Origin of the sequence: Shewanella sp. MF05960, from assembly GCF_050849305.1 — a bacterium.
Lineage (GTDB): Bacteria > Pseudomonadota > Gammaproteobacteria > Enterobacterales > Shewanellaceae > Shewanella.
In genome coordinates, this window is record NZ_JBOZPS010000002.1 from 288,357 (window position 1) to 346,027 (window position 57,671).

Consider the following 57,671-nt stretch of genomic DNA (forward strand, 5'->3'; position numbering starts at 1 on the left):
TGAAAACCTACCCTTTTACCGGGTTTGCGGGGTTAAACACTTTGTTTGTGGGCTTATGCCATCAACCAGAATTTAAAGCCTTAGATTTCAGTAAAATGACCATCACTATTTCAGGCGGTACCGCCTTAACCAGTGCCGCGGCAAATTTATGGCAACAAACCACTGGTTGCATGATTTCTGAAGGATATGGTCTGTCAGAAACATCACCGGTTGTCAGTTTGAACTCACCAGGCTATCAACGTCTTGGCACAATTGGTAAACCGGTATTGGGCACCGAGGTTAAAGTGCTGGATATGGATGACAATGAAGTCGCCACTGGCCAAGCCGGTGAGTTAGCCGTTCGTGGACCGCAAGTGATGCAAGGCTATTGGAACAAACCGGAAGAAACAGCCAAAGTCATGACCCTAGATGGTTTCTTTAAAACCGGTGATATTGGCATTGCTAGCGAAGATGGTTACCACACCATTGTTGATCGTAAAAAAGACATGATTATCGTTTCAGGCTTTAATGTTTACCCAAATGAAGTTGAAGACGTACTTTCAACCAATGAACTCGTGCTTGAGTGTGCGGTTGTGGGTGTCGATGATGAACGTACTGGCGAAGCCGTAAAAGCCGTTATTGTATTAAAACAACCTTCTGCCGACATAGAAGCGACGAAACAAGTTATTAATGACTATTGTCGCAGCCAATTAACGGCCTACAAGGTACCGCGGATTATTGAATTTACAGAGCAACTGCCAAAAAGTACCGTAGGTAAAATTTTACGCCGGGAACTGCGTAAATAAGCTCACAATATCTTTAATTGTTTGCACAATAAAAAAGATGCCTCGGCATCTTTTTTATTAAAAACCATACTCACTAAGCGGGTTCGCTGTCCATCAGCAATTGCAGACTGGCAAATTCCCGATATAACGCATTGCTAGTCATCAATTCATTATGGGTGCCGCTCGCAACTAACTGACCTTTATCCATCACAAAAATCCGATCAACATTAATCACCGTCGCTAATCGGTGAGCAATAATCACAGTGGTACGTTTTGCCATTAATGAATCAAGGGCTTGCTTCACTTTAACTTCACTCACCGCATCTAAGGCACTGGTCGCTTCATCAAGTAACAACAATGGTCTGTCGGCTAAAATAGCTCTGGCAATGGCAATTCGTTGCTTTTGGCCACCCGATAATCTCACGCCGCGCTCACCAAGATACGTTGCGTAGCCATCAGTAAATTCGCGGATAAACTCATCTGCTTTAGCGGCAACACACGCCTGCATGACCTCATCGTCAGATGCAGATAAACGACCGTAACGCACATTTTCAAGCACGTTCATTGCAAAAATAACCGACTCTTGCGGGACTAATGCATACTGCTGACGTAAATCGGTTAAAGACAAGGTTGCAATATCAACATCATCTAATAAGATTTGCCCGGCTTTGGGTTGGTAAAAACGCATCATCAACTCAAACAGAGTACTTTTACCTGCACCACTGGGTCCAACAAGCGCGACACGCTCTCCAGGCTGAATGGTTAATGATAATTGTCGGATGACATCTTGGCCGCTGTCAGAGGGGTATGCGAACACCACATTATTGAAATGCAGTAACCCTTTTACCGGTAAACTCAATTGATTGGGTACAGCTTGTTGCGGAATATCAACGGGGGTATAAACCAGTTCCATTAAGCGTTCTGCCGCACCAGATGCACGTTGAATTTCACTAAATACTTCGCTAATTGTCGCGACTGCACCCGCCACCATGACGGCATAAAACATAAATGCTGATAGCTCTCCGGCACTAATGTTGCCGCTCATCACATCTTTTGCGCCGACCCAGGTCACAAATGCAATGGCACCAATACTTAAAAACATCACAGTCGAAATCAATAAAGCACGATACTTAATACGCCCTTTTGCCACATCCATTACCGCCTCTACGCGATCGGAAAATAGTTGGCGATCTTTTGCTTCATGGGTATAAGCCTGAACGGTATGGATTTCATGCAAGGTTTCATCAATATATGCGCCTAAATCACCGACACGGTCTTGGCTTTTACGCGACAACACTCTCACTTTACGGCCAAAATAACTTACAGGTCCCAGCACTAAAGGTACCGCTAACAATACCAGCAAAGTCAGCTTTACACTGGTAAAGCCCATCATAACAATACCGCCTAAGACTGTTACGCCCGATCTCAATGCCATTGATAAGCTCGACCCCACCACACTTTGAATTAACGTACTGTCAGCAGTAAATCGAGAAATGACTTCACCGGTGCGTTGAGTAGCAAAAAAGCCTGGCGATAACGACAACAAATGCTGATAAACCTGCAAGCGGATGTCTGCGCTTACCCGCTCGCCCAGCCATGTTATTAAATAAAATCGACAAAAAACCGCCGTACCACTAATTGCGGTAATCCCAACAATAATCAACATGATCTCATTTAATCTGGCGGCATTGTCGGCAATAAACCCTTCATCAACCATCATTTTTACGCCCTGCCCAAGTGATAACCACGCAAGCGAACCGATGAACAAAAAGATGATGGCAGCAAAGACCTTTAATTTATAAGGAGATAAAAAATGCAAAATCCAGGGCAAGACGCGGTATGGTGTAGTCACAATTGAGGCCGAGTCTGAAGTAGCAGTAACATCAGATGGCGTTGTCGGTGAGTTCGTCACAGTATTAACCAGCAAATAAAACTAAGATAAAATGATAGTAACAACAAAATGTGAGATTGTAGATGCCTTATACACCCAATAAACTAGGCAAACCAAAATCCATAGGTACAAAAAACAAATAATAATAAATAGGCTATGCAAAACATGTTAAACAAACCTAAAGGGTTCACCTTAATCGAACTCGTTGTTGTGATTGTCATTTTGGCAATACTTGCCATCGTTGCGAGCAGTAAATTCATCAGTTTACGTAAAGAAGCCATTGTCTCCACCATGGTGGGAATGGAAGCAGCAATGCAATCTGCCGCGACATTAACCTACTCTAAAGCCGCTATCGCGGGAGTTGAAAGGCTTGCATCAACCACGCTCAACATTGATGGTGTAGACGTGGTGTTAGCTTATGGTTACCCCAACGGCACTGCTTCGGGGTATATACCCAAACAACCTGAAGATGCTCGATTTCAGCAAGAATTTACACGCGTTTAGGCAAGGCATTGATTGCGGGTAATGGTTGTTCCCTTTCCAAAATCAATAACGCTGAATAAACGCGTGTAAAACTTGCCCTTTGGGAGTTTCACCGTGTTCCCACTACGTTGTTGCGCTAATTTATAAGGTGCCTACATTACTGCATTAACGCGCCTAGTATTGAAAACACGGTGAAGCTCTGAAACACGTATCTTCAAGTTGATTGGGTATAAATGTATTAATGAATATCCCTACAGACGACTGGCAAAAACGCGCAAGTGTTTACTCTGGCGCTTGGATTTATTGGCATGGGAATATTGCAGAAGATGCTGGCGTTGCCCAATGTTATTTACGCTATAGGCAAGCGACATCAACCACTGCACGGCCAATCATTAATGTTGAAACCAGCGGTTGCTAACCGCAACTATCGTTAAGCGTCAGGATAACGGGCTTCAATGTTTTTTAATGAACGCAAAAATAACCCTAAGCCACCAATACTCAATACTAAAATGACAATTAAATCGAATGCGCTCATGTACGAAAACCGAAAGTTAATCGCGCTGATCACGCCAAATATAAGAGCGACTAACGACCCAAAGGTAAGCAGCCAACCCAGAGGGTTTTTACCGTTATAAAACATTAACCCGACCCCAAACATAAATGGGATCATGACCATGCCACTCGTTAATCCAAAACCACCAAATTGATACAAATGACTGCCAAAGCCAAATGAACTGGTCACTTTGATGGCATTGAGTAACATGTAAAAACCGCCACACATCATGGCTAAGCCAATAAAAAATTGCCCTATACCGCCGCTTGTTCCACCAGCACCTTTCATCATTATCCCTTGAAATACTTTATGATAATGACAATTTACTCAACCGCTTAGCGAATAGCAATCTTTGTCGACATCGCAATTTCTCGCGCTCCTAGGCGATATCTGAGATAATGACCAAGTGTTTATTGAGCCGCATTGATCGCAATAAACGCCTCCTTGGCAATTCATCACAATTTTTTATTTAGGTAATACACCCATGACCACCCAATTTGCTTGCGCAGGCATTGAACTTGAGCTCTATCGTTACCCCACTCAACAAGCCTCAAACTTACAAGCATGGGACGCCGCTGATGAACATTTGATTAAACACTTAATCGATAGTCAGCAGCCTGTAGTGCCAACAGCCATACTGAATGACAGTTTTGGCGCATTAACCTGTGCGTTAACTACCGTTAACAATCAGTGGCCAATCACCCTCGAAACCGATGCAAAAACCAGTTTGCTCGGTTGCCAGTATAATTTACAGCACAATCATTTAACGCCTGAGTCTTTGCAAATCATTAATAGCCGTGAGGCTCTGCCGCGCAATACTCAACTGGTGTTAATGAAATTACCTAAAAACCTCCATTATTTTGGCCAACAGCTTGCCCGATTATCAACCATCCTCTCCGCGGGGACATCCGTATTAATTTCAGCTAAAGCCAAGTCGATTAATGCAGCCTTACTCAGCCTTATTGACAAAAACTTAGGTCAATCAAGTGCCAGCTTAGCCTGGAAAAACACCCGAGTGATTAGCTGTATCAGTGATGGTAATGCCCGTACTATCGCAGCACCAGTTAATTGGAAGGTGAACGAGTTAAGACTGACGATCAGCAACTTAGCAAATGTGTTTGCAGCAAATAAATTAGATATAGGCGCGAGAATAATGCTCGATAACATGCCTAAGGGAGACTTTACACATGTTGTTGATTTAGGGTGTGGTAATGGCATTTTGGGGCTTCATGCAAAACAATGTTACCCACAAGCGCAAATTCACTTTGTTGACGACTCTGATATGGCCATCGCATCGGCAAAGCATAATTGGCAGCACAATGCATTAGAGTCTTCTGATAACGCGCCACACGGACATTTTTATTGGGATGATTGCTTAACTAATTTACCCGATGAGATCAGCCCAGATTTGGTACTGTGTAATCCCCCTTTTCATCAGGGTGAAGCCATTACCGATCATATTGCATGGCAAATGTTTGTTGATGCGTACAAGCGCTTAAAAACAGGCGGTATTTTACATGTTGTCGGCAACCGGCACTTAGCCTACCACGTTAAAATAAAACGTATTTTTAATAACTGCACAACAATTGCCGCCAACGGGAAATTCGTCATATTACAAGCTAAAAAATAATCCGACAAGATAACCGATACCTAGGCACGAGCGCTTGGGTATCGGATGATTTACCGCCAACAATTCATTTTCATTACTGCATAACGTCCTTTTACACCCCCAATTATAATTGTGACCACCCACCCAATTGGACTTACCAATAAATTAGATTGGTTGACACAAATCATAACCAAAGACTAAAATCGTATTACCAACTTAGCTTAAACCAAATTTTGTAGTCGATAGTGGCCCAAATTCAGGTTTACGTTTAGGTTTACCCCTTCAACATATGACAACACTCGACATGGATGTCGCTTATTTTAAGGTTGAGCTCCTCTGTCTCATACCACTAGTCGGCCCCTTAGTTATCTTTGGGGTCTTTTTTTATGATGGAACATAAAAAAACGCGCTAACAAAAATGCTAGCGCGTTTGATCATCAATGTAATATTGTAAAGCCATTTAGCCTTTGATTTTAACTAAATTCTCAATCGAGTATAAATCCCGGTTCGCACTATTTTTACGGCGCACTTCTTCTAAAGCTTGCTGTTCTAATTTATCAAATAAAACATTGATTAATCTATTAAAATGCTTATGCATTGCGAGTCGTGCTTCAGCAGCATCATGGGCAGATAACGCTTCATAAATCGCCGTATGCTCGGCCAAGGTTTTATTATTATCGGTACTGCAGACAATATTATAATCTTCAATGATTTCGTTACTTGATGAACGCAATGACCACATATTTTCAAACAAATTAATTAGCGCACCATTGCGAGTGGAGTACGCAATAATTTGATGAAACAGTTCATCTGCTTCTTCGACATTTTGCATGTCTTTCATCATCACTAAGGTACCGTGGAGCTTTTCAAGCTCTTCTGCTGTGATGGTCTTAGCGGCTAATGCGGCGATTTCACCTTCTACAAGCGCACGAGCTTGAGTCAACTCAAAAGCGTTTACACTGTTTACACTAACGCTTTGCTTTTGATTATTGACAACATAAACACCAGAGCCGGTTTTCACTTCCACTTTTTCACGTACTTCTAACGCAATAATCGCTTCACGAATGGTCGGCCTGCTGACTTCAAACTTCTCTGCAAGCTCTCGCTCTGGGGGTAAACGACTGCCTACCGGATACTCGCCACAGGCGATGGAGGCTTCAATCGTATCGACTATTCGCCAAAATAAACGACGGTTTTTCATATACCTTCCTTCGAAAAGTAAAACCAATTTAGTGGTTTAATACTGACATATTATCGGTTAAAACCGTGACAGCAAACAACTAATAACATGACATGCCACTCACATAATAAAAATAATAGCACATTGTCCGGGCTTTAAAAGCATTGGTAATAACAATTAGCAATAAAAACACATAAATTGGTAAAGCAAATTGGTTGACACGATGTTAATTGTTGGTTAGTTTCTATTCAGGCGCAAAGTTATGTTCAACATGCCTTAATAGCGGCATGTTCCGCTGACAGAACGAATGCACAAATCTGGGGAGATTAACGTGAAACTTAACAAAATAAATAGTATTGCAAACAGACTCGAAGCGAACAAACAACCTAATGCAATCATGTTGTGTACCTCATTTCATCACCTTTAAGCCTTAAATCATTCCTTAAACCCCCTTTGATGCAGACACGCTAACACAATGACAAATTGTGACAATCAAACGCTAAACGTGTTTTTCATAGTGAAGGTTATCAGCTCTACCTATTTACATAGATTCATTGGTAGAAAATTAATTAGGCTCGACTAGAGAGACAACATGAACCCATTCAACTCCCACACACCATTTACGTATGGGTTACTAAGACAACTATTGTTGTTATCACTGCTTATACCCTTGACGGCTCAGGTGAATGCACAAGAACACTTGGTGACATCGCAAGCGCAATATCAGCAAGTATTAAAGCAGCTGCAACCAGGCGATAGCATTATTTTACAAAATGGCACCTGGCAAGACTTTGAAATCGTATTTACCGCTAAAGGCACTGCTAAACACCCTGTGACATTAACTGCCCAAACCAAAGGCAGCGTTATCTTGTCTGGCCAATCTAACCTTCAACTGGCTGGCGAATATCTGCAGGTTTCGGGCCTAGTATTTAAAGATGGCTTCACTCAAACTAATGAAGTCATTGCCTTTAAGAAGAGCGATACCGAGCTTGCCAATCATTCGCGTATCACCGAAGTCGTTATCGACAATTACAACAACCCAGACCGTCAAATGTCAGATAATTGGATTGGCATGTACGGCCAGCACAATCGCCTCGATCATAGTCATTTTGTTGGTAAACGTAATGCAGGAGTCACATTAGCAGTTCGCCTTGAAGGTGAGCAAAATCAACAAAATCATCATCGAATCGATCACAACTATTTTGGCCCACGACCTATTTTGGGCTCTAATGGCGGTGAAACCATTAGAATTGGCACTAGCCATCACTCACTGACCAATTCATTTACCGTGGTCGAAAATAACTACTTTGATCGCTGTGACGGTGAAGTCGAGATTATCTCGATCAAATCAGGTAAAAACCGAATTCAAAATAACGTATTTAATAGTTCTAGAGGCACATTAACCCTAAGGCATGGCAACGGTAATATTATCGACAGTAATATTTTCTTCGGTAACGGTATTGATCACACTGGTGGGATCCGCATTATTAACCGCGATCAAACCGTCACCAACAACTATCTTGAAGGGCTCACGGGTACGCGATTTGGTAGCGGATTTACCATTATGAATGGCGTGCCAAACTCGCCAATTAATCGCTATCACCAGGTAGTGAATGCCAATATTAACCACAACAGCTTTATTAACTTAGACCACATAGAACTGGCAGCAGGCAGTGACAGCGAACGCTCGGCTCCACCTAAAGACAGCACGCTCACTCAAAACCTTTTTATCAACCCACAATCCCCATTGAGTTTGCATGACGACATAAGCGGTTTGCGCTTTAGCGACAACATCACTAACTTTGCCAGCAAAGACTTAAATCCAATCATAAAAAAGGGCATAAGCACCCACAATATTACTTTGACTCGTGCGGCCAACGGTTTGCTATATCCTAGTGATACCAGGCTTGCACAGTATGGCGTCAGTAGTACGTTAATCCCCACAACTAAACAGCAAACGGGTCCTACTTGGTATCCTAAATCTGAACCCACTGTTGAGTTTCAATCAGGCAAGGTTATTAAGGTCAGCAATGCCGATGGAGAGTTAGGCAATGCCGTGGCAGCAGCATTATCGGGTGACACATTATTACTCAGCGATGGCCAATACAACATCGATACCCTGCTTGCTATCAATAAAACCTTAACGTTTAAAGCCGCAAACACGCATAAAGCCATTGTTAGTTTTGAACGCCCAAGTCTATTTGAAATTCAAAACAACGGTAACTTACAACTCGAAGGGCTTGTCATTAACGGCCAACTCAGCCCAGATGCGCCAGGCAACAGTGTTATCAGAACGCTAAAATGGGGCATGTTGACCAACTACCGTTTTGACATGAGCAATAGCATTGTTGAGCAACTCAATAACAGTAATGCCTTTCATTTTTTCGACTCAGGCAGCCGTGCTTTTGCCGATACGATTAATGTGAATAACAGCCAGTTCCATCTCATTAGTGGTGATGTTTTTCGCCTGAATAAAGAAACCGACGACATCGGTATCTATAACGCCGAATACCTTAACCTAACGCACAATCAGTTTGACGATATTGGCGGTATTGTTGCTACGGTTTATCGCGGCGGCACCGATGAAAGCACCTTTGGCCCGCATGTATTAGTTAGCCACAATCAGTTCACTCATGTGGGTAAAGGCCAACAAAATCAAACTGAGTCAATATTGAATCTGCATGGCGTTCAGGTAAGCCTAATAGCACACAACACATTTACCGACAGTGCCTCCATTAGCGTTTTCCATACAGTAGGGGAACCGCAAACAACCATCGCTAATAATCAGCTCATTAATACCCCAGCGCCACAGGTGACAGAGTTTGTCACTCAAGGAAAACACACTGCCAATATCAACAATAACAAAGTGCAAACACGATGAATAACATCAAGCAAGACAATGGCAAAAGTCAGTTAATCCAAAGCATGCGTAAGTACAGTATTGCCCTATTCGCCAGCCTGACATTTATAACATTTACCTCGTTTAGCGCAGCTATGCCGGTATTTGCAGCTAACCATCCAAACCTTGTGATTAATCAGCAAGACGTAGCCGCCATGCAGCAAGCGATTACTCAGCCTGGCGCGTTTCAAGATGCATTTTATGCCAAGCGAACTGAAGTGGATCTTGGGCTCACTCAACCTATTGAGGTCCCTGTACCTGTTGATGCTGGCGGCGGTTATACCCACGAAAAACACAAAAGTAATTATCAGCAAATGTACGACACTGGCATCATTTACCAACTCACCGGTGAAAAAAAATACGCGACATACGTAAAAGACATGCTGTTGCAATATGCCAAACTTTATCCTGAGCTTCCATTGCACCCAAAACGTAAAAGCAGCAACGAAGGTAAATTGTTTTGGCAAGGGCTAAACGAAGCTGTTTGGTTAATGCACACAGTCCAAGCCTATGATTTTATTTATGACTCGTTAACACCATCTGAACGTGAACGTATTGAAACAGGCGCAATTACGCCTGCAGTATTGTTTTTGTCTGAGCAGTCGCCACGCACGTTTAACAAAGTACATAACCACGGAACATGGGCCACTGCGGCGGTGGGCATGAGCGGCTATGTTTTGGGCAAACCATTATGGGTTGAGCGAGCATTGTATGATTTAACCTTATCGAAAAAAGGCGGCTTTATGCGCCAACTCGACGAGTTATTTTCACCAGACGGTTATTACAACGAAGGTCCTTATTATCAACGTTATGCCTTAATGCCGTTTGTTACTTTTGCTAAAGCCATTGAGCAAAATGAGCCGCAACGAAAGATTTTTCAATACCGAGATGGCATCTTACTCAAAGCCATCAATACTTCGGTCGCGCTCAGTTACAACACACTGTTGTTTCCACTTAACGACGCCATAAAAAGCAAAGCTATCGATACTATAGAGCTAGTGAATGGTGTCGCGATTGCTTATGGGATAAACAGCGATCCTCAACTATTAGATATCGCTAAACAACAACACAATATCCTACTTACCGGTGACGGCCTCAAAGTGGCACAAGCACTAGACAAAGGGCTTATGCAACCCTTCCCATTTATCTCCGCTTTATATCGAGATGGTAAACAAGGTGACAAAGGTGCGTTAGTCGTTATGCGCCAGGGTCGCGCCACCGATCAAGCCATAGTATTTAAAGCCACTGAGCAAGGTTTAGGTCATGGCCATTTTGATAAACTCACCTGGCAATTTTATGATGCGGGTAATGAAATAATCTCGGACTATGGCGCGGCACGCTTTTTAAATATTGAAGCTAAATTTGGCGGTGGATATTTACCCGAAAACGATTCCTGGGCTAAGCAAACCATTGCGCACAACACCCTCGTGGTTGATGAAACAAGCCACTTTAATGGCAAAGTTAAAACGGCAAATCAGTTTCATCCCACGTTACACTTTTTTGACCCACTACCGGGGCTCACGATTGCTTCGGCATCCATTGACAGCGCCTATGAAGACGTCAAGTTCAAGCGCACTCAAGCGTTAATTCAAATTGAAAAACGTGATGCTGTATTCGGAATTGATATCCTGCAAGTGAATGCAAACAAGCCTCATCAGTACGACCTACCTGTGCACTATGAAGGGCAGTTAATCGACACCAGCTTTAGCCGTGAAGCATCACTGACACAACTGTCAACATTAGGCACAAAACACGGCTATCAGCACTTATGGTTGTTAGCAAAGGCTAACTTAGCCCAAGACAATACTGACAATACACTGGCAAGAGTGACATGGCTAAACGACAACGGCCGTTTTTACAGCTACAGCACGTTAGTCAACACTCACTCCAACAGTGCCATTCAAGAACAAATGTTGTTTACTCAATTAGGGGCTAATGACCCAAACATGAACTTACGCCAACTGCAGGCGTTTATTCACAGAGTCACCGCCACTAACCACACCTATGTCAGCGTGATTGAACCGCACGGTGAATACAATCCAGCTAAAGAATACACCCTTGATGCCACCAGCAAGGTCGCCAAGCTCATTCATTACCAGCAAGCAGAGCTAGAAGCGGTGCAAATTAGCTTTACCGATGGCCAGCAATACTTACTTGCCATCAATCAAACTGAGCAGGCAATTACCTCGAAAACGCACAGTGTCATAAACATCAATGGTGTGGCATACCCTTTTACAGGGCGAACCCAATTAATCGAAATGAACAAACTCAATTAGCAAACCAATAACTAGCAAACGAATAATTAGCAAATCAATAACAAAAATTTAGGAGCATCGACTATGAAACAGAATCAACATTTTGGCTTTGGCGATAAAACAGAAATACAAGATATTGGCGGTGGATTAAAGCGTCAAATGCTGGGTTATAACCATGAGTTGATGGCAGTTAAAATTTGGTTTGATAAAGGTGCAGAAGGCTACGTACATGCCCACCGTCATTCGCAAGTCTCATATGTTGTAGAAGGCGAGTTTCATGTCAATGTCGACGGCGTGATTCAAATACTCCATGCCGGTGACAGCTTTTTTGTTCCGCCTCATGTAGATCACGGCGCGGTGTGTCCAACTGGCGGTATTTTAATCGATACCTTTAGCCCGCCACGTGAAGACTTTGTTGAGGACTTAGCATGAAAAACAGTCCATTCAAGCTAAAGCATCTACGTTGGCTAGTGGTGAGTTTAGTCGCCCTAGCCACCGTGATTAACTATATCGACCGCTCCGCGCTTGCGATTATGTGGCCTGGTATTGCCGAAGACTTAGGTTTAGATAAAAGCGATTATGCCAACATTATTACGGTGTTTATGATCTCTTATGCTATCGGTCAGTCTTTGTTTGGTAAGATTTTTGATGCTATTGGCACACGTTTAGGCTTTTTATTGTCCATCGTCGTGTGGTCGGTCTCCATTGCGTTACATGCTATTGCAGCTACTGCCATGTCATTTGCCATATTCAGAGCCATTTTAGGTCTGGGTGAAGCCGGTAACTGGCCGGGTGCCACTAAAGCCAACGCAGAATGGTTTCCAATTAAAGAGCGCGCCTTAGCTCAAGGTATTTTTAACTCTGGGGCCTCTTTGGGCTCTATTATTGCACCGCCACTCATTGCCTTTTTATATGCCTTTTTAGGCTGGCAAGCGACGTTTATTGTGATTGGTTCTTTAGGGCTTATCTGGATCATCCCATGGATGATTATCTACAAGTCAGCGCCTGATGCTCACCCATGGATCACCGAAACTGAACGCCAATACATTCTTACCGGGCAACAATGCTCAAGTGAAGAGAAACAAGCGAAAGAATACGTGCCTACAATGAGCCAGTTATTAAGCCATCGTGAAGCATGGGGGGTTATTTCAGCTCGCTTTTTTATTGACCCTATTTGGTGGCTTTTTGTTGCCTGGTTGCCACTGTACTTAAATGAAAAATTTGGATTTGATGTTAAAGAAATTGGTGCATTTGCCTGGTTGCCCTATGTCGGTGCAGCTATTGGCGCATTGTTTGGTGGCTGGTTAAGCGGCCATTTATTAAGCCGTGGCTGGACCGTGAATAAAGCGCGTCGCAGCGCGATTGTACTAGGTTGTGTTGTGATGCTTCCGGCCCTGTTATTAACCTCACAAGCGGCCACACCTTGGTTGGCGATGGGGTTGATTGCGGTTATTTTGTTTGGTTTTCAAACCGCGATTGGTAATGTGCAAACCTTACCTAGCGATTATTTTTCAGGTAAAACCGTGGGAACATTAGCTGGCATTAGCGGTACGTCGGCGGTGTTAAGTGTCATCATCACCATTCAATTGGTGCCAATGATGACTCAAGGAGGCGACTATACAGCCTTCTTTATCTTAGGCGCGGCACTGGTACCATTGGCGTTAATATCGTTATGGTTAGGCGGAAAAATACAACCCGTTAAACCCAAATCATAATATCTTCATGATCAGTAAAAAGGCTTGCTAACCCGGTGTTAGTAAGCCTTTTTTATATAAACAAATACCATCCATCGATTAGCATACTGACAGGCAAACCAGTAATATGATTAGCTATTGTGAATAAGGCGAATAAGAACACACAAAAATGGACTACTTAGCAATCAATAAGCACGCATGGGATCAGCGTACCAATATTCATCTAGACTCATCATTTTACGACCTACAGGCGTTTATCGATGGCAAGTCATCATTAAATCCCATTGAACTAGAACAAGTTGGCAATGTACAAGGCAAAAGCCTGTTACACCTACAATGTCATTTTGGTCAAGACAGCTTATCGTGGGCACGATTGGGCGCTAAAGTGACTGGGGTAGACTTATCAAGCGAGTCGATTGCAACAGCAAAAAAGCTGGCAGCCCAGTTGCACTTACCAGTAACATTCATCAACAATGACATCTATCAATTCGGTGGCAATAACACCACGCAGTATGACATTGTCTTTACCTCATATGGCGTACTTGCTTGGTTACCCGATTTAACTCGTTGGGCACAAACCATTGCTGGCGCATTAACCCCTGGCGGCGAGTTTCATTTAGTTGAATTTCATCCGTTTAATGACGTGCTGTCGGGTTATGGATACTTTGCGCAGTCACAACCGGATGTCGAAGATGAAGTAACCTACACTGAAAATCATAACGACAAAATCGAAACGGTTGCCACATGGCCACATCCTTTAAGTGAAGTGATTAGCGCACTCATTTCGGCGGGGCTACGTATTGAAGGGGTTAATGAGTATCCTTTTAGCCCCTACGACTGCATCGAAGGCCTGGAATTTATCGACAAAAAAGGGTATCAACTCATACACAATGATCACCCTATCCCGCTGATTTACTCAATTAAGGCTAGCAAAGCAAAATAGGCTGACACGGTACTGCTTTACATACCCAAGAGCGTAAATTATTGATGTGTTTTAGGCGGTAAAAACAATATTCTTATACGTTGTTTTAGCGATAATTGAGGCTTAGTCACATCACGCCACATGTCGCGCCACTCACTAAACGTAACCACGAGTGGGTTAAAACTGTTGACGGGTTTAGTAATGCCGTATCGCACGGTTTCAATTTCAGGCTCAAAGGTGCCAAACATTTTATCCCAAATAATAAGCACACCCGCATAGTTTTTATCAATGTATTGCGGGTTGCGTCCGTGGTGAACACGGTGGTGAGACGGTGTGTTAAAAATCCACTCTAACGGGCCTAAGGATTTAATCGCCTGGGTGTGAACAAAAAACTGTAAGCCCAAATTGAGCAATACCGCAAATACCACCCAGTTAGGGTCGAATCCAATCACCACCAAAGGCAACCAAAATAGCCACATTCCAGCTAATGGATACATAAGGCTTTGTCTAAAAGCGGTACTAAAATTCATATTTTCAGAGCTATGATGTACCACATGGGCAGCCCACATCCAGCGAATGCGGTGGCTTGCGCGATGAAACCAGTAATAGCAAAAGTCTTGAGCTATCAGTAATAAGCCAAATGTTAATAGCGTCATGTCGATATCGAACAAACGCCAACCAAAGAAGTGCAAATAGATTTTGGCTATCAATAAGCCTGCAATGATATCGGCGACTTGATGCATCCCTGCCAACACAAAATTGCACAACACTTCTGCAGGGCGATATTGGGCATTTTCAGGTAAACGTTTAGCGCGCACACCAAACCACCATTCCAACAAAATACAGCCGAAAAAAATTGGTGCCAGTACCAGTAATAACCACTCAGGGTGAGCAATCAATAAATCCATATCCATATTCACTGTCCATTTATTATTATTTTTATCGTTTGAACAACCGTGTTATATCGGCCGCTTTATGTCATTTGGTCTATCACCATTTAGCAAAATGGTCTTCTGTTAACCCTAGCTGATTATGTAGACGGTATTGATTACCGTTGTTATCAGTTATCACGCCACTAAAATAGCCGATATATTGCCTAAAGTTATTCTTCAACCAGATTAAATTGAGTTTCTCACTGCGCTGGTTAAGCGGCCTAAAAAACAAATCGACTTGACCATCATTGGTGGTGATATGCCACAGATCTTGTTGCGAATGTCGATTAAAATCAAATTGCGCGGCGCCCAATAAGTGACGCTCGCCATTTATCCACATCACATTCTCTGTTTGACCAGTTTCATTTACCCCTGCGGCAAGGTTAAGCCCGATAATTCCCGCCTCAGTTTGCGCATTAATTGATGCCCAGCGCCAACTGGTTTCGCGGCGCATAAATCCAGCAGAAAAGTCATAACCAGCTAGCGCATATTGCAACGGTTGTGGTTCATGATGAATCGTTAATTGCCCGGTTACCGTTAAACCATTATGCTTTTGCGTATAGGTCCAGCCGTTATAACCAGTTGGCGTACATATGCTTATCGGCAAACTTAGCGGAGCAGGTTGTATGCGTAAATTGGCCTGAATATCCGCCAAATTTATTTCAACGTGCCATTGGCCTTCGACAATATTAATCGCAACACCTTTTCGCTTACTGCCTATTGCTGCTCGTCCCTGTTTAGGTGACTCACTTAGTTGGCAGCCGATCCCTAACGGTGTTAACCACTGCGTTTGGCTGAGCTTATTGGCTTTAATGTCGTAAAGGTAACAAAAACCATTGGCAACATAGCGAATATCCGCAACGGCCAAGGCAATAATATAATGAGGGGTAATAATGCTAACAAATTGAAATTGCTTAAAATCAAAGTGTTTCGATAACGCTGAAGCAGGCTTATCCATCTCATTGAAATAGGCAAACTGTTTTACATTGAGTGAATCGACAATACCATCAAAAACACCAAAGACTGGTTGTCCATCAGTGGCAATCAATTTGGGTGGCGCTAATTGTGATTGAACATGCTGCATTGGTTTTCCTGCTTCGGCGACGATTTAGTCAACGAAATAAAATGTACGCAATAGAAAGCGACGAAATAGAATTTAACCAAACTAAACTGAATTGATGATAGCTTCAAGTCACCATTTAGACTGAAAGGCAAACAATCGCTTCCATAGAGCATCCGAACCGTCTACGCCGCACATAATTGTTTAAGCAATATGCTATTGCACTGGAATGGTAAACAATTTCTGGTATCCTTTAGCTACCTTTTGTTAAAAATTATTGCCATATGAAGTCACTCATTCCCGTTTTACTGTCATCATTATTACTCACAGCTTGTGCCAGTTATGAGCCAACTCAAATCGGTCTTAATCCAACGCTTGGTGCGGTTAGCTTGCAAACCGAATCTGACACTCAGGTGTTAATCGAAACCATAGACACTCGTGAAGCGAGCTTTGTGTTACGCATTACTGAAGGCGATAAAACGCCGCAATTGATTGGCACCACAGAGCCTATGCGCCAACAACTTGATAAGCTGTTCCGTAACGGTATGATCAAAGCCGGCTACGTCGTCGACCCTGCTGCACGTAACTCAGTACAATTCCAATTAAATTACTTATTGGCTGATGTTACCGACACCACATTCAGCTTTGAATCCAAAACCCGTTTAGTGATCAACGTACTGGCAAAAAATGCTCAGCAACAATTCACTAAATCATACAATGCTAATGGCTATCTTAAAGGCCCATTAAGCCCCGACTTTGCCACATTAGAGCTCGATATTAATCAATTAATCGACAAGCTCACTACCGAAATCCTTAACGATGATGAACTGCATCAGTTTATTCAACGTTAACCCCCTCGGTATTTTCTCTATTTAGCGATCTGCGGCATCAACCCGATGCCGCCCAAAGGACTCTCACTATGTTTAAATGGCTCGCCACTAGCCTGTTGCTGGTAACCAGTTTATCTGCCATAGCCGCTGTTGATATTCAAAAAGACACTATTTACCCACAAGTGGAGTTCGACACATCCATGGGCAAAATTGTGGTTGAATTAGACCGTACCCGTGCGCCATTAACCATCGATAACTTTTTAACCTATGTGGTAAAAGGCGAGTACGACAACACGATTTTTCACCGTGTTATTGCAGAGTTTGTCGTACAAGGTGGCGGATTAACCACTAAACTTGAAGAACGCCCATCAATGGCGCCTATTGTTAATGAGTCTGGTAATGGTCTGTCTAATGCCATGGGCACCATTGCTATGGCGCGAGATAATGACCCACACTCGGCCACAAGACAGTTTTATTTTAATGTCGGTGACAACAAAAAATTAGACCCATCAAAACGTCGCTGGGGATACACGGTGTTTGGCGAAGTGACCCAAGGGATGGATGTGCTTGAAGCCATCTCATTGGTTGAAACCGAGCACAACAGCACATTAAATTGGCCAGATGTACCGGTTAAAACCGTATTGCTGAAAAAAGCGACATTATTGCCACGCTAAAACAATCATTGCGCGCTTAATCATCATTAACAGTTAGGCGCGTTATCGGCATTTTGATTGTTTTCTGAACACCCACCATCTTTCGCTTATTGTTTTTGCTCAACTTTTTATTCCCGTACTTTTCAACCCCTTAATTTAAATAGTAATTATATAATTATTTAACATAAATTAATTTTGTCATATTTTCTATCATGGCCAAATTTTGGGTCTATACTCTAATTTTAATCAACGTCGTCGCTGTTTCATCATGCATCCATTACCAAGGACATTTTTCATGACAGCTAATGATTTTATCGAAACAAAAGCGCCACAATTAGCTTATTACGGCAAAGCCTTTTTAGACAATCAACTCGATTACAAAGAGATTCAATTGTATATGTGGGATGTACTAGAAGAATGGCAATGCATTCCAAATAAGCAATCTGCCGACCTACCCAGTGATACAGAAAAAGTTTTTTGGCACTTACTGTATTGTTTTGACCATTGGTCAGGATGGGCAATTAAAGGAAATCAATATCTTCGCCAACAAGTACACGACTGCTGTGACTACATTAATATCGGCGGCAATATGCCTCAAAGCTGTATTGGTATCAGACCTTAATCATTTTTAACTCAAACTCGTTCAATAAACTGCGTGAATGGCTTGAACCTAAACCCCTTGCAACATAAGCTAGAGCCATTCTCCTTTATCCAGTTGTCTTATGTCGGTTTTCTTCTCTCAAGCACGTGAAGCCTTGTCGGTTTACTACCACAAACGTGTGTTCATTTTATTATTGCTGGGGTTCTCTGCTGGCTTACCGCTTATGCTGGTCTTTTCAACGTTGAGCTTTTGGCTGCGTGAAGCGGGTGTTGACCGGGCCGCCATTGGGTATTTCAGCTGGATAGCCCTAACCTACGCTTTTAAATGGGCATGGTCTCCCCTTGTCGACCGTATGTCACTGCCATTATTTACACGTTTTTTGGGGCGGCGACGTGGCTGGATGCTCTTTGCGCAATTGTGCTTAGTCGGTGCCATTTTAGGCATGTCGGTAAGCGACCCTGTCGTTAACCTTGAACGTTTAGCCTTGTGTGCTTTATTACTCGCATTTGCTTCTGCCACTCAAGATATTGTTATCGACGCGTTTAGGATTGAGTCGGCACCCGAAAAAATGCAAGCCGCACTGGCTGCGGCTTACCAAGTGGGTTATCGCAGTGCGATGATTATTGCCACCGCTGGCGCATTAACTATCGCTGCGTGGGTTTCCCCTGGTGATGACGCTTACAATCTAGAAGCCTGGCAAACGGCATACTTTGCCATGGCAATGTTGATGGGCGTGGGTATTTTAACCACCCTATTTAGTCAAGAACCGCAAGTCGATACCAAGCATGCTGACGAAAAAGAACGTCAACTACGGGCAGACTTTGCCGCAAAATACCCAAAGAAAATAGCTGGAGCCATGGCTTGGCTATATAGCGCCAGCGTTTTGCCGTTTATTGACTTCTTTAAACGTTATGGCAAGAGTGCAGTTTTAATCTTACTGCTGATTTCTTGTTATCGTATTTCTGACATCGTCATGGGTATTATGGCCAACGTGTTTTACGTTGATATGGGCTTTAACAAAGAAGAAATCGCCTTTATCAGTAAGGTCTACGGCTTAATCATGACCTTAGTGGGTGCAGCCTTTGGTGGCGTATTGTTGATGCGTTATGGCACCATGAAGATTCTATTCTTAGGCGCATTATTAGTAGCTATCACCAATTTATTGTTCGCGTGGCAGGCTTATATTGGCTACAACATCCCCTTTTTAACCTTTGCGATTTCGGTCGATAACTTCAGTGCAGGTATTGCTACCGCAGCATTTATTGCTTATTTGTCGAGTTTAACCAGCAGTGGCTACAGCGCGACACAATACGCGTTATTGTCGTCGATTATGTTGCTGTTCCCAAAGTTTATCGCCGGATTTTCAGGCTTGTATGTCGATGCATTTGGCTACATCAACTTCTTTGTCGCAGCAAGTTTGATAGGCTTTCCGGTACTGCTGTTAGTGGTCTTGGTCAATCATTCGCAAAACCAAGTCTCTGCCGCCGCAGTGACATCGCCTGACGGAACAATTGATGTGTCAGCGGATAAAGGTTAACAGAGCATCTGGAGCCTCGGGGTAAGCTAGGGCTATAACCAATTCATTTGGATACAACGGGTGACTCTGAATATCAGAACAGCCACAAGTCGATAGCAAAGCGTCCACAACTTTACCGGTTCCCCAAGGCCATGCCTTAAAAACACAAAAGCCGATAAGGTTTCCCGTATCGGCTTTTTATTTCGGCGTTTAACGCTAAGGCATGAGTCGCTTTAAGAATTAATCTTTAAAGTTATCAAACTGAAACGGTTGGCCTAATTCTGACTCTTTAGCCAATCGCATTACGGCTTGTAAATCATCACGTTTTTTGCCGGTTATGCGGACTTTGTCGCCTTGAATGGCTGACTGCACTTTAAGCTTGCTGTCTTTGATCGCTTTAACCAGCTTTTTGGCTACCAACGTATCAATACCCTGCTTAAAATTGACTTTTAAACTGAAGGTTTTACCACTATGTATTGCCTTGTCGTCAACTTCCATTGCAGATGGGTCAACATTACGTTTACTGAGCTGCATGCGCAATATGTCGACTAATTGCTTACAAATAAAGTCATCTTCTGCTTTTAAAGTGACAACATTATCTTTCAAATCAATTTCTATTTCTTTACCACGTAAATCAAATCGGCTAGACACTTCACGACGGGAGTTTTCTACTGCGTTACGTAGTTCTTCTTCATCAATTTCTGATATTACATCCATAGATGGCATGTTGCTTTCCTCTTTGATACTTCATCGGGTTATTCACCCAAACGCTCATGGTTTAGTTTATTTTACACTAGGTAGATTTAACGGGATAGTAACGTGCAAATCTAACCGGCCTACTTTCGCAAAATTGTGGCAAAGATTTACTTGATTAACAAAAAATAACTAAGTGGGTGTTTTTGCCACAAAAGTATCATTAATGCCCATTATCATTGGATTTTATCAATAGTCGATAGCCATTCTTAAGACTGAAAAACACGCTAATTGAACAATTATGAACGAGTTTAGTGGTTTATTCGTGACAATATCAAACAGGTTTCTTATTATTAAGCATATTTTCGTTTCACAAGGCTGATGTAACGCTCGTGATCACTTACAAAAACATGTTTAAACTTGCGTTAGTTGTCGCCGTAATTGTGACCAGCTATTTAGTTTTCTCTAAACCGAACTACCCACAAACTTTTTCTCATATGGATAAAGTGGGCCACTTGGGCAGCTTTTTTGCTCTCTCGTATCTTGCACACTACGCCTTTAAACCAAAATGGTATTATTTATGTGCCGCATTAGGCAGCTACGCCATTTTGATTGAGCTTGTGCAATCTCGCTTACCTTATCGCAGTGCTTCGGTTGGCGATGTCGCTGCCGACTTTGCTGGTATCGCTTTATTTTATCTGCTTAATTTTTCGATATTACAATATCGTAAATTAAGAAATAAGCCTTAATTACGCATCACTATAAGGCCTGATGATGGCAAATACATTAACAATACCATCCAACTCGCCCAATATCGCCATACTGGGAGCGGGCGCAATAGGTCAGTTAATGTATCACCAGCTTTGCCATAGCGACAGCGCCCTACCAGGTAACGACACAGCCTTAATTGGCCGCCAGCCGCATACTCAGCAACAACAATTACAGTTTACTGACCATAGTGGGCTCACTCATAGCAGCGATGCTTTGATATTGGGGACAAACGATCCTCGTCTTGCTGAGGTCAGTTTGTTACTGGTGTGCGTTAAAGCGTATCAAGTTGCAACCGCCCTGCTGCCGCTGCTTAATAAATTATCACCACTGTGCCATATTGTATTATTGCATAATGGTTTGGGGCCGCATTTAGTGGTTGCTGAGGCGCTAGCGCCACATCCAAGCCAAGGCTTAACACTAGGCACGACATCACAAGCGGCATTAAAAATTAGCCAGTGGCATATTAAGCACACCGGATTTGGGGTCACTCAACTGGGCTATTATTGTGGCAGTGAATTAAGCGCAGGGCTAAAAGCGCGAATGGATGGATTGCATCGAGACAATCAAGCGCTTGAATGGCATCAACCGGTATTAGCAGTATTGTGGCAAAAGCTGGCAATTAATGCGGTAATTAACCCATTAACCGCGCTGCATCATTGTGCTAATGGTCAATTAGCCAATGATGAGTATTGGCTGCAAATTGCTGCTATTATTGAGGAGTTAGTACACGTCGCCAAATGCGATGGGATTGAGTTAGATCCCGTCTTGATAAGCGCCAGAGTGTATCAAGTCATTAAGCTCACAGCGGCTAACTACTCATCTATGTATCAAGATGTGGCCCATCATCGAGCCACTGAAATCAACTACATTAATGGCTATATTTGCCAGCAAGCACAACTGCACAGATTAGCGGTCCCGCATAATCAACAGCTACTCGAGCAAGTTTTACAACTTAACCCTTCTTGATAGTCTTGCTCACCTTAGCCAATCTTCATCTATAACCATTTATCTGATGTCGCCATTAACTCCACATCACCAAAATAGCGGCGATTGCAATGAGCACCAAGCCAGCGACATCGTTGATTTTGACTTTATCCTTAAGCCAAAACGCCGCAATAATCAGCGTAAAAAACACTTCCACTTGCCCCAGAGTTTTGACATAGGGCACCGCTTGTAACGACATAGCGCTAAACCAACCAATTGAGCCAATACAACTGGTGATGCTTATGGATAACGTGAGTGCTGGCCTTTTCCACAGCGCGACTAGTGTTGTTTTATCTTTTGCCAGTAAATAAGCTATCAGCACAACCGTTTGAATACTAATAACCCACAACAACACCCATGCTGCACGATGAGTAAACGGCCCTTGTAGGGCTAAACTTGCTTCGCGCACCCAAAGGGATGTTAAGGCAAACGCACTGCCACAGGCTAAACCTAACAACACGGTTTTAAGTGATAATTGTTTGAATCCTTGTTTACTGCTGAGCAGCATAATCGCAATACCGCCCACCACAACGCCAGCCCAACCAAGTAGTGACAATTGGGTGCCGAAGAAGAACACCCCAAGGATCGCGGCAACTAATGCCTCACTCTTTGCTAGCCCTGCCCCTATAGCAAAGTTTTGCATTTTGAACAGCTTAACCATTAAGCCAGTAGCAAGAATTTGCATTGATGAGGCGCCAATGACAAAGCCCCAAAATGTCGCGCCAAAATCTGGCATCGCTGCGGGCTGGTATTGATGCAAGCTAAATAAATACGCTGCGGCTATCGGCCCTGCCCAAATGAATCGAGCGAGCGTGACTCCAGCAACACTAACCTCTTTACTCAGCTTACTTTGAAAGGCATTGCGCCAAGCCTGCATAAATGCAGCAAGGAAGGTAAATAAAATCCACATCGTTACATCCAGAAAAACAAAAGCCCCAACTTTGTAAAAAGTCAGGGCTTATACAAGGGCAACCAGATTACTGTTTACCACAATGAAAAGACACAGATTACGGTGTAAATTGATTAAAACTCAACTTGCCTGTTCTCTTCTTTATTCATTGTTAATAACGGTGTCTTACTTGCTGGTATCAATAAACTCAAATGATTTAACCAAGTCATCGACAGCTTTCATCTGAGTAAGATACTTTTCTAGCAAATGCAGTGGCAATGCACACGGGCCATCACATTTTGCATTATCTGGATCAGGATGCGCTTCAATAAACAAGCCTGCTAAGCCTAACGCCATGCCACTGCGTGCCAGCTCAGTCGCTTGTGCACGACGGCCACCAGCTGAGTCTGCTCGTCCACCAGGGCGCTGTAATGCATGAGTCGCATCAAAGATGACCGGATAACCGGTTTGCTTCATTTCGTCCATACCCAACATGTCTACCACGAGGTTGTTATAGCCAAAGCTGCTGCCACGTTCACACAAAATAATGTTGTCGTTACCGGCTTCATTAAATTTGGTGATGATATGACGCATTTCATGTGGTGCTAAAAATTGCGGTTTTTTCACATTGATCACAGCGCCGGTTTTTGCCATCGCCACCACTAAATCGGTTTGACGAGCTAAAAACGCTGGCAGCTGAATAATATCGACCACTTCGGCAACTGGTGCACATTGATGCACTTCGTGCACGTCGGTGATTAATGGCACATTGAAAGTTGATTTAATCTCTTCAAAAATACGTAAGCCTTCTTCCATACCCGGGCCACGGTATGAATTAACCGATGAACGGTTCGCTTTGTCAAATGACGCTTTAAACACATATGGAATGCCCAGTTTTTGGGTCACTTCAACATAGTGCTCTGCAATCGACATGGCTAAGTCGCGAGACTCAAGCACATTCATGCCACCAAATAGTACAAACGGCTTGTCATTGGCCACTTGAATGTCATTAACTAACTGAATAATTTTTTGATCCATTTGAACCTCTTTGCGCATTAACCTGCGACAACTTGTAATAACTGACCACATAGCCATGCCATGTAGGTACCTAATGCATAACCAAATACCGCTAACAATACTCCTACTGGCGCAAGCGCAGGGTGGAATGCCGCAGCCACAACAGGGGCAGAAGCCGCGCCGCCAACGTTAGCCTGGCTGCCCACCGCCATATAGAACAATGGCGCTTTAATGAGTTTAGCCACTAGTAGCATCAAGCTTGCGTGTACTAACATCCACACCACACCGACGAGGAAGTAAATTGGCGTATCCATTATTTTGGACACGTCCATATGCAAACCAATCGTTGCCACTAAAATGTATAAAAATGCCGAAGCAATTTTAGACGCACCGGCAGCTTCTAGGTGACGCACTGGGCTAAATGAAAGACCCAAACCAACGGTAGTCACGATCACCACTAACCAGAAAAACTTAGAGGTTAAGCTGTAATCTTCTGTCCATGGGTAATTCGCTTCAAAAAACGGCCCTAAAAAGTCAGCGGCAAAATGGGCAAAACCTGTGACACCAAAACCGACAGCCACAATCATCATAATGTCGCGCAGTGATGGAATGCGAGAGTTTTCAGCGTGGTATTTTTCTACTTTTTCTTTTAAGGCTTCAATCGCAGTGGTGTCGGCACCGGTTCTAGCATCAATCTCTTTGGCTTTTGATGCCATAAACAACAATACGGCCATCCAAATGTTGGCCACAATCACATCGACCGTCACCATAACAGAGAAAATCTCGCCGCCTACTTCATATATCTCTTTCATGGCGGCCTGGTTTGCACCACCACCAATCCAACTACCAGCCAGCGTAGTCATACCACGCCAAACAGCATCTGGGCCATTGTTACCAATTAAGCTTGGGTCAATCATCGACACAAGCAGTAAGGCAATCGGGCCGCCGATAACAATACCCAGCGTACCGGTTAAAAACATGATCACCGCTTTAGGGCCAAGGCCTAAAATGGCTTTTAAATCGACACTTAAAATAAGCAAAACTAAACACGCTGGAAGTAAATAGCGTGAAGCAACAAAATATAATTGTGATGTGTGGCCGTCGACCACACCAAAGGTATTAAGCAAAGAAGGTAAGAAATAGCACAATAATAACGCGGGGATATATTTGTAAAACTTTTGCCAAAATGGATGTGGCGATGAACTGGTATAAAACACAAAACCTAAAATAACGGCGAGTAAACCCAGTGCGGTGGCATCATTGCTCACCATAGCTGACGTGGTCATGCAGTATTCTCCCTTGCAAAAGCAATATTTATAATAGTTATAATTATCATTACGTTAAATCATTTTTGATGATTTTTATGTTTATTTTTATGTTGATTAGAACTGGCTTTTACAGCCTATTATTATATTGCGCTGCTTTATTCAATAAAACAGCGCATTTAACTCATCAACTTAATGGTAAACCTGGGTATGTTGACTCAACTCTTTTAATTGAATCTTAACCAGCTCAACAACCGGATCGTGCGGGCTCAAATCAATAAAATGTTGCAAGTCAGAAATCGCCACTTTAATGCACCCTAACTGCTGGGCAATAAAAGCCCGTTCACGGTTTAAGTGCACATCATCTGGGTGCCATTGCAATAACAAATTACAACACTCCATAGCCGACTCAAATTTTTGATTCACTATGCAGCCAGCCTTTAACTCATGCAACATACGGCTGATTAAGCGTTTTAAGGTTGCAGGTTTTAAATGACTAGGCTTCAATTTAGCCGCATTGCCCATTTCACCACGGACTAAAGCGTGCAATTGATGGCGATCAAGCTCTTTACCCGTTAATGGGTCGTGATATTTAATCACATCACTCACCTGACTTTTTAATACCGTATTACCTGGGAGTAATATAGCCTCTAATTTCAAATCAAGTTGTTTTGCTAATAAAATCAATAATATCGAGAGTGTTGTGCTATTGCCCTGACGCTTTAACACGCAGTAACTTAAGTCGGCGGCTTCAACACTAAAGTAATTGTCACGGGCGCAAAAGCCTAAGTCTTTGTAAAACCAATTAAACAAACCTTGCAAACGGGTCTGTTGGTCAACCACGTAATGGCTGAGCACCGCCCCTGACATTTCATACCAAGCCCACATAGCAGGTTTAGACTTTGAAAAACCAAGGTGTTCAGAAAGCTCAAATGCAGTTTCAGGGATCGAAACTGCATCGTTAAGAAGATATTTTGCCATTAAAACCAATTAACCCACGAATACGACTTGTTTAAAATGAGCCAGCTTGGCCGCTAACACTACCCAACCAATCGCACCGATAAAAGCAAAAAACTTAAACAGCTTATTACGGTTAGATTTGAGCGCCATAATCCCTAATGCAATATACGCCACCACACAGATGATTTTCTCTGTCATCCACGGGTCGACAAATGGATACTGCTTGATCATAAAGCAAAGCGTAAAACCAGACAGTAGTAAAAAAGTATCAATGACATGTGGCGCCACTTTGACAAACTTTTTCTCCATAATAGGAGACTGACGTAAATGCAGCACAAAACGCGCAATAAAGAAGATGACACTTAATGCGACTAACAGCATGTGAGAGTGTTTTACCGCTGGATATAAACTGTAAAATGTTTCCATTACTAAAGTCTCTTAAGATAATAAATAAAATCGCGGCTAGTGTACTCGAACAGCCTAACGGATACCAATGTGATGGTCGTTAAGCATGTTTAAGGAAGTTTACCCGCAAATGTTGATAATTAATCGACCCATTGGCCTAGGGTGCAACGATCGTTACTGCCAAAATCGCGCACGGTAGCGACGTTTTGATAGCCTAACTCGATGAGTTTTTCGCGAACGATGATTGCTTGCTCATAACCATGCTCAAGCAATAAATAACCACCCGCTAATAAGTGCGAACGCGCAATATCGGCGATGTGGAATAAATCCGCATAACCATGATCGGCGGCAGTGAGCGCACTTTGTGGTTCAAAGCGCACGTCGCCCATGTTGAGGTGTTCATCTGTTTCATCAATGTACGGTGGATTTGACACAATTAAGTCAAAGTCGCGGTGTTCAACCGATGAAAACCAATTAGATTGAATAATCTCAACGTCAGGTAAGTTTAAATTAGCGCGATTCGCTTTCGCTAATTCAACGGCCCCAGGGACATTATCGATGGCGGTAATACGCCACTTTGGTCGTTCTGACGCTAGAGATAATGCTATGGCACCAGTGCCCGTCCCTAAATCCAACACTTTCGCATTATGGCGCAATGTTAAATTCAGTGCGGTTTCGACTAAAATTTCAGTATCGGGTCTGGGGATGAGGGTTGAGTCATTGACGATAAAAGGCAATGACCAAAACTCACGTTCGCCAATAATGTGCGCCACAGGCGAGCCACTTTGACGTTTGGCCACCATCTGGCTAAACGCTTTAAATTGATCGCTAGTGAGTTGCCTTTCAGGCCAAGTATATAAAAAGCTGCGATTTTTATTCAAACAATGCAATAACAACACCTCAGCATCTACGTGTGCAGATTCTGAGGTTGCCGCTAATTGCGAATAAGCCCATTGCAGGGCTTCAGCGATAGTTGAATACGAAGACTGAGGCAAGTTCACTCCTTAATCGTCGGCGAGAGCGGCAAGCATGTCTGCTTGATGTTCTAACATGATAGGATCAAGTAACGCATTTAAGTCACCTTCCATCACTTCGTTTAAGCGATATAAGGTTAAGTTTATGCGGTGATCGCTCACACGGCCTTGTGGGTAGTTATACGTTCTGATGCGCTCTGAACGATCGCCACTGGCAACCAGACTACGACGTGTTGTTTCTTCAGCACTACGACGCTTTTCATCTTCAACCGCTTGAATACGTGCAGCCAACACACTCATCGCTTGGGCGCGGTTTTTGTGCTGAGAGCGCTGATCCTGACATTCAACAATAATGCCTGATGGAATATGGGTGATACGAATCGCTGAATCCGTTTTGTTAACGTGCTGACCACCCGCGCCTGATGCGCGGAAAGTATCGACTTTAAGATCGGCTGGGTTAATTGAAATTGCTTCGGCTTCTGGCACTTCGTGTAATACCACTACCGTACATGCAGATGTGTGGACACGACCTTGAGATTCAGTTTCTGGTACACGTTGAACTCGATGTCCGCCAGACTCAAACTTTAGTTTACCGTAGGCACCGTCGCCGCTCACTTTAACAATAATTTCTTTAAAGCCGCCATGTTCACCTTCGTTAAGGTTCATGACTTCCATTTGCCAGCGGTTTGCTTCACAAAAACGTGAATACATACGGTATAAGTCGCCAGCAAAAATAGCGGCTTCATCGCCACCCGCACCAGCACGGATCTCTAAGAACGCGTTAGTGTCGTCGTTAGGATCAGTCGGCAATAGCAACACTTGCAATTCATCTTCAAGCTTTTCAAGTGTTTGCTTAGATGATTTGTACTCTTCTTGCGCCATTTCGCGCATGTCAGCATCGTCTTCTTCAAGCATTTCTTTGGCGTAGTCAAAATCTTTTTGTGCTTGTTGAAATGCCTTAAAACTACTCACAACATCTTCAAGTTGTGAGTATTCTTTTGATAACGCACGGAAGCGGTCTTGATCCGCAATCACGCTTGCATCACTCAGTAATGCCAATACTTCTTCATTACGCTCAAGCAAGCCTTCTAGCTTGCGGATAACGGATTCTTTCATTTAGCTCGCTAACCTTAGTTTTTATCTAAACCAAGCGCAGTTCTTAATAGGCCTACTGTATTCAAATCACCTTGACGACTGGCTGAGGTAAGCGATTGCGTTGGAGAATGAATTAAGCGATTGGTTAACCTATTTGCTAACTCGATTATCACTTGCTCACTATCACCGCCTTGAGACAATTTGTTCAAGGCTCGCTCAACTAACTCATCTTTAATCGCCAAGCTCTGGCTGCGATATTCGCGAATACTGTCGACTGACTCTAAAGACCTAATCCACTCCATAAATAAGTGCGATTGATCTTCAGTAATTAATTCTGCTTGCTCGGCGGCTTCCTTACGTGAAGCCATGTTCTGTTCAATAATGCTATGCAGATCGTCGACAGTATAAAGGAATGCGTCGTCTAACTCACCGACTTCTGCTTCAATATCTCTCGGAACTGCAATATCGACTAACAACATCGGCTGATGGCGACGTTGTTTTAATGCTTTTTCGACCATGCCTTTACCTAAAATCGGTAATGGACTTGCAGTAGAGGATATCACGATATCGGCTTTAGCGAGAAAGTCTGGTATTTGTTGCAAGGTAATGGCGGTGGCATTGAACTCTTCGCACATGGCTTGTGCACGCTCAATTGTGCGATTTGCCACGACCATTGAAGCAACGCCATTGTCTTTAAGATGCTTAGCAACCAACTCGATGGTCTCACCGGCACCAATTAACAAGACTTTGGTGGTACTCAACGACGAGAAAATATGCTTTGCCATGCTCACGGCAGCAAACGCTACCGACACAGCTGCGGCACCAATTTCTGTATCAGTACGGACTTTTTTGGCCACTGAGAAGGTATTTTGAAATAGGCGATCAATGGTCGCGGCTGTGGTGCCCGCTTCTTTGGCTTTGACAAAAGCTTGCTTCACTTGACCTAAAATCTGTGGTTCGCCTAACACTAAAGAATCTAATCCAGAGGCTACGCGCATTAAATGCTTCACAGCAACTTGCTCTTCGTAGGCATAAATGCACGGCATCAATTCTTCATGGTTAAGCTGATGATAGTCTTCTAACCATTCAATAATGTCGTTTTTATCGGCATTATTACAGTACAGTTCAGTGCGATTACAGGTAGACACAATCACAGCCTCACCCGTACGAGTGCGACTCGCCAAGCTTTTCATGGCGTCATGAATGCGGTCTGGAGAGAAAGCGACTTTTTCTCGCAAATCTACCGTGGCGGTTTTATGGTTTATCCCGATTGCTACTAGGCTCATTTGACTGTATCAAGTTCTTTTCGGTGACGTTAATTAGGCTATTCTACTGAATTGAAGCAACTAAAAACACAATTGGCTTAACAAAACCGAATAAATGTTTAATTTTTTTATTTCTTAGATATAAGGTGATTGTCTTATTCGTTAGATTAAAATCACATTAATTTTGGAAAAGCATTTTTACATCATAGCGTAAGCCCAGTATCATAAGCCTATCTTCAGCAACTGTTAGGCAAGCCATTGCGTTTATCAGTATCAGCGTTTCATACCTCTGTAATTTTCACTCTGTTATTACTAACAGGCTGTACTATCACGCCGTCTGAGCAATTTACCCCTATAGACGTCAGCCAGGCCTCACAAGCAAAATCGTGGGAGCTTCAAGGTAAAATTGCCGTTAAAACTGCGGATGATAAATTCAGCACCAACCTTTATTGGTTGCATCAACCAGCCGCAAACGATCTACGTCTTACCACGGTATTGGGTACTACTGTATTAACACTGACAACGAATCAAGGCATGGCGACGTTAGACGTCGACGGAAAAACTTATCATGACCGCAGTGCCCAAGACTTATTAACCGGTATTAGTGGTTGGTCAATCCCATTAGACAGCTTACCACTGTGGATCACAGGGCAAACGGGCAGCAATGATAATATTCTTAGCTATCATCCTGATGGCACCATTAAGCAGCTAATCAGCCAAGACCCACAATCAGATTGGCATGTGACATTTATGAGTTGGCAACAGCAAAGCGGTGCACTCGTCCCTAAGTTATTAAAGATTGAGCGTGACGATGTGCAAATCAAGATTCAAAGTAACCAATGGACAGCGGTTCAGATCAAAGCCCAATAGTTAATCCGGTAAATTGATCTATCAACAAGGTAGTGAATATATGAAATCAACCAGCTCACTTAAATCACTTGCATCTAAGAGTTGGCCAGCGCCAGCAAAACTTAACTTATTTTTACACATAACAGGTCAGCGCTCTGATGGTTATCATGAGTTGCAGACGCTATTTCAGTTTATTGACCATTGTGATTACCTCGATTTCCATGTTACCGCTTCTGCCGAGCTGGTATTGCACTCTAATTTAGGTGATTCTGTCGCAGACAGCGATAACTTAATTCTTAAAGCCGCAAAATCTCTTAAGCGTTACACTCAATATAAAGGGGGTGCGCATATTTGGTTAAATAAATTATTGCCGATGGGCGGTGGTTTAGGTGGAGGTTCATCTGATGCAGCCACCACACTTGTCGCATTAAATGCCCTTTGGGGAACCAATGTTTCGCAATCAAAGTTAGCAGAAATAGGGCTTGCTTTAGGTGCCGATGTACCTGTTTTTATTACTGGTTTATCCGCTTTTGCAGAAGGCGTTGGAGAACAGCTTGTAACGGTACAACCAGACGAACCTTGGTATTTAGTGATAGTCCCTGATGTGCATGTGTCGACTAAAGATATATTCCAGCATCCTGATTTACCACGCCACACCCCAAAGTTAGATTTAAATAGCCTAATGACACAAAAATGGACCAATGATTGCCAAAAACTGGTCACAACGCAGTACCCTCAAGTTGCCAATGCCTTAAGCTGGCTGGTAGAATATGCGCCGTCGAGAATGACCGGAACAGGTGCATGCGTGTTCGGGGAATTTACACATTCGCAGCAAGCCCTTGACGCTTTAGCCGAATTACCGGCCGATATGCAGGGTTTTGTCGCAAAAGGGATGAACAAGTCACCGTTATTAACGCGGCTTGAGCAACTCTAACAACATATTTTTCTTCTGGGTCAGTTTTGAGTGACAACACGTAAAATTGATCTAGCCTTTAATAGTTAAGCAAACACCTGAGGTTCATAAAGTGCCCGACATCAAGCTCTTTGCTGGTAACGCTACCCCAAATCTAGCCGCTAAGATAGCCGATCGTTTATTTTGCAAACTTGGCGATGCAGTTGTAGGCCGTTTCAGCGACGGTGAAATCAGTGTTCAAATAAACGAAAATGTACGTGGTGCGGATGTGTTTATCATTCAATCTACTTGCGCACCAACCAACGATAACCTCATGGAGCTTATTGTTATGGTTGATGCACTTCGTCGTGCGTCTGCTGGTCGTATTACTGCCGTTATCCCGTACTTTGGTTATGCTCGTCAAGACCGTCGTGTACGCAGTGCCCGTGTACCTATTACCGCTAAAGTAGTTGCTGACTTTTTGTCTAGTGTTGGTGTTGACCGCGTACTAACGTGCGATCTCCACGCTGAACAAATTCAAGGTTTCTTCGACGTACCAGTTGATAACGTATTCGGTAGCCCTGTGTTACTTGAAGACATGCTGGCTAAAAAACTTGAAAACCCAGTAGTGGTTTCTCCAGACATCGGTGGTGTAGTTCGTGCTCGTGCGGTAGCTAAGTTATTAGATGATTCAGATCTTGCGATTATCGATAAACGTCGCCCACAAGCTAACGTTGCCCAGGTCATGCACATTATTGGTGATGTTCAAGGCCGTGATTGCATCATTGTTGATGACATGATCGACACGGGTGGTACATTATGTAAAGCAGCTGAAGCATTAAAAGAGCATGGCGCTAATCGCGTATTTGCTTATGCTACCCACCCAGTTTTTTCGGGTAACGCTGCAGAAAACATTGCGAACTCAGTGATTGATGAAGTAATCGTAACCGACACGGTACCTTTAAGCCCTGAAATGCTTAAAGTCGCTAAAGTGACTCAGTTGACTATGTCAGCTGTACTTGCTGAAGCAATCCGTCGCGTGAGCAACGAAGAGTCTATCTCTGCGATGTTCCGCCACTAATCTAACCGATTAGTTAACAGCAAAACGCACTCAATTGAGTGCGTTTTTTGTTTTAACGACCTTTGATACCTATTAAGCAGATAACGCCTGTTGAGATGCAATAGAAGCTTGTTGGCTTTGCATCATGATAGAGATCATATCGTTATCCTCTTGTTGTTGCACAAACAGTTTACCCGCTGCCAAACCAGTATGATAATCATGAAGTAAGCCTGCATCAGTGCTACCCAATAATTTACTTTGTAAGGTGTCATTGGCAAAAATCTGGATAATCTCAACATCGTCTGGCGGATTAGCAATAAACGCTAACTCATCTTGATACGCTTGCTCATGCTGAGCTAAGTAATCAATGGTTTTTGGGCAATATCCAGAGACACAAATCCACGATTTAAGCTTATGCACCCAAGCCGATTGCGCTTGAAAATCAGCATTTACTGTGCGGATCACCACAATTTTACGCGCGCCACGTTGATAGGCTTCTCGCACCGGTAATGGCGCGGCTAAGCCACCATCTAAAAAGAAGTCTTCTTGTATTGGTTGCATATCCTCTTCGCTTTGGTTTGCAGCATGAGATGCTAACCAAGGCGTTAACTTTACACCTTGCTTATAAAGAAACGGTAATGCGCTCGACGCCTTTAACAGTTCACGCCAATGGTTGTTATCATCACTAGGGCTTAAAAAGTACCCTTGACGATCTCTTGCATTGGTTGCGGTGATCAATAATTGTCTTTGACCCAATGTTTTTGCCGCTGCCGAAAAATCTAACGCAAAACTTCCATGAGTGGTTTTATCAAAGTACCAATCTAAATCCACCACATGGCCACCGACCAGCCCCCGGCCTAGTTGATAGAAACGTTTATGACGCGACAACCCCCGAATTAAACGTTTAGCGTAACCCTTTTGTCTTGATAAAAAACTGGTGAGATTTTGCGAGCCAGCAGAAGTGCCAATAAACAGATCGAATGGATCAAATTCAGCGTCTAACCATGCATCTAATACCCCCGCGGTAAAAATACCACGCTGTCCACCGCCTTCAGCAATCAAAGCTGTCATGGGCTGTGACGCTTGCTTTAAAGGGATGTCTGGAGTTGTTGCTTGGCTGTTCATATTGACCTGATACTTGCTAATTGACTGTATAAGGCAAGTCTAAAGAACTGTCGCGAAGATAGATAATGGATAGAATCAATTGCGCTAATAGGAAAAGGCTATCAATTGTCGTATTTGAAAATAAACATCAAAAAATAAAAAGCAAAAAGCCCGTCATTAAGACGGGCTTTTTAGAATTTGGCTGGGGTACCAGGATTCGAACCTGGGAATGCTGAGATCAAAACCCAGTGCCTTACCGCTTGGCGATACCCCAATTGTGTAGCAATTTATTGTAAAACAGAGGTGTTACAAATTTGATGGTACGGGAAGAGAGACTTGAACTCTCACACCTTGCGGCACCAGAACCTAAATCTGGCGTGTCTACCAATTTCACCATTCCCGCATCAAATTTTAACTTAGAGTATACTCAAATTTTATTAAGAGTAAACTTTGATTTCTACTGGCAATAATAAAGTACTTTGATAAAGCCCTCATTCTACCGAGTAAAAATGGTAGCAATAGCGGGATTTGAACCTGCGACCCCAGCATTATGAGTGCTGTGCTCTAACCAACTGAGCTATATTGCCAAAGATGGCTGGGATACAAGGATTCGAACCTTGGAATGCTGAGATCAAAACCCAGTGCCTTACCGCTTGGCGATATCCCAATAATCTTTTTCTTACTTTATAAATGGCTGGGATACAAGGATTCGAACCTTGGAATGCTGAGATCAAAACCCAGTGCCTTACCGCTTGGCGATATCCCAATCAAACTTTTCTGAAATGCCCGCCTAAGCCAGCCTTTCTAATAAATGGTACGGGAAGAGAGACTTGAACTCTCACACCTTGCGGCACCAGAACCTAAATCTGGCGTGTCTACCAATTTCACCATTCCCGCACAACACTCTTGTTTTACATCTTGAGTAAGATGTGCAAAGTAATGGTAGCAATAGCGGGATTTGAACCTGCGACCCCAGCATTATGAGTGCTGTGCTCTAACCAACTGAGCTATATTGCCACTACTTCTTGCAATCCCTCTTGGCGAGGAACGGGGCGTATTATGCTTATTCAGGTTATCGAGGTCAACTGGTTTTTTTCGCTATTTTCATCAAATCGTCTTGTTCGGCTATAACTTCACCAAACTGGATGCCGAATCGACAAAATAAACCCAATTAACAACCCGATATTCGCGTTACGCCCCTTTTGGCAATCTTAATAACGCTTATACGTTAAATAAGAAATGCATTACATCGCCATCTTTAACGATGTAAGTCTTACCTTCAACACGCAATTTACCGGCTTCTTTTGCGCCAGCTTCACCTTTGAAGGTAATAAAGTCGTCATATGCCATCACTTGAGCGCGAATAAAGCCACGTTCAAAGTCAGTATGGATCACACCAGCCGCTTGTGGAGCAGATGCGCCAACAGGCACTGTCCATGCACGCACTTCTTTTACACCTGCAGTAAAGTAAGTTTGCAGATTCAGTAATTCGTAACCGGCACGAATAACCCGGTCTAAACCAGATTCTTCTAAACCCAGGTCTGTCATAAATTCTGCACGGTCTTCAGCTTCCATTTCGGCAAGTTCTGATTCAATAGCAGCACATACTGGTACAACGATAGCATTTTCTGTTGCCGCAATAGCACGAACAACATCTAAGTGAGGGTTGTTTTCAAAACCATCATCAGCAACGTTAGCAATGTACATGGTTGGCTTAATCGTTAAGAAATTAAGGTAAGCAACAGCTGCTAACTCTTCTTTAGTTAATTCCAACGAACGCAACATCTTTCCTTCGTCTAACACTGGACGCATTTTTTCAAGTACTGCGACTTCAAATTTTGCATCACCGTCACCGCCTTTAGCACGTTTGACTTGACGAAATAGAGCACGTTCGCATGCATCTAAGTCAGCTAATGCCAATTCAGTGTTAATGACTTCAATATCACCAGCTGGGTCGATTTTATTGGCTACGTGAACAATGTTCGGATCTTCAAAACAACGTACTACGTGACCAATTGCATCCGTTTCACGAATGTTAGCTAAAAATTTGTTACCTAATCCTTCACCTTTCGATGCACCGGCCACAAGGCCTGCGATATCAACGAACTCCATAGAAGTAGGTAAAATACGCTGAGGTTTAACAATAGCAGCTAACGCATCAAGACGTGCATCTGGTACCGGTACCACACCCGTGTTTGGCTCAATAGTACAAAACGGAAAGTTTGCCGCTTCAATACCCGCTTGTGTTAACGCATTAAACAGCGTTGATTTACCTACGTTTGGCAGACCAACAATGCCGCATTTAAAACCCATATGCTTACCTTTATATATGTAGAATTATCCCAATGGATAATGATGTCGAATGAGGTGTTAAAACAAAACTTGCTGAGCTTATTCTGCTTTAAACGAATGTAATCTGTGCATGGCTTTCGCCATGTCTTGGTTAAATAAAATCTCGGTTGAACGCACTGCTTCATCAATAGCCGCATTAATGCGCTCTTGATCAATAGCAGGAGCTCTGCCTAATACGTAACCGCTAACCTTATTTTTATCGCCTGGGTGGCCAATGCCAATGCGCAAACGATGGAAATTTTTGTCGTTACCTAAACTGGCAATAATGTCTTTTAAACCATTATGTCCGCCATGTCCGCCGCCTAACTTAAATTTGGCTACGCCGGGGTCCATGTCTAATTCATCATGGGCCACTAAAATTTCTTCAGGCAAAATGCGGAAAAAGTTGACTAATGCGGCAACAGACTTACCGCTTAAGTTCATGAATGTCGTTGGGATCAATAAACGCACATCTCTACCGTGCAAAATAGCACGCGCAGTGACACCGAAATATTTACTCTCTGCAACTAAAGGAACATTACAAATACGTGCGAGTTCCTGCACGTACCAAGCGCCAGCATTATGGCGAGTTTGTGCGTATTCAGCACCTGGGTTTGCCAACCCAACAATTAATTTAATGTTACTCATCACAACCTAGTCAGTTTATTTGCGAATGACTCACGTCTGCACCGAAAATCCCCTTTTAAAGGGCCAATGGTGTACACATGATGCAAAACGCGGCATTTTAGCACTCAAATGGCTTGTCAACAAACCACAAGTTTCGCTCACGATGTGAGTTAATTTAACCCGAGTGCGTACTTTAAGACTTTACGCTTTATGGGTGAGTCGATATTCGCCAGTTTTAATGCGCCATTACGCAATAACTTAAGCGGTAATAAGTCATTGCTAAAGCTGGCATAAAAAGCGTCCATCGCCGTCATCATTAATTGATTATCGTAATAACGCGCTTGTTGATAACGCTTTAATACTCGGGCTTCCCACCATGTTTCACCACTGCCTATTGCGTTTGCGACTTGCGCCACCAGCACGTCGACATCTTTAAAGCCAATATTAACCCCCTGACCTGCCAGTGGATTAATGGTGTGGGCTGCGTCGCCAAGAATGACCAGGTTATCCTGGTAATATCGCTGCGCATGGCGACGAGTTAAGGTAAAGCTGCCACTATTTTCGACGCTAAAGTTGGGATCTAACCTTGACGGAAAGTGCTGTTTAATTTGTTCGGCTAATTGTAACGGGTTTAATTGTGATAGCTGTTTGATGCGATTAGCATCGTCGTACCATACCAGTGATGCATTATTGCCAGGCAGCGGCAATAAACTCCTTGGGCCTGCGGGCGTAAATTGTTGCCAGGTAACAGACTGCTGTTCCGTTTGGGTTTGAATATTGATTAACATCGCTGATTGAGCATAATCCCAACCAGTAACACCAATACCAGACCATTGACGCACTTGTGAATTCGCGCCATCGGCACCAACAAGTAATCGAGTGATCAGTTGGCTGCCATCGTCTAGGGTAATCCCAATCTTTTGCAGTGCAGTATGCCGCGTCATTTGGCTGACTTTATGAGGACAAAGTAAGTCAACATTATCCATAGCGCGAATTTGCTGCCACAAACTCAATTGAATTAATCGATTTTCAAAAAAGTAGCCTAAATGCGTTTGGCCAACTTGCTCAGCGGTAAAAGAGGTTAAGCAGCCGTCCATTTCCCAGGTTTCTAAGCCGTTATAGGGAGCATGACGCATCGTTAATAACTGCTCCATCACGCCTAAACGCGTGAGTAACAGCTCGGATGCCACACTAATCGCCGATACTCGCACATCTAATGGCTGCTCAGGATCATAAGCTTGTGGTTCACGCGCTTCGATAACGGCGACCTTTAACCCTAGTTGTCCAAGTCCAATCGCTGCCGCGGCGCCCACCATACCACCGCCGACAATCACGACATCGTATTCAGTTGAAGGTTGCGTATCCATAGCGTGAGGAATATCTTGCATCGTGTCTACATCCATAAAAAGTAACTGTTTGGCATTGTGCCTAATCGATTAGTGATTTGCCGTATGAGTACCTTATCTTGCGACATCGCGCAAAAAGCGAGCTAACGACGATAAAGTGGCAACCAGGATAACGTTTAAGCTTACGTCATCGAACTCTACAAACCCATTTGTATACGATTGATTATGCCCTATATCCATAAACCACGGAAAGGGTGCACTGCGTTAATCGTGATTTAGCCCTAAGCCAACTTTTAATCATGTCGCTATAACGTCAATATATACTGCTTAAACATGACGTTAATAAACATAAACATACTGTTTTATCTGACGGCTTAAAACATTACAGTTTTTAGGGTTATCAAATACTTTACCGCTAAACGAGCGAAACTTGCACTAGTGCTAGCCAGAGCGCCTTACAACAGGTAAAATATCGCGCTATTTTTACTGTTGTTTACCGGCGAGCACTGATGAGTAAAAAACTTCATATTAAAACCTGGGGCTGTCAGATGAATGAGTACGACTCATCTAAGATGGCTGATTTATTAGACGACTATCAAGGCTATACCTTGACCGAAGACGCGAGCGAAGCAGACGTATTGCTGCTTAATACTTGCTCTATTCGTGAAAAAGCACAGGAGAAGGTTTTCCATCAGCTAGGGCGTTGGAAAACTTTAAAAGACAAAAATCCTAATTTAATTATTGGGGTTGGTGGTTGTGTAGCTTCACAAGAAGGTAAAGCCATTAAAGATCGCGCTCAATGCGTCGACATTATTTTTGGTCCACAAACCTTACATCGCTTACCTGAGATGATCGAGCAGATCCAACGTGGCGAAAAAGCAGTTATCGATATCAGTTTCCCTGAGATTGAAAAGTTTGACCGTTTACCAGAGCCTCGTGCTGACGGCCCTACTGCGTTCGTATCAATTATGGAAGGTTGTAGCAAATACTGTTCTTTCTGCGTAGTGCCTTATACTCGCGGCGAAGAAGTAAGTCGTCCATTAGATGACATTATTCTTGAAGTGGCTCAATTAGCGGCTCAAGGCGTACGCGAAGTGAATTTGCTTGGCCAAAACGTTAATGCTTATCGCGGTGCGACTCACGACGATGAAATCTGCACCTTTGCAGAATTGTTGCGTTTAATCGCTACAATCGACGGTATCGATCGTTTACGCTTTACCACTAGCCACCCGATTGAATTTACCCAAGACATTATTGATGTGTACGAAGACACGCCTGAATTAGTCAGCTTCTTACATTTACCGGTACAGTCTGGTTCTGACCGTATTTTAACGCAAATGAAGCGCGGCCACATGGCCATTGAATACAAGTCAATCATTCGCCGTTTACGTAAAGCACGTCCTGACATTCAAATCAGTTCTGACTTTATTATTGGCTTCCCGGGCGAAACAGCAGATGATTTTGCTGACACCATGAAGCTTATTGAAGATGTCGCGTTTGATCACAGCTTTAGCTTTATCTACAGCGCGCGCCCAGGCACGCCTGCGGCTGATTTACCAGATAATGTCAGCGACGATGAAAAGAAGCAGCGTTTAGCGATTTTACAAGACCGAATTACCCAACAAGCAATGCGTTACAGCCGCCACATGCTAGGCACTGTGCAACGTATTTTAGTTGAAGGGCCTTCAGTAAAGAATCCAATGGAGCTTCGCGGTCGTACTGAAAACAGTCGTGTGGTGAACTTTGAAGCGCCGCACACTCACATTGGCAGTTTTGTTGATGTGAAAATTGTTGACGTGTACACCAACTCATTGCGTGGCGAATTTATTCGTGGCGAAAGTGAAATGGATCTGCGTCGCAGTTTACGTCCGTCTGATATTTTAGCTAAACACAAACAAGATGACGCTTTAGGTGTAACCCACTACAAGCCATAAATCTATTAGGGCCTGTTGGTCTTTGCTGGTTAAATTTTGTTCGAGTTAAAAACATTTTAATCGAGGCGAATGGATTGATGCCTAGTCATCTAAGCAAAATTCATTCAACAAAGAGTAAAACGTTTTTAGCCGAACCCTTCGGGCAGCGTTTGTTGACCATTTTTACTGCGTTATCGACTTTTTATGTAGAATAACTACACCTCAAAGTCTCTGCCGCGCGGTTGTATATGTGAGTAATGGCCAACAATTCGCTGCAAAAGCAACCTTGAAAGATCAACAGGCCCCAGGTTTCAGCACTATAATAAAGGCGGCTAGTCCGCCTTTAATTTTGCCTAAAATTCGTCATATTATGGTAATTCAATAAAGACACTCGTAAACTGTGATCATCACACCGTCTCTTTATTTTTTGTTGTTACCGACTAAACACTGGAGCATTATTTGACCACTAAAGTCACGACCATGAACTTGTATCTAGAACCTTCAGATACCCGCCGTTTAGCCTCATTATGTGGCCCATTTGACGACAATATCAAACAACTTGAACGCCGCTTAGGCGTTGAGATTATTCATAAAAATAATCACTTCACTATTGTCGGGTTACCGCGTAACGCGCTAAATGCTAATAATTTATTACGCCAACTGTATATCGAAACTCAAACCGTTAAGGGCAGCACACCTGACTTAGAGCCAGAAGTCGTGCATTTAGCCATTCAAGAAGCCATTAATCTTGAAGCTGCGCAAGACAACGATGACAGCAGCGTACACATTAAAACGAAGCGTGGCGTCATTAAGCCGCGCACGCCTAATCAAAGCGTGTACATGCATAACATTACTCGCCACGACATCAGCTTTGGTATTGGCCCTGCCGGTACGGGTAAAACCTATTTAGCCGTTGCCGCCGCAGTAGATGCTTATGAACGCCAAGAAGTGCGCCGTATTTTACTGACACGCCCTGCGGTTGAAGCCGGTGAAAAACTTGGCTTTTTACCTGGCGACTTAAGCCAAAAAGTCGACCCATATTTACGTCCACTTTATGATGCTCTGTTTGAAATGATGGGCTTTGAAAAGGTCGAAAAACTCATTGAACGCGGCGTGATTGAAGTTGCACCACTCGCCTACATGCGTGGCCGTACACTTAATGATGCGTTTATCATTTTAGATGAAGCACAAAACACCACGGTAGAACAAATGAAAATGTTCTTAACCCGTATAGGTTTTAATTCACGCGCAGTCATTACCGGTGACATTACTCAAATCGATTTACCCCGCAGCCAAAAATCGGGTTTGCGTCATGCCATTGAAGTCTTGAGTGAAGTGCCTGAAATCAGCTTTAATTTCTTTGTCGCCCAGGATGTTGTGCGTCACCCAGTGGTGGCTCGTATCGTTGAAGCTTATGAAGCATTCGAGCAACAAGAGCAAATCGAAAAAGCAGCAAAAGAGCAAGCTTATCGTGAGCGCGAGCAAAAACGTCAACAACAAGAAAAACAGGAACCAGGGCAATGAACCAACAAGCCATATTGTTAGATCTTGACCTGCAAATTGCCGTCGACAACGCAGCGATTCCAACTCAAGCAGAGTTTGAAATCTGGGTTCGCACTGCTATTGGCCAAACCATGGATGAAGTTGAACTCACTATTCGAGTGGTTGAGATTGCCGAAAGCCAACAGCTTAACAAGACTTATCGCGGCAAAGACAAACCCACTAACGTATTGTCGTTTCCATTTGAAGCGCCACCAGAAGTCGAACTCCCACTTTTAGGTGATTTAGTGATTTGTGCTGCGGTTGTCGAGCAAGAAGCAAGCGAGCAAAATAAACCCTTAAATGCCCACTGGGCGCACATGGTCATACACGGCTGCTTGCATTTGCTGGGCTATGACCATATTATCGACGAGGAAGCCGATGAGATGGAGTCATTAGAGACCCAACTTGTTGAAGGCTTAGGTTTTTCAGATCCCTATAAGGAAGCATAAATAAACGTGGCATATCTGATAGATAGCCCCTGTTTAGAAAAATATTATGAGTGACGATATCCCCCCGAGTACAAACGCCCACAAGAGAAGCTGGTTCGATAAAATCAACCAATTATTTCAGGGCGAACCTCAAAATCGCGAAGACTTAGTCGACGTCATTGCAGGCGCTGAAATGCGCGACCTGATAACCGAAGACACCCGCGAAATGATTAAAGGTGTATTAGAGGTTTCCGACCTGCGTGTGCGCGACATCATGATCCCGCGGTCACAAATAGTAACCATTCAAATAGATTCGACCGTCGATGAATTTCTACAAATAGTCATGGAATCTGGTCATTCTCGCTTCCCTGTCGTCAACGAAGATAAAGACCATATCGAAGGCATTTTACTTGCCAAAGATTTAATCAAATACGGTTTTAAGCAATCTGACGAACCTTTCACACTTTCTCAAGTTATCCGCCCTGCAGTGGTGGTACCAGAAAGTAAGCGTGTTGATGTATTACTCAAAGAGTTTCGTTCACAACGTTATCATATGGCCATAGTGGTTGATGAATACGGCGGCGTATCAGGTCTTGTCACCATTGAAGATATTTTGGAAGAAATCGTCGGCGAAATTGAAGACGAATTTGACCACAATTCAGTTGAAGACACCGAAATCAAAAAGCTCAGTAACACCGTGTTTATGGTTAAAGCGTTAACCGAAATTGATGATTTTAACGAAGCGTGCGGCACTAACTTTAGCGATGAAGAGTTCGACACCGTGGGTGGTTTAGTCTCACACGCTTTCGGCCATTTACCTGAGCGTAATGAAAGTATTGTTATCAACAATATCGAATTCAAAGTCATCAACGCAGATAACCGCCGTTTAGTGCAACTTCGTGTTAAGCTACCCGACCCAAATACCAGCGAAGAATTCGACAACTAAATCGTGTTTAAAAATCAATTTATATACTCATCTTTGAGTATTGTCAGTCTGGTGACAGCATTTATTGCTGGCGCCAGCACTGCATTATCTTTTGCGCCTTACGAAATATGGGCCGCATTCCCACTCGCACTGACTTTTGCACTATGGCAAAGCCAATCTTTAAATGCGAAACAAAGCCTGTATTACTGGCTTAGTTTTGGTTTTGGTTGTTTTGTCGTGGGCATCAGTTGGGTACATGTCAGTATTGATACCTTTGGCGGCATGCCGATTGTAGTCTCCATGACATTGATGGCCATTTTGGCACTTTATTTAGCCATTTATCCTGCTGTTTGTGGGTATTTGCTCAATAAATTATCTAAAACACGTAAACACGCGTTATCCCCATATTTAACCTATTTAGGCTTGTTCCCTGCATTATGGGTATTAACTGAGTGGCTAAGAGGCTGGGTATTAACTGGGTTTCCGTGGATATGGGCAGGTTACAGCCAAACGCTTGGGCCATTGAGCGAACTGGCCAGCTTTATTGGTGCTCTCGGGCTAAGTTTTATTGTTGCCCTCGTCGCGGGTGCATTAATGTTACTCACGCAAAAGCGTATATTGCCTGTATTAATTATTATCCCCATTCTAGTGTTAAGCGCGTGGGCTGCACCACAGTTAAACCCTATAGCGCCAAGCGGTAAATCCGTCAAAGTTGCCTTAGTGCAAGGTAACATTCCCCAAAGCATGAAATGGGAACCCGATGCGCTGTGGCCAACAATGTTGAAATACATGGATCTCACTCGCGCCCAGTTTGATGAGACATCAAGCGTTGATATTGTCATTTGGCCAGAGGCGGCAATTCCTGCACCAGAAGCCATGGTTGAAGACTTTTTGGCTAATGCCAACCAAGTCGCCAACATCAATAACACGGCCATCATTACCGGTATTATTAGCCACCAGCAACAAGATTTTTATAACTCGCTAATTGTATTGGGTAACCACAATCAAAAGCAGCAACCGAGTGCTGATTACCAGAGTAATGGCACAAATGAGTTTAAAAAACATCATTTACTGCCTATTGGTGAATTTGTACCTTTTGGTGACTTACTTCGCCCCATCGCACCGTTTTTTAATTTACCGATGTCATCGTTTCAACGGGGTGACTACACTCAAAAAAACCTTACCGCGGTGGGATATCAAATTGCCCCAGCCATTTGCTACGAAATTGTCTTTCCTGAGCAAGTAAGAGCAAGCGTGACCAATCAAACAGACATGTTATTAACGGTTTCAAACGATGCCTGGTTTGGCGCATCTAACGGGCCATTACAGCACATGGAAATCGCCCAGATGCGTGCTATCGAAATGGGTAAACCTTTATTACGTGGTACTAATAATGGCGTCACCGCTGTCGTTGACCCCCATGGCCGTATTACCGATGCGATACCGCAATTTGAAACAGGCGTGCTGGTTGCTAATGTTGCGCTTTACAAAGGTGAAACCTGGTTTAGAAAAATAGGCCAATTACCTTTGCTCATTTTATGCGGCTTATTGTTATTTATGGGTGTGGCAAATTATCTTCGTAAATAATCTGCATAAATGAACATCTACGATAAATAGGTTATCTCATTGAGGTAGCCTATTTTTTTATCTTAAATTTAGCCGCCCTGTTAATTACCGGTTAAATATTGAACTATATTTATCTAGACATCGTAATAATTCTTACACAACAAATGGAGGTTACTATGCAACTGTCTGAAATCAAGCTAGCCATCACTCAGCAAACGCTTCATCCAACCATTATCAGTTATGCCGATTCAAATCATTACTTACTTGGAATAGAAGATGAGCAAGGTAACTTTAAAAGTGCTCGTGATAAAACAGGTCAATTAATGAGTCTTAATTCAATTGCACAAGCGGAAGTGTTGCTTAAACAGCAAGGGATACATTACGCCATGATACAAATCCAAACGGCGTATGATGAAATGATCGGTAACAGCAGCACACAACATTGCCGTTACCGAGTCGAGTTTTAAGCTAACAATGGATGATTATGGTGTCAGTGGTTCACGTGAAAACTCATCATAATCACATTTAGGGCAATCGGGGATAACACCAGGAAAATCGATTTGCATTTCGTGACCACACTTATTGCATGTCAACTTACCTTGGTTAATGATTTCCCCTGATTTGTATACACCATGATGCTTAAAATCTTGTAATAACTCATGCCACTCCACTTGGCTACGGTCTGTAATTTCACTGAGCCATTGCCATAATGTATTTTCAATCCCGATCACCATCGGGCTAAAACTTAAATTATCGGCATTTTTCTCACTTAAGAACTCTGCTATGTCTCGCTTTAAAAATTCTTCTACTAAGGCTAACTCTTCTTCATCGGCATTTGATTTTAGTTTTAGATATGCTTTTCCTTGAGTGACTGACTTAAACAAACTTTTAGCAGTCAATGAGTTATCTTGATCGAACTTGGTTTTAACCTGTTCGAATAATGATTGATATAAGGCTAATAGTGCTGAACTTTTTCCACTCATAAGTAATACTCCTTAATACGCACCTTTTTAATAGATCACTTCTGGTTTATTCTATGCAGTTATAAATCGCGCTGTTGAGCGTTAGATCAAACAATGGGCGGCATGGCCGGAAATAGATTGATGCAAGAACAATATAATCCCTCAGAAATTGAAGCCTTAGTGCAAAAGCACTGGCAAGAACATAAAACCTTTGAAGTCACTGAAGATGAAAGCAAAGAGAAATTCTATTGTCTTTCTATGTTTCCGTATCCTTCAGGCCGTCTTCACATGGGCCACGTTCGTAACTACACCATAGGTGATGTTGTAGCACGATATCAACGTTTGCAAGGTAAAAATGTTTTGCAACCGATTGGTTGGGACTCATTTGGTCTGCCAGCTGAAAATGCCGCGATCAATAACAAGACCTCTCCAGCACCGTGGACTTACGAAAACATCGACTACATGAAGAACCAACTTAAGTTATTAGGTTTTGGTTATGATTGGAGCCGTGAAATTGCCACCTGTACGCCTGAGTATTATCGTTGGGAACAGTGGTTTTTCACTCAGTTGTATGCAAAAGGCTTAGTTTACAAAAAAACCTCATCTGTAAACTGGTGTCCAAACGACGAAACGGTACTGGCGAATGAGCAAGTACAAGACGGCTGTTGCTGGCGTTGTGACACAGAAGTGGTACAAAAAGAAATTCCACAGTGGTTTATTAAAATCACTGACTACGCTGAAGAATTGCTAAACGACATCGATACGTTAGATGGCTGGCCTGAACAGGTTAAAGCGATGCAACGTAACTGGATTGGCCGCAGTGAAGGTATCGAAATGACCTTTGCCGTTGCTGACCGTGACGACAGCTTTGATATCTATACCACCCGTCCAGATACATTAATGGGCGTGACTTATGTTGCCATTGCAGCAGGTCATCCACTTGCCATACAAGCTGCTGAAAACAATCCGCAATTAGCTGAGTTTTTAGAAGAATGTAAAAACGCTGACACCACTGAAGCTGCGATGGCCTCAATGGAGAAAAAAGGCGTTGCAACTGGCTTGCAAGCTGTTCACCCTATTTCGGGTAAACTTGTGCCAATTTGGGTCGCTAACTTTGTATTGATGAATTACGGCACGGGTGCGGTAATGTCAGTGCCTGCTCATGATCAACGCGATTATGAATTTGCGACTAAATACAACTTGGCTATTGAAGCGGTCATTAAGCCAGTAGATGGCGACGTAGACGTTAGCAAAGAAGCGTTCACCGAAAAAGGTGTTGTGTTTAATTCAGGCGATGCATTCTCAGAGTTAGACGGTTTAGATTTTCAAGCGGCTTTTGAAGCCATTGATGCTAGATTAACCGCAGAAGGCAAAGGTAAACGTCAAGTAAACTACCGTTTACGCGACTGGGGTGTTTCTCGTCAGCGTTATTGGGGCGCACCAATTCCAATGGTTACCCTTGCTGATGGCACAGTGGTACCTACACCTGAAGATCAATTACCCGTCATTCTGCCAGAAGATGTGGTAATGGATGGCATTCAAAGTCCAATTAAAGCCGACAAGGCTTGGGCCGAAACCACAGTCAACGGTCAGCCAGCAACCCGTGAAACAGATACCTTTGATACCTTTATGGAATCATCTTGGTACTACGCGCGTTACTGTAGCCCTCATGCAGATGAAATGTTAGACCCAGCTAAAGCGAACTACTGGTTACCTGTAGATCAGTATATTGGCGGTATCGAACACGCCTGTATGCATTTGTTGTATTTCCGCTTCTTCCACAAGTTATTACGTGACGCAGGGTTAGTGAACAGCAACGAACCGGCTAAACAGTTATTAACTCAAGGCATGGTACTGGCAGACGCCTACTACTATACCAACGAAAAAGGTGCTCGAGTTTGGGTGTCACCTTTAGAAGTGACCGTAGAAGAAAAAGACGATAAAGGCCGTATTCTTAAAGCCGTAGACAGTCAAGGCAATGAGCTGGTTTACACCGGCATGAGCAAGATGTCAAAGTCAAAAAATAACGGTATCGACCCGCAAGTGATGGTCGAAAAGTACGGTGCTGACACCGTCCGTTTATTCATGATGTTTGCATCGCCTCCAGAGCTAACACTTGAGTGGCAAGAGTCTGGCGTTGAAGGAGCACACCGCTTCATTAAGCGTTTCTGGAAATTGGCAAGCGACCATGTTGCTGCTGGCCCAACAGAAGCACTTGATACCAGCAAGTTAAATGCTGATCAAAAAGCCCTTCGTCGTGAACTACACAAAACGATAGCGAAAGTCAGCGATGACATTGCGCGTCGTCAAATGTTTAACACCGCCGTTGCCTCTGTAATGGAATTGATGAATCATTTGCTAAAAGCACCACAAGAAAGCGCACAAGATCGCGCCTTACTTGCAGAAGCGCTTTCTGCAGTGACACGCTTACTTTACCCAATCGTGCCGCACATTGCCTTTACCGTGTGGAAAGAACTCGGGAACCAAAGCAACATCGAAGATAGCCGCTGGCCAGAAGTTGACGAGTCTGCATTAGTTGAAGACAGTAAACTGATTGTGGTTCAAGTTAACGGTAAGGTACGTGCAAAAATAACCGTAGCGGCAGACGCATCTAAAGAAGATGTTGAAGCATTAGGTATGAGTGACGAACATGTACAAAAACACACTGAAGGCTTAAGCATACGTAAAGTGATTTACGTGCCAGGCAAACTGTTAAGCATTGTGGCTAATTAATCCTTAACCACTACAGCAATACCCTGTGAGAGTGAGCAACTCTCACAGGTTGTAATATTATTAGCAGTAAAATAACTTACCTTATAGCGGTAAGTTATTTATGTTAACCATGTCAATATACAAGGATGCCTCCCCTCACTATGCTAGCCAAAAATATCTGTTTAGCCATAATGACAATGGTACTACTGACGAGTGCCGGTTGTGGCTTTAAACTGCAACGCAGTTACTCTATTCCAGCAGAATTAGCCGAGTTACATTTAAGTAGTAGCGATGAGTACAGCGAATTAACCCGCTTGGTGCGCGACCGATTACGTATCAACCGTATTAGCCTTGTTGATGCCGCAGAAAAAACGCCGACCTTGCGATTAATTACTGACACATTAGAACGTGCCACCTTGTCACTGTATCCAACCGGTAACGTGGCAGAATACGAACTCATTTATGTCGTCCATTACTCGGTTACACTACCGGGAGAAGAACCACAAGAGTTTGACACCGAAATCCGCCGTGATTATCAAGACGATCCACGTACCGCATTGGCCAAAAGTCGCGAAATGGAATTGTTGTTAAAAGAAATGCGAGTGCAAGCAGCCGACTACATTATTCAAACCCTGGCATCAATTGGAGCGCAATAATGCGGGTGTACCCCGATCAACTAAAACAACACTTAAAAAACTTACCTAATTGTTTTTTATTGTTTGGCGATGACCCTTGGTTGATTGAAAATAGTAAGCAGCAAATTTTAGCAGCAGCTAAAAAACAAGGTTTTGAAGAGCGTGTTCAGCTCAGCCAGGAGACCAGTTTCAATTGGGGAGATTTAACCCAAGAATGGCAAGCCATGAGTTTATTTGCTAGCAGGCGAATAATAGAATTAACCCTGCCACAAGGTAAACCCGGCACCGACGGAGCTGCGGCATTTCAAACCCTGTTACAACATCCTAATCCAGATATGTTATTAATTGTGCAAGGCCCTAAGGCCAGTGCAGAACAAACCAACAGCAAATGGTTTAAATCGCTCGACGCTAAAGGTATCTATTTACCGTGTACCACACCTGAGGGTAAACAATTTGAGCGTTGGTTAGACGTACGAATTACCCATTATGAGCTCACAGTGCATCATGATGCCAAAGCCATGTTGTTTACGTTATTTGAGGGTAATTTACTCGCAGCTGAACAAGCCATGCAATTGCTGCAACTGCTTAGCCCGAAGCAAAATATTACGCCAGAGCAACTCAGCGAATATTTTGAAGACCAATCTCGTTTTAGCGTGTTTCAATTGTGTGATGCCATATTGGTAAACCATCAAAAACAGGCCCAGCACATGCTGTCACAGTTACAAGCTGAAGGGACTGCTATGCCTATTTTGATGTGGGCATTATTTAAAGAGATTAATTTACTGCTGACACTCAAACTTGCCCAACATAATGGCGAACAATTGAATCAATTGTGGGGCAAATATCGAATTTGGGATAAACGTAAACCCCTGTATCAAGCCGCACTGACACGGTTAGACCTTGACCATATCGAACACATGCTCGCTTTTGCCTCAAAACTTGAGTTAAACCTGAAACAAAAAGGTATCGAAGATTGGATTGGCTTAAGCCATTTTTGCATTTTGTTTGATCCACGGGCCCACAATAGATTGGCTCACATCGAGTTAACTGATTAGAGTTAACCGACTGGTTTTACCTACAAGGAAGGACTACACATGCGAATTGGTATATTGGGCGGCACTTTTGACCCCATCCATCTAGGACATATCAATCCAGCCTTAGACGTCAAACAGCAACTCAATTTAGACCAAGTCTGGTTAATGCCAAACCATATTCCACCCCATAAAAATACGACTATGGTCAGCAGCTTTCATCGCCTTGAAATGGTCAAACTCGTGTGTCAGCATTACCCTGAGTTTCAATTATGCGATATCGAAATCAATCGAGACACCACTTCCTATAGTGTCACCACCCTGACCTTATTGACCCAACAATACCCACAACATGAGTTCTTTTTTATTATGGGAATGGACTCATTTATCCAGTTGCCGCTATGGCATCAATGGCAATCGCTGTTTTCATTGTGCCACATTGCATTATGTCAGCGCCCTGGATGGACTATGGACGCACACAGCGAAATGGCCAAGGAACTGCTATTTAGACAAGCTACCATCAACGATGCAAATCAATCACACCAGACTAAACACGGTAAAATATTCAGTGTAAACAGTCAGCTTATTGATATTTCCTCTACAGAAATCCGCCAGCGATTACAGCAAAACGCCGACACCCAATCCGTATTACATCCATCGACACGCGACTATATTGAACAGCACCAGCTTTATCGATAACTCAAAAGATTAATTTACCGTGGATTAAATAAGCTTAATTGCGCATTCACAGTGAATTTGAGTATAATACTCCGTTAATTTTTACTAATGAGGTACATCGCGTGCAAGGCACCGAGCTAAAAGATTTCGTTATCGATAAAATCGATGATTTAAAAGCAAAAAACATTACTGTTTTAGACGTGTCTAAACAGTCAACCATTACAGACACAATGATCATCTGTACTGGTACATCAAAAACTCACGTTCGTTCTATCGCAGAGCATGTTGTCGTGTCAGCTAAAGACGCTGGCGAACAGCCTCTTGGTGTTGAAGGTCGTGACAGCAGCGAATGGGTACTGGTTGATTTAGGTTCAGTTATTTTGCATGTTATGCAAGAACAAACTCGAGCTTATTACGAGCTTGAAAAACTGTGGTCTGAACACAGCGCCTAATGAAGTTACAGCTTATTGCCGTTGGCACCAAAATGCCTGACTGGGTTACCCGAGGTTTCGAAGAATATCAACGCCGTTTTCCAAGAGATATGGCTTTGGAACTTATCGAAATCCCTGCGGGTAAACGCGGAAAAAATGCAGATATCGCCCGAATTTTACATAAAGAAGGCGAATTAATGCTAGCGGCGGTAGCCAAAGGTAACCATATTGTTAGCTTAGATTTACCTGGCAAAAATTGGGTAACCCCCGAACTCGCTGAGCAAATGACAAAGTGGCAATTAGATGGCAGAGATGTCAGCTTACTGATTGGTGGCCCAGAAGGACTCTCACCTGCTTGTAAAGAGGCGGCCAACCAAAGCTGGTGTTTATCGGCCTTAACCCTACCGCATCCTTTGGTCAGGGTTATTGTTGCTGAAAGCCTATATCGAGCTTGGAGCATAAACAACAACCATCCGTATCACAGAGAATAAGCTTAGTCGAACCGTTAATTAGGCTTATCGATAATGATTATCATGCAACTCTTTTTTTCATATTCATCAGCTGCTAAAGTGATTCTTTTTATTTAACCTTCCATTTAATAACGACGGGGAAAGCATAAGTGTCGCCAAAAAAGCGCATTACCATGCATGATCACGCCGCAGAAGCTGCGTTGTTTAAACGTCGTGCCTTCTTTACATTCCTCTGCGTTTTTGCACTACTTTGTGTGCTTTTTTCCAATCTTTATCATCTACAAGTTGTGTCTTATAAAGACTACGAAACGCGTTCAAATGACAACCGCATCCGTGTAGTACCTACCGCTCCCAGTCGCGGACTCATTTACGACCGTCATGGTGTGCTGTTAGCTGAAAACCAACCGTATTATTCGCTTGAACTAATCCCTGAAAAAGTATCAGACATTAATGTAACGTTAGATGAGCTCAACAAACTCATTGAACTCACACCAGATGAACGCGAAAACATCACCGAAACACTGAAGTTTCATAGACGATTCAAGCCGTTAACCATTAAAAACAAACTAACTGAAGAGCAAGTAGCAACCTTCAGCGTTAACCAATATAAGTTTCCTGGCATTTACGTTGAAGCAGGCTTAAAGCGTCACTATCCTTACAACGAACTCATGACTCATGTCCTTGGATACGTAGGTAAAATTAACACCCGCGATAAAGCGCAACTTGAAAAAAGCCAGCAATGGAAAAACTACGCGGCCACCAAAGATATTGGTAAACAAGGCATTGAAAAATACTATGAAGGTTTACTCCATGGCATTCCAGGCCACCTTGAAGAAGAGGTCAATAACCGTGGCCGAGTGATCCGCACTTTAAAAGTCACCCCGCCACTTCCTGGGCAAGATATTTACTTAACCTTAGACTTAAAACTACAGCAAAAGGCCATGGAATTACTCGCCGGACGCCGTGGTTCTGTTGTGGCAATAGATCCTCGCGATGGCGGTGTACTGGCGATGATTTCAAGCCCATCATACGACCCAAATCCTTTTGTGCATGGCATTAGCAGTAAAGCGTATGCCGACTTATTAAATGATAAATCGCGCCCATTGATTAACCGCTCTACCCAAGGACAATATTCCCCTGCATCAACCATTAAACCGCATGTGGCTTTGCTCGGGTTAGAAGAGAAAATCATAAACGAACGCACAAGAGTATGGGATCCAGGTTACTGGCAAATGCCCGGTGTTGAGCGTAAATGGCGCGACTGGAAAAAATGGGGTCATGGTTGGGTCGATGTGTACCATGCCATCGTCGATTCATGTGATATTTTCTTTTACGACTTAGTCTATAAAGTCGGTATTGATAAAATGGCCACCTTTATGGAGCCGTTTGGCTTTGGTAAAAGTACCGGCATTGATATATTTGAAGAGTCTGACGGCGTTATGCCGTCAAGGGATTGGAAACGCATGCGTTATAACCAGCCTTGGTATAATGGCGACACGATTTCTGTCGGTATTGGTCAAGGTTATTGGACATCAACACCACTGCAATTAGCTAACGCGGCAGCGATCATGGCCAATAAAGGTAAACGTTTTACGCCACACTTGTTAAAATCTTTTAAAAACAATACCGTAAAAATTGACACCCCCATTGATGAGCAAGCACCAATTAAACTTAAAAACGAGCGCAATTGGGACATCATCAATGAAGCAATGCGTCAAACCGCAGACAAATCGCGTTTTACAGATGCCACTTACACCGCAGCAATGAAAACCGGTACCGCTCAGGTATTCAGTGTCGCCAAAGACCAAAAGTACAATGCCGATACCATCGCAGAACACCTACGCGATAACGCATTGATTATTGCTTATGCTCCCTACGAAAACCCACGCATTGTATTAGCCGTGGTATTAGAAAATGCTGGGTGGGGTGGCGCAAACGCAGGCCCATTAGCAAGGGCATTACTCGATGAGTATATTTTACGTGACGAATGGGCCATCAAACCTTGAATAATCATCCACACCAACAGTCATTTTGGCAAAAGATACACATAGATGTGCCGCTACTCAGTGGCATTTTAGTGCTCATGCTATTCGGTTTATTTGTGATTTATTCAGCCAGTGGCGAAGACCCAGCAATGATGGAACGCCAATTAGTGCGTATGACCTTATCGCTTGGAGTTATGTTTTGTTTTGCACAAATTAACCCTGAAATATTGAGACGTTGGGCGTTACCGATTTATTTGGCGGGGGTAGTGCTATTAGTGGGAGTCGAGTTATTTGGCACCATTAACAAAGGAGCACAACGATGGTTAAACCTAGGGTTTATGGAGTTTCAGCCATCAGAACTGATCAAATTGGCCTTCCCAATCACGATGGCCTGGTACATCAGTAAATTCCCATTACCGCCTAAAAAGCGCTACCTTGCTGGCGGCGTGGTGATATTACTAATTCCCACCTTACTTATTGCTAAACAGCCCGACTTAGGCACCTCTATTCTGGTCGCTGCATCGGGTGTATTTGTGTTGTTTATGTCAGGAATGAGTTGGCTCATTGTCGGTGGCGCTGTGACTGCAGTGTTATTGTTTTTGCCAGTGTTGTGGTTTTTCTTAATGCACGACTACCAACGTACTCGGGTATTAACCTTGTTTAATCCAGAGCAAGATCCGCTCGGCGCGGGTTATCATATTATTCAATCAAAAATTGGTATTGGCTCTGGCGGTATTTGGGGTAAAGGTTGGCTTAATGGAACTCAGTCACAATTAGAGTTCTTACCAGAGCGCCACACTGACTTTATCTTTGCAGTGATTGGTGAAGAGTTTGGCTTAATTGGTAGCTTACTTTTACTTTCAATGTATTTATTTGTGATTGGTCGAGGGCTCATTATTGCCTCGCAAGCGCAAACTAGCTTTGCACGGCTTTTAGCGGGCAGCATTACTTTGACATTTTTTGTATACGTTTTTGTTAATATTGGTATGGTATCGGGTATTCTGCCCGTAGTTGGCGTACCACTCCCACTGATTAGTTATGGCGGAACCTCCATGCTAACCTTAATGACTGGGTTTGGTATTTTAATGAGCATTCAAACACATAGACGATTTGTCGACAGATAGGAACTACAGTAAAGATGGCTAAAATCACAGTACAAATCGCCAGCCTAACATTGCTTTGCAGTGTTTTTTTACATGCTAATGCAGCGACAGATAATGATCCACAAACACTCAAAAACGCGTTTGTAAAAGAACAAGTCAGTAAAGGTGCCAGTCAGGCAGATGTTGAACAGTTTTTAGCGACGTCAACATTTGACCAAAGCATCATCGACGCCATGACAAAACCTTGGGAAGCCAAACCTTGGCATCAGTATTACCCTATTTTTCTTACTGATAAGCGTTTAGAAAAAGGCTTAGCATTTTGGAAAGAAAACCATGCGGTGATCAGTAAAGCTGCCGAGAAATTTAACGTAGACCCACAAATTATTGTTGCCATTATTGGGATTGAAACCTTTTACGGCGGATACATGGGCAACCACCGTGTACAAGATGCGTTATACACTTTAGGCTTTTATTACCCACCTCGCGCAACATTTTTCCGTAGTGAATACGCTAACTTAATGGCGCTCATTAAAGAGGAAAAGCTCGATAACAGCACCTTAAAAGGCTCTTATGCTGGAGCGATGGGGTACGGTCAGTTTATCCCTTCAAGCTATCGTCATTACGCTGTCGATTTTGATGGTGATGGCAGAAGAGATTTATTAACCAGCAAAGCCGATGCCATTGGCAGTGTGGCAAATTACTTCCATCAACATGGCTGGCAAAAAGGTCAACCGGTAGCGTTGTTGCTCAACCACACCTCAAACCAAGCACCTAAAGCTAAAGTTTGGACCAAAGAAAAGCTCCACTATAAGGTGTCAGACATTCTCAGCCCAAGTCTAAGCTTAGCGAATAATCAAGATATTGATGCATCGCAAAAAGCATTATTAGTAAAGTTAGATCAGCCAGACAATGCGGAATATTGGCTAGGACTTAAAAACTTTTATGTCATTACCCGATATAACAGAAGTCCACTTTATGCCATGGCGGTTTATCAATTTAGCCAGCAGCTTAATGCTCACTATCAACGCTAGGTAAATCAACATGCAAATATCTTTTCGCCATATTTTGTTCGCTGCGTGTTGTAGCGTCTTGCTTTTTAGCTGCTCATCCAATGACGGCAGCAGTCCAACTAAAAAAGCAGGCAGTAAAAGTCGTTACCAAATGGCTGACGATCGCTACCCTGATGATGCGCCAGATGTGAGCCTGGTTAAAAATGCCCAACCTAAATATGAACCATACAGCCGCCAAGGTAATCGCGATTACACCGTGTTAGGCAAAAGTTATAAGGTACTCGATACGGGTAAAGGCTTTAAAGAGCAAGGCCATGCCTCTTGGTATGGTTCAAAGTTTCATGGCCATTTAACGTCAAATGGTGAAACATATGACATGTACACCATGTCTGCTGCGCACAAAAACTTACCATTACCGAGCTATGTTAAAGTCACTAATTTAGACAACAATAAGCAAATTATTGTTCGAGTGAACGATAGAGGCCCATTTCATGACGGCCGTGTTATCGACTTATCATACGCTGGTGCTTACCACCTAGGCATGCTGGCAAAAGGGACTGCGCGAGTAGCAATCGAAACCGTTTATGTGCCATCGCCTGAGCAACGAGTCATCAGTGATTTAAAAGATAACGACAACCATTTTATTCAAGTCGCCGCCTCAAAAGACAAATTACGCGTGAACATGCTTGCAAGACAACTTGAAAATAAATATTCAGTGTCCTCACGAGTAAGCTCATCGAATGGTATTCACCGATTACAACTTGGGCCAGTTAAGCAAATTCATTTAACCAATAAGTTGCTCGATAAATTGCAAGCTGAAGGTTATCCGCAAAGCTTTATTGTGCCTTAACAAGGTGATGATTCATCGAGAATGAAAGAACCTTAATGCGAAATGGTTGTCTACTCATGTATAATCATTAACAATTATTAAAATTGATTTTTTGTCTTTTCTTCGACTAACCAGAGACGTGCCTAATTCATGATGACTTTTAAGACCGCTCAACTCACTTCAATGCTTTTTGCATCAGTAGTGTCTTTTTCTTCTCTTGCTGCTACCCCGCAACCAGATCCACGTCCAACACCGAATCGCGCTCCGATGGTAACCCCAGATGCGCCAAGCGTTGCGGCTAAAGCTTATGTGTTAATGGATTATAATTCTGGCCGAGTTATCGCAGAAGAAAATGCTTACGAAAGCTTAAACCCAGCCAGCTTGACCAAAATGATGACAAGTTATGTGATTGGTCATGAAGTTCGTGAAGGTAATATTTCATTAGATGACGATGTCATCATCACCAAAAATGCCTGGTCAAAAAACTTCCCAGACTCATCTAAGATGTTTATTGAAGTGGGTAAAACGGTCAAAGTACACGACTTAAACCGCGGTATTATTATTCAATCTGGCAACGATGCGTGTGTGGCGATGGCCGAACACATCGCAGGTACCGAAGGTGCATTTGTTGACTTAATGAACTCATGGGCCAAGCAATTGGGCATGAAAGACAGTTATTTTGAAAACTCACATGGTTTAGATTCAGACAATCATAAAACTACCGCTTACGACATGGCGTTATTAGGCGCAGCACTTATTCGTGATGTACCAGAAGAGTACCGTGTATATTCTGAAAAATCGTTTACTTACAACGGTATTAAACAGTACAACCGTAACGGCTTATTGTGGGATAAAAGCTTAAATGTTGACGGGATTAAAACCGGACACACCTCTGGCGCAGGTTATAACCTCGTATCATCTGGTACTAGCGAAGGTATGCGTTTAATTACGGTCGTAATGGGCACGGCAAGCGAGTCTGCACGTAAAGCGGAAAGTAAAAAACTGCTTAACTACGGTTTCCGCTTTTTTGAAACGATTACCCCTTACAAAGCTGGTGACACTTTTGTTACTCAAAATATTTG

Annotated in this window: 54 protein-coding genes and 7 tRNA genes (2 of these 61 cut by a window edge); 35 read left to right on the forward strand and 26 right to left on the reverse strand. The window is 43.1% G+C overall.

Annotation, left to right across the window (positions count from 1 at the left end):
- Positions 1-785 carry the end of an AMP-binding protein gene (locus ACROAE_RS02990; RefSeq protein ID WP_432399436.1) on the forward strand. It extends 814 nt beyond the left edge of the window, so the window shows 785 of its 1,599 coding nt (coding positions 815-1,599); its start codon lies off the left edge, out of view; its stop codon occupies positions 783-785.
- A gap of 73 nt (positions 786-858) precedes the next feature.
- Here the strand turns inward: ACROAE_RS02990 and ACROAE_RS02995 are convergent, their stop codons facing one another.
- Positions 859-2,676 carry an ABC transporter transmembrane domain-containing protein gene (locus tag ACROAE_RS02995; protein ID WP_432399437.1) on the reverse strand — a complete coding sequence of 606 codons (1,818 nt, stop codon included), beginning with the start codon at positions 2,674-2,676 and terminating at the stop codon, positions 859-861.
- Between the two features lie 144 nt (positions 2,677-2,820).
- Between ACROAE_RS02995 and ACROAE_RS03000 the strand changes: the two genes are divergently transcribed.
- Both ACROAE_RS03000 and ACROAE_RS03005 read left to right on the forward strand, forming a co-directional pair.
- Positions 2,821-3,159 (forward strand): type II secretion system protein, encoded by a 339-nt coding sequence (locus ACROAE_RS03000; protein WP_432399438.1) that lies wholly within the window; start codon positions 2,821-2,823, stop codon positions 3,157-3,159.
- A 220-nt stretch (positions 3,160-3,379) separates the two neighbouring features.
- Positions 3,380-3,556, forward strand: coding sequence for a hypothetical protein (locus ACROAE_RS03005; RefSeq protein ID WP_432399439.1), 177 nt, complete (start codon positions 3,380-3,382; stop codon positions 3,554-3,556).
- A gap of 12 nt (positions 3,557-3,568) precedes the next feature.
- On the opposite strand, the gene ACROAE_RS03010 is transcribed toward ACROAE_RS03005, so the two are convergent.
- The gene (locus ACROAE_RS03010) at positions 3,569-3,979 is read right to left on the reverse strand and encodes a hypothetical protein (protein WP_432399510.1); all 411 of its coding nucleotides are present in this window, start codon (positions 3,977-3,979) and stop codon (positions 3,569-3,571) included.
- A 196-nt stretch (positions 3,980-4,175) separates the two neighbouring features.
- Here ACROAE_RS03010 and ACROAE_RS03015 point away from each other — a divergent pair, with 196 nt between their 5' ends.
- On the forward strand, positions 4,176-5,321 hold the full coding sequence (locus ACROAE_RS03015; RefSeq protein WP_432399440.1) for a methyltransferase: 1,146 nt from the start codon (positions 4,176-4,178) through the stop codon (positions 5,319-5,321).
- A 439-nt stretch (positions 5,322-5,760) separates the two neighbouring features.
- Here ACROAE_RS03015 and ACROAE_RS03020 read toward each other — a convergent pair whose 3' ends face one another.
- Positions 5,761-6,501, reverse strand: a complete 741-nt coding sequence (locus tag ACROAE_RS03020; RefSeq protein WP_432399441.1) for a FadR/GntR family transcriptional regulator — start codon at positions 6,499-6,501, stop codon at positions 5,761-5,763.
- A 571-nt stretch (positions 6,502-7,072) separates the two neighbouring features.
- Between ACROAE_RS03020 and ACROAE_RS03025 the strand changes: the two genes are divergently transcribed.
- The 5 genes from ACROAE_RS03025 to ACROAE_RS03045 all read left to right on the forward strand — a co-directional run bounded on the left by ACROAE_RS03025 (position 7,073) and on the right by ACROAE_RS03045 (position 14,271).
- On the forward strand, positions 7,073-9,361 hold the full coding sequence (locus tag ACROAE_RS03025) for a polysaccharide lyase 6 family protein (protein ID WP_432399442.1): 2,289 nt from the start codon (positions 7,073-7,075) through the stop codon (positions 9,359-9,361).
- A gap of 44 nt (positions 9,362-9,405) precedes the next feature.
- Positions 9,406-11,655 (forward strand): heparinase II/III domain-containing protein, encoded by a 2,250-nt coding sequence (locus ACROAE_RS03030; protein ID WP_432399511.1) that lies wholly within the window; start codon positions 9,406-9,408, stop codon positions 11,653-11,655.
- A gap of 63 nt (positions 11,656-11,718) precedes the next feature.
- Positions 11,719-12,066, forward strand: a complete 348-nt coding sequence (locus ACROAE_RS03035) for a cupin domain-containing protein (protein WP_160054082.1) — start codon at positions 11,719-11,721, stop codon at positions 12,064-12,066.
- Entirely contained in the window at positions 12,063-13,349 is a 1,287-nt protein-coding gene (locus tag ACROAE_RS03040; protein ID WP_432399443.1) for an MFS transporter, read from the forward strand. Before ACROAE_RS03035 ends, ACROAE_RS03040 begins: the two co-directional genes overlap by 4 nt.
- 148 nt (positions 13,350-13,497) lie before the next feature.
- The gene (locus ACROAE_RS03045) at positions 13,498-14,271 is read left to right on the forward strand and encodes a class I SAM-dependent methyltransferase (protein ID WP_432399444.1); all 774 of its coding nucleotides are present in this window, start codon (positions 13,498-13,500) and stop codon (positions 14,269-14,271) included.
- A gap of 38 nt (positions 14,272-14,309) precedes the next feature.
- Here the strand turns inward: ACROAE_RS03045 and ACROAE_RS03050 are convergent, their stop codons facing one another.
- Together ACROAE_RS03050 and ACROAE_RS03055 are read right to left on the reverse strand one after the other, a co-directional pair.
- Positions 14,310-15,164, reverse strand: coding sequence for a sterol desaturase family protein (locus ACROAE_RS03050; protein WP_432399445.1), 855 nt, complete (start codon positions 15,162-15,164; stop codon positions 14,310-14,312).
- A gap of 76 nt (positions 15,165-15,240) precedes the next feature.
- Positions 15,241-16,266: a DUF2804 domain-containing protein gene (locus ACROAE_RS03055; protein ID WP_432399446.1), complete on the reverse strand. Its 1,026-nt coding sequence runs from the start codon at positions 16,264-16,266 to the stop codon at positions 15,241-15,243.
- Positions 16,267-16,526: 260 nt separating this feature from the next.
- Here ACROAE_RS03055 and ACROAE_RS03060 point away from each other — a divergent pair, with 260 nt between their 5' ends.
- From ACROAE_RS03060 to ACROAE_RS03075, 4 genes are all read left to right on the forward strand, one after another.
- Entirely contained in the window at positions 16,527-17,093 is a 567-nt protein-coding gene (locus tag ACROAE_RS03060) for a YajG family lipoprotein (RefSeq protein WP_432399447.1), read from the forward strand.
- 68 nt (positions 17,094-17,161) lie between these two features.
- Positions 17,162-17,746, forward strand: coding sequence for a peptidylprolyl isomerase (locus ACROAE_RS03065; protein ID WP_160054076.1), 585 nt, complete (start codon positions 17,162-17,164; stop codon positions 17,744-17,746).
- Positions 17,747-18,020: 274 nt separating this feature from the next.
- Positions 18,021-18,347, forward strand: coding sequence for a hypothetical protein (locus ACROAE_RS03070; protein ID WP_432399448.1), 327 nt, complete (start codon positions 18,021-18,023; stop codon positions 18,345-18,347).
- Between the two features lie 100 nt (positions 18,348-18,447).
- Entirely contained in the window at positions 18,448-19,863 is a 1,416-nt protein-coding gene (locus ACROAE_RS03075; protein ID WP_432399449.1) for an AmpG family muropeptide MFS transporter, read from the forward strand.
- A 219-nt stretch (positions 19,864-20,082) separates the two neighbouring features.
- Here the strand turns inward: ACROAE_RS03075 and ACROAE_RS03080 are convergent, their stop codons facing one another.
- Positions 20,083-20,568: a YajQ family cyclic di-GMP-binding protein gene (locus ACROAE_RS03080; RefSeq protein WP_432399450.1), complete on the reverse strand. Its 486-nt coding sequence runs from the start codon at positions 20,566-20,568 to the stop codon at positions 20,083-20,085.
- 359 nt (positions 20,569-20,927) lie between these two features.
- Here ACROAE_RS03080 and ACROAE_RS03085 point away from each other — a divergent pair, with 359 nt between their 5' ends.
- Together ACROAE_RS03085 and ACROAE_RS03090 are read left to right on the forward strand one after the other, a co-directional pair.
- Positions 20,928-21,284, forward strand: a complete 357-nt coding sequence (locus tag ACROAE_RS03085) for a VanZ family protein (protein WP_432399451.1) — start codon at positions 20,928-20,930, stop codon at positions 21,282-21,284.
- A gap of 25 nt (positions 21,285-21,309) precedes the next feature.
- Complete coding sequence (locus tag ACROAE_RS03090) at positions 21,310-22,272, forward strand: ketopantoate reductase family protein (protein ID WP_432399452.1); 963 nt, start codon at positions 21,310-21,312, stop codon at positions 22,270-22,272.
- 55 nt (positions 22,273-22,327) lie between these two features.
- Here the strand turns inward: ACROAE_RS03090 and ACROAE_RS03095 are convergent, their stop codons facing one another.
- The 8 genes from ACROAE_RS03095 to hemA form a co-directional block, all read right to left on the reverse strand.
- Positions 22,328-23,200 carry a multidrug transporter gene (locus ACROAE_RS03095; RefSeq protein WP_432399453.1) on the reverse strand — a complete coding sequence of 291 codons (873 nt, stop codon included), beginning with the start codon at positions 23,198-23,200 and terminating at the stop codon, positions 22,328-22,330.
- Between the two features lie 165 nt (positions 23,201-23,365).
- A complete protein-coding gene (gene kdsA, locus ACROAE_RS03100) occupies positions 23,366-24,217 on the reverse strand; it encodes a 3-deoxy-8-phosphooctulonate synthase (protein WP_432399454.1) in 852 nt (283 codons plus the stop codon).
- 17 nt (positions 24,218-24,234) lie between these two features.
- Entirely contained in the window at positions 24,235-25,482 is a 1,248-nt protein-coding gene (locus tag ACROAE_RS03105) for a DUF819 domain-containing protein (RefSeq protein ID WP_432399455.1), read from the reverse strand.
- Between the two features lie 171 nt (positions 25,483-25,653).
- Positions 25,654-26,442, reverse strand: a complete 789-nt coding sequence (locus tag ACROAE_RS03110; RefSeq protein ID WP_432399456.1) for a tetratricopeptide repeat protein — start codon at positions 26,440-26,442, stop codon at positions 25,654-25,656.
- A 9-nt stretch (positions 26,443-26,451) separates the two neighbouring features.
- Positions 26,452-26,847: a SirB2 family protein gene (locus tag ACROAE_RS03115; protein ID WP_432399457.1), complete on the reverse strand. Its 396-nt coding sequence runs from the start codon at positions 26,845-26,847 to the stop codon at positions 26,452-26,454.
- 119 nt (positions 26,848-26,966) lie between these two features.
- Positions 26,967-27,821 (reverse strand): peptide chain release factor N(5)-glutamine methyltransferase, encoded by an 855-nt coding sequence (gene prmC / locus ACROAE_RS03120; RefSeq protein WP_432399458.1) that lies wholly within the window; start codon positions 27,819-27,821, stop codon positions 26,967-26,969.
- A 9-nt stretch (positions 27,822-27,830) separates the two neighbouring features.
- Complete coding sequence (gene prfA, locus ACROAE_RS03125) at positions 27,831-28,916, reverse strand: peptide chain release factor 1 (RefSeq protein WP_432399459.1); 1,086 nt, start codon at positions 28,914-28,916, stop codon at positions 27,831-27,833.
- A gap of 14 nt (positions 28,917-28,930) precedes the next feature.
- Positions 28,931-30,181 (reverse strand): glutamyl-tRNA reductase, encoded by a 1,251-nt coding sequence (gene hemA, locus ACROAE_RS03130; protein WP_432399460.1) that lies wholly within the window; start codon positions 30,179-30,181, stop codon positions 28,931-28,933.
- A gap of 237 nt (positions 30,182-30,418) precedes the next feature.
- Here hemA and lolB point away from each other — a divergent pair, with 237 nt between their 5' ends.
- The 3 genes from lolB (at position 30,419) to ACROAE_RS03145 (ending at position 32,982) form a co-directional block, all read left to right on the forward strand.
- Positions 30,419-31,030 (forward strand): lipoprotein insertase outer membrane protein LolB, encoded by a 612-nt coding sequence (lolB, locus tag ACROAE_RS03135; RefSeq protein ID WP_432399461.1) that lies wholly within the window; start codon positions 30,419-30,421, stop codon positions 31,028-31,030.
- Between the two features lie 40 nt (positions 31,031-31,070).
- Complete coding sequence (ispE, locus tag ACROAE_RS03140; RefSeq protein ID WP_432399462.1) at positions 31,071-31,943, forward strand: 4-(cytidine 5'-diphospho)-2-C-methyl-D-erythritol kinase; 873 nt, start codon at positions 31,071-31,073, stop codon at positions 31,941-31,943.
- Positions 31,944-32,034: 91 nt separating this feature from the next.
- On the forward strand, positions 32,035-32,982 hold the full coding sequence (locus tag ACROAE_RS03145) for a ribose-phosphate pyrophosphokinase (RefSeq protein ID WP_011636202.1): 948 nt from the start codon (positions 32,035-32,037) through the stop codon (positions 32,980-32,982).
- A 72-nt stretch (positions 32,983-33,054) separates the two neighbouring features.
- Here ACROAE_RS03145 and ACROAE_RS03150 read toward each other — a convergent pair whose 3' ends face one another.
- The 11 genes from ACROAE_RS03150 to ACROAE_RS03200 all read right to left on the reverse strand — a co-directional run bounded on the left by ACROAE_RS03150 (position 33,055) and on the right by ACROAE_RS03200 (position 38,426).
- A complete protein-coding gene (locus tag ACROAE_RS03150) occupies positions 33,055-34,086 on the reverse strand; it encodes a patatin-like phospholipase family protein (RefSeq protein ID WP_432399463.1) in 1,032 nt (343 codons plus the stop codon).
- 178 nt (positions 34,087-34,264) lie between these two features.
- Positions 34,265-34,339: transfer RNA gene (locus ACROAE_RS03155), tRNA-Gln, on the reverse strand.
- 44 nt (positions 34,340-34,383) lie between these two features.
- Positions 34,384-34,468: transfer RNA gene (locus ACROAE_RS03160), tRNA-Leu, on the reverse strand.
- A gap of 107 nt (positions 34,469-34,575) precedes the next feature.
- Positions 34,576-34,652 (reverse strand) — tRNA-Met (locus ACROAE_RS03165).
- A 5-nt stretch (positions 34,653-34,657) separates the two neighbouring features.
- A tRNA-Gln gene (locus ACROAE_RS03170) sits at positions 34,658-34,732 on the reverse strand.
- Positions 34,733-34,756: 24 nt separating this feature from the next.
- Positions 34,757-34,831, reverse strand: a tRNA-Gln gene (locus ACROAE_RS03175).
- A gap of 46 nt (positions 34,832-34,877) precedes the next feature.
- Positions 34,878-34,962 (reverse strand) — tRNA-Leu (locus ACROAE_RS03180).
- Positions 34,963-35,005: 43 nt separating this feature from the next.
- A tRNA-Met gene (locus tag ACROAE_RS03185) sits at positions 35,006-35,082 on the reverse strand.
- Between the two features lie 204 nt (positions 35,083-35,286).
- Entirely contained in the window at positions 35,287-36,378 is a 1,092-nt protein-coding gene (ychF, locus tag ACROAE_RS03190) for a redox-regulated ATPase YchF (RefSeq protein ID WP_432399464.1), read from the reverse strand.
- A 78-nt stretch (positions 36,379-36,456) separates the two neighbouring features.
- Positions 36,457-37,044 (reverse strand): aminoacyl-tRNA hydrolase, encoded by a 588-nt coding sequence (gene pth, locus ACROAE_RS03195; RefSeq protein WP_432399465.1) that lies wholly within the window; start codon positions 37,042-37,044, stop codon positions 36,457-36,459.
- 149 nt (positions 37,045-37,193) lie between these two features.
- Positions 37,194-38,426, reverse strand: a complete 1,233-nt coding sequence (locus ACROAE_RS03200) for an FAD-dependent monooxygenase (protein ID WP_432399466.1) — start codon at positions 38,424-38,426, stop codon at positions 37,194-37,196.
- Positions 38,427-38,878: 452 nt separating this feature from the next.
- On the opposite strand from ACROAE_RS03200, the gene miaB reads away from it, so the two are divergent.
- From miaB to ACROAE_RS03230, 6 genes are all read left to right on the forward strand, one after another.
- Positions 38,879-40,303, forward strand: coding sequence for a tRNA (N6-isopentenyl adenosine(37)-C2)-methylthiotransferase MiaB (gene miaB, locus ACROAE_RS03205; RefSeq protein WP_432399467.1), 1,425 nt, complete (start codon positions 38,879-38,881; stop codon positions 40,301-40,303).
- Positions 40,304-40,741: 438 nt separating this feature from the next.
- A complete protein-coding gene (locus ACROAE_RS03210) occupies positions 40,742-41,806 on the forward strand; it encodes a PhoH family protein (protein WP_432399468.1) in 1,065 nt (354 codons plus the stop codon).
- Positions 41,803-42,273 (forward strand): rRNA maturation RNase YbeY, encoded by a 471-nt coding sequence (gene ybeY, locus ACROAE_RS03215; RefSeq protein WP_432399469.1) that lies wholly within the window; start codon positions 41,803-41,805, stop codon positions 42,271-42,273. The genes ACROAE_RS03210 and ybeY overlap by 4 nt, the downstream gene beginning before the upstream one ends.
- A gap of 46 nt (positions 42,274-42,319) precedes the next feature.
- Positions 42,320-43,198 carry a CNNM family magnesium/cobalt transport protein CorC gene (corC, locus tag ACROAE_RS03220; RefSeq protein ID WP_432399470.1) on the forward strand — a complete coding sequence of 293 codons (879 nt, stop codon included), beginning with the start codon at positions 42,320-42,322 and terminating at the stop codon, positions 43,196-43,198.
- Between the two features lie 3 nt (positions 43,199-43,201).
- Positions 43,202-44,764, forward strand: coding sequence for an apolipoprotein N-acyltransferase (gene lnt, locus ACROAE_RS03225; protein WP_432399471.1), 1,563 nt, complete (start codon positions 43,202-43,204; stop codon positions 44,762-44,764).
- Positions 44,765-44,919: 155 nt separating this feature from the next.
- Positions 44,920-45,210, forward strand: coding sequence for a DUF6482 family protein (locus tag ACROAE_RS03230; RefSeq protein ID WP_432399472.1), 291 nt, complete (start codon positions 44,920-44,922; stop codon positions 45,208-45,210).
- Positions 45,211-45,225: 15 nt separating this feature from the next.
- Here the strand turns inward: ACROAE_RS03230 and ACROAE_RS03235 are convergent, their stop codons facing one another.
- Entirely contained in the window at positions 45,226-45,726 is a 501-nt protein-coding gene (locus ACROAE_RS03235; RefSeq protein WP_432399473.1) for a zinc ribbon-containing protein, read from the reverse strand.
- 120 nt (positions 45,727-45,846) lie between these two features.
- On the opposite strand from ACROAE_RS03235, the gene leuS reads away from it, so the two are divergent.
- The 11 genes from leuS to ACROAE_RS03290 all read left to right on the forward strand — a co-directional run.
- On the forward strand, positions 45,847-48,438 hold the full coding sequence (leuS, locus tag ACROAE_RS03240) for a leucine--tRNA ligase (protein WP_432399474.1): 2,592 nt from the start codon (positions 45,847-45,849) through the stop codon (positions 48,436-48,438).
- A gap of 140 nt (positions 48,439-48,578) precedes the next feature.
- A complete protein-coding gene (gene lptE / locus ACROAE_RS03245) occupies positions 48,579-49,073 on the forward strand; it encodes an LPS assembly lipoprotein LptE (RefSeq protein ID WP_432399475.1) in 495 nt (164 codons plus the stop codon).
- A complete protein-coding gene (gene holA / locus ACROAE_RS03250) occupies positions 49,073-50,107 on the forward strand; it encodes a DNA polymerase III subunit delta (RefSeq protein WP_432399476.1) in 1,035 nt (344 codons plus the stop codon). Before lptE ends, holA begins: the two co-directional genes overlap by 1 nt.
- A gap of 39 nt (positions 50,108-50,146) precedes the next feature.
- Positions 50,147-50,782: a nicotinate-nucleotide adenylyltransferase gene (nadD, locus tag ACROAE_RS03255; RefSeq protein ID WP_432399477.1), complete on the forward strand. Its 636-nt coding sequence runs from the start codon at positions 50,147-50,149 to the stop codon at positions 50,780-50,782.
- Positions 50,783-50,883: 101 nt separating this feature from the next.
- Positions 50,884-51,213, forward strand: coding sequence for a ribosome silencing factor (rsfS, locus tag ACROAE_RS03260; protein WP_188955967.1), 330 nt, complete (start codon positions 50,884-50,886; stop codon positions 51,211-51,213).
- Complete coding sequence (rlmH, locus tag ACROAE_RS03265) at positions 51,213-51,683, forward strand: 23S rRNA (pseudouridine(1915)-N(3))-methyltransferase RlmH (RefSeq protein ID WP_432384832.1); 471 nt, start codon at positions 51,213-51,215, stop codon at positions 51,681-51,683. Before rsfS ends, rlmH begins: the two co-directional genes overlap by 1 nt.
- 128 nt (positions 51,684-51,811) lie before the next feature.
- The gene (mrdA, locus tag ACROAE_RS03270) at positions 51,812-53,668 is read left to right on the forward strand and encodes a penicillin-binding protein 2 (protein WP_432399478.1); all 1,857 of its coding nucleotides are present in this window, start codon (positions 51,812-51,814) and stop codon (positions 53,666-53,668) included.
- Positions 53,650-54,771, forward strand: coding sequence for a rod shape-determining protein RodA (rodA, locus tag ACROAE_RS03275; RefSeq protein WP_432399479.1), 1,122 nt, complete (start codon positions 53,650-53,652; stop codon positions 54,769-54,771). The genes mrdA and rodA overlap by 19 nt, the downstream gene beginning before the upstream one ends.
- Before the next feature lie 14 nt (positions 54,772-54,785).
- A complete protein-coding gene (gene mltB / locus ACROAE_RS03280) occupies positions 54,786-55,781 on the forward strand; it encodes a lytic murein transglycosylase B (RefSeq protein ID WP_432399480.1) in 996 nt (331 codons plus the stop codon).
- Positions 55,782-55,791: 10 nt separating this feature from the next.
- Positions 55,792-56,610 (forward strand): septal ring lytic transglycosylase RlpA family protein, encoded by an 819-nt coding sequence (locus tag ACROAE_RS03285; protein ID WP_432399481.1) that lies wholly within the window; start codon positions 55,792-55,794, stop codon positions 56,608-56,610.
- Between the two features lie 129 nt (positions 56,611-56,739).
- Positions 56,740-57,671, forward strand: partial view of a serine hydrolase gene (locus ACROAE_RS03290; protein ID WP_432399482.1) — the 5' portion only. Its footprint extends 280 nt past the window's final position; only the first 932 of its 1,212 coding nucleotides appear in the window; its start codon is at positions 56,740-56,742; its stop codon lies beyond the right edge, outside the window.

Bases quoted from the DNA above. Each gene is read 5' to 3' on its own strand.
- ACROAE_RS03000 (WP_432399438.1), top strand. From the start codon at position 2,821: ATGTTAAACAAACCTAAAGGGTTCACCTTAATCGAACTCGTTGTTGTG.
- ACROAE_RS03005 (WP_432399439.1), top strand. From the start codon at position 3,380: ATGAATATCCCTACAGACGACTGGCAAAAACGCGCAAGTGTTTACTCT.
- ACROAE_RS03010 (WP_432399510.1), bottom strand. From the start codon at position 3,979: ATGAAAGGTGCTGGTGGAACAAGCGGCGGTATAGGGCAATTTTTTATT.
- ACROAE_RS03015 (WP_432399440.1), top strand. From the start codon at position 4,176: ATGACCACCCAATTTGCTTGCGCAGGCATTGAACTTGAGCTCTATCGT.
- ACROAE_RS03020 (WP_432399441.1), bottom strand. From the start codon at position 6,501: ATGAAAAACCGTCGTTTATTTTGGCGAATAGTCGATACGATTGAAGCC.
- ACROAE_RS03025 (WP_432399442.1), top strand. From the start codon at position 7,073: ATGAACCCATTCAACTCCCACACACCATTTACGTATGGGTTACTAAGA.
- ACROAE_RS03030 (WP_432399511.1), top strand. From the start codon at position 9,406: ATGCGTAAGTACAGTATTGCCCTATTCGCCAGCCTGACATTTATAACA.
- ACROAE_RS03035 (WP_160054082.1), top strand. From the start codon at position 11,719: ATGAAACAGAATCAACATTTTGGCTTTGGCGATAAAACAGAAATACAA.
- ACROAE_RS03040 (WP_432399443.1), top strand. From the start codon at position 12,063: ATGAAAAACAGTCCATTCAAGCTAAAGCATCTACGTTGGCTAGTGGTG.
- ACROAE_RS03045 (WP_432399444.1), top strand. From the start codon at position 13,498: ATGGACTACTTAGCAATCAATAAGCACGCATGGGATCAGCGTACCAAT.
- ACROAE_RS03050 (WP_432399445.1), bottom strand. From the start codon at position 15,164: ATGGATATGGATTTATTGATTGCTCACCCTGAGTGGTTATTACTGGTA.
- ACROAE_RS03055 (WP_432399446.1), bottom strand. From the start codon at position 16,266: ATGCAGCATGTTCAATCACAATTAGCGCCACCCAAATTGATTGCCACT.
- ACROAE_RS03060 (WP_432399447.1), top strand. From the start codon at position 16,527: ATGAAGTCACTCATTCCCGTTTTACTGTCATCATTATTACTCACAGCT.
- ACROAE_RS03065 (WP_160054076.1), top strand. From the start codon at position 17,162: ATGTTTAAATGGCTCGCCACTAGCCTGTTGCTGGTAACCAGTTTATCT.
- ACROAE_RS03070 (WP_432399448.1), top strand. From the start codon at position 18,021: ATGACAGCTAATGATTTTATCGAAACAAAAGCGCCACAATTAGCTTAT.
- ACROAE_RS03075 (WP_432399449.1), top strand. From the start codon at position 18,448: ATGTCGGTTTTCTTCTCTCAAGCACGTGAAGCCTTGTCGGTTTACTAC.
- ACROAE_RS03080 (WP_432399450.1), bottom strand. From the start codon at position 20,568: ATGCCATCTATGGATGTAATATCAGAAATTGATGAAGAAGAACTACGT.
- ACROAE_RS03090 (WP_432399452.1), top strand. From the start codon at position 21,310: ATGGCAAATACATTAACAATACCATCCAACTCGCCCAATATCGCCATA.
- ACROAE_RS03095 (WP_432399453.1), bottom strand. From the start codon at position 23,200: ATGTGGATTTTATTTACCTTCCTTGCTGCATTTATGCAGGCTTGGCGC.
- kdsA (WP_432399454.1), bottom strand. From the start codon at position 24,217: ATGGATCAAAAAATTATTCAGTTAGTTAATGACATTCAAGTGGCCAAT.
- ACROAE_RS03105 (WP_432399455.1), bottom strand. From the start codon at position 25,482: ATGACCACGTCAGCTATGGTGAGCAATGATGCCACCGCACTGGGTTTA.
- ACROAE_RS03110 (WP_432399456.1), bottom strand. From the start codon at position 26,442: ATGGCAAAATATCTTCTTAACGATGCAGTTTCGATCCCTGAAACTGCA.
- ACROAE_RS03115 (WP_432399457.1), bottom strand. From the start codon at position 26,847: ATGGAAACATTTTACAGTTTATATCCAGCGGTAAAACACTCTCACATG.
- prfA (WP_432399459.1), bottom strand. From the start codon at position 28,916: ATGAAAGAATCCGTTATCCGCAAGCTAGAAGGCTTGCTTGAGCGTAAT.
- hemA (WP_432399460.1), bottom strand. From the start codon at position 30,181: ATGAGCCTAGTAGCAATCGGGATAAACCATAAAACCGCCACGGTAGAT.
- ispE (WP_432399462.1), top strand. From the start codon at position 31,071: ATGAAATCAACCAGCTCACTTAAATCACTTGCATCTAAGAGTTGGCCA.
- ACROAE_RS03150 (WP_432399463.1), bottom strand. From the start codon at position 34,086: ATGAACAGCCAAGCAACAACTCCAGACATCCCTTTAAAGCAAGCGTCA.
- ychF (WP_432399464.1), bottom strand. From the start codon at position 36,378: ATGGGTTTTAAATGCGGCATTGTTGGTCTGCCAAACGTAGGTAAATCA.
- pth (WP_432399465.1), bottom strand. From the start codon at position 37,044: ATGAGTAACATTAAATTAATTGTTGGGTTGGCAAACCCAGGTGCTGAA.
- ACROAE_RS03200 (WP_432399466.1), bottom strand. From the start codon at position 38,426: ATGGATGTAGACACGATGCAAGATATTCCTCACGCTATGGATACGCAA.
- miaB (WP_432399467.1), top strand. From the start codon at position 38,879: ATGAGTAAAAAACTTCATATTAAAACCTGGGGCTGTCAGATGAATGAG.
- ybeY (WP_432399469.1), top strand. From the start codon at position 41,803: ATGAACCAACAAGCCATATTGTTAGATCTTGACCTGCAAATTGCCGTC.
- corC (WP_432399470.1), top strand. From the start codon at position 42,320: ATGAGTGACGATATCCCCCCGAGTACAAACGCCCACAAGAGAAGCTGG.
- ACROAE_RS03230 (WP_432399472.1), top strand. From the start codon at position 44,920: ATGCAACTGTCTGAAATCAAGCTAGCCATCACTCAGCAAACGCTTCAT.
- ACROAE_RS03235 (WP_432399473.1), bottom strand. From the start codon at position 45,726: ATGAGTGGAAAAAGTTCAGCACTATTAGCCTTATATCAATCATTATTC.
- leuS (WP_432399474.1), top strand. From the start codon at position 45,847: ATGCAAGAACAATATAATCCCTCAGAAATTGAAGCCTTAGTGCAAAAG.
- lptE (WP_432399475.1), top strand. From the start codon at position 48,579: ATGCTAGCCAAAAATATCTGTTTAGCCATAATGACAATGGTACTACTG.
- holA (WP_432399476.1), top strand. From the start codon at position 49,073: ATGCGGGTGTACCCCGATCAACTAAAACAACACTTAAAAAACTTACCT.
- nadD (WP_432399477.1), top strand. From the start codon at position 50,147: ATGCGAATTGGTATATTGGGCGGCACTTTTGACCCCATCCATCTAGGA.
- rlmH (WP_432384832.1), top strand. From the start codon at position 51,213: ATGAAGTTACAGCTTATTGCCGTTGGCACCAAAATGCCTGACTGGGTT.
- rodA (WP_432399479.1), top strand. From the start codon at position 53,650: ATGGGCCATCAAACCTTGAATAATCATCCACACCAACAGTCATTTTGG.
- mltB (WP_432399480.1), top strand. From the start codon at position 54,786: ATGGCTAAAATCACAGTACAAATCGCCAGCCTAACATTGCTTTGCAGT.
- ACROAE_RS03285 (WP_432399481.1), top strand. From the start codon at position 55,792: ATGCAAATATCTTTTCGCCATATTTTGTTCGCTGCGTGTTGTAGCGTC.